Consider the following 57,671-nt stretch of genomic DNA (forward strand, 5'->3'; position numbering starts at 1 on the left):
CAGCCCGCAAGGCCACTGAGGGCCTGATCGAAAACTTCTCTCGCGCGCTGGAGCACCGACTTTCGCCACTGCCCGTCCGCCGGCGCGAAGGCGTCCAGGAGCAGCCGCTTGTCCGGGGCGCACACCGCCTGCGCCGCCGGGCGGCGCAGGTGCAGGGCGTTGTCGGCGCACAGCGCCAGCAGGACCTGGGGGCCCGGCAGGGTGCCGAACTCCAGCGTGATCGCCGTGAGCTCCTCCCCACCCCGCAGCCCGTCCGCGACCGCGCTCGCGGTGTTCCCCACGATGGGCGTGGAGGACGACGTGCCCTCCTCCGAGGCCGTCAGCGCCGGCCCGTACCAGGCCCGGGCCCGCTCACGGGCGCCCGGGTCACGGCCGCCGCGGAAGATCGGCTCCCCGGCGGCGCGCTCGCCGAGCCCGGTGTGCAGGTCGATGTAGGCGATGTGCGCGGCGCCGGCCATGTGCTCGGCCACGATCCGCCGCAGCACCCGGTGCGACCAGGCGGGCCGCCGGCCGCCGTAGAACAGGCCGTCGGGGTGGCGGTACTGGCCCCGGGTGACCGCCTCCTGGAAGACGCGGGTGCCGAGCCGGTCGCGCAGGGTGAGCAGCTCTCCGGCGAGCTCCCGTGCCGGGAAGGGCGCGTCGTCCTGGGCGTCCTGGGGCACGAGGGCGGCGTGCACCGCGTCGTAGGCGTCGTTGTGCGGTGGGGCGGCATGGTCGACGAAGTTGCGGTTGAGGTCGACGTTGTCCTGGTCGACGCGCCGCAGGTAGGCGAAGCCGTACGGGTTGAGGGCATGGATCAGCAGCACGCCCGTGCCGGGCCCCGCGGCCCGTGCCAGGCCCTCGTCCAGCAGCACCCGGGTCTGGCACGCGGAGCCGGCGAAGCCCTCGACGCCATGCGTCCCCGAGACGGTGACCAGCAGCTTCGCCGGTCGCCGTGGGCCGAGGTAGGCCGTGTCGACGGTCAGCGGCGAGCCGTCGGGGGCGGCGTGGCCCGGCAGCCGGTGGCCGCCCGGTACCGCCCCCGCGGCCGAGGCGGCGCGCCGGAAGGCCGCGCGGGCCCGGGCGTAGTCGGGGGCGAACCCGTCGCCGAGGGGGTCGGTCATGGCCGCTCCGCCTTCCCGGTTCACTCGGGCCGGGCCAGTCCCAGCGCCGTGAGGATGCCGTGCTGCCCGGCCGCCGTCGGGGCGTGGAGCACGCACAGCATGCGGTCGCCGGGCCCGAGGTGCTTGCCGAAGTGGGCGTTGACCGCGTCCACCGAGCTCAGCGGCCGCTCCCGGTAGAGGTCCGCCGGGCGGCCCACCCCCGGGAAGACGCCCCGCCCGGCGTCGAAGGGGCACCCCGGGGCGATGGCCTCGGCCACCTCGCGCAGCAGGGGCGGCGCCGGCCCGTCCGCCCCGGTGAGGTCCGGCAGGAGCCGGCAGCCGGGGTGGCCCGCGAAGGCGTTCATCGCGCAGTGCACCACGGGGTTGTAGGTCTTGAGGGCGATCACCTCCGGGAAGGGGCGGCCCCCGTCCAGCAGCCGGGCGAAGTGCGCGGCCCAGCTGCGGCCGAACACCGTGCCGTGCCGGTAGGCGTCCCCCACGAACTGCGTCATCACGTGCAGACAGGGCCGGCCCGAGGGGAGCGGGACCCACCGCGAGGTGAGCAGGGCCACCACCGCGTCCCGGTCCGGGTCCACGGCGACCACGATGTACTCGGCCTCGGTGAGCATGTCGCGGCGCAACGCGAACAGCTCGCGCGCCCGCAGCCCGGGCATGGCCGCCACCAGGCCGTCCACGATCCACCGCTCGGTCTGCGGCCTCAGCTCACGGCCCGGTGGCAGCGCGAGCACCTGCACGCCGTGCCGGCCGGGCGGCCCGGCCGTGCCGGGGAGCGGCTCCGCCCGGCCGGTCCGGCTCGCCACCGGGGGCCTCAGCCGTCCGTGGCGGCCGGAGCCGGGGCGGGCGGTGCGATCTCCTCGCCGGACCGGCCCAGGACCGTGCGCTGGTGCAGCTCGGTGAAGTACAGCTTCCACAGCCAGTAGATGTCGTGCAGGTGGCGCACGACCCTGCGCTCGTCCTCCTCGGAGGAGACCAGGCTGGTCAGCACCCGCCAGACGAAGTCGTCGTGGTCGTCGTCCAGGTCGGTGTTGACGTGGGCGCGCTGGCCCTTGACCTCGTCGCGGCCCAGCACCTTCTCGAGGTTGTCCAGCCACTCCGGCTGGGTGCGGGTGGTGGTGTACTCCACGAAGTACACGCTCGTGATCAGGGCGAGCGGGCTGTCCTCGAACTCCATGCCGTACTGGAGGTAGCCGGTCAGCAGTTTGGTGGACAGCAGCGGCTCGGTGGCGTAGATCTCGTCCTTGGCCACGCCCACCTTGGCCAGGTCGGCGGCGAAGAGCCGGTCGTGCAGCATCTCGTCGTCGGTGTAGTGCGCCCATGCCTTGGCCTGGACGGGGTCGTGCTTGGTGAAGTACTTGATGGCCAGCGCGTCGATGGTGCGCTTGCGGCGCAGGCGCAGGATGGTCTCGATGTTGTGCCGCTTGTAGTAGTCGAGGTCGATCTCGCTGGCGCTGCGCTGGTGTTGTGCGTAGGGGACGGTCTCGTAGAAGTCCTTGATGAAGGAGTCGAGGAGAGCGTCGACGCGCTCCCTCAGTCCTGGCCTGGCCGGTGCCGACATGGTTTTCCTCCCGCGGGCAGGTCCGAATCGCTTGCGTCCGGTCGTTTCAGTGGCAGCCGCAGCTCGCGCTGGAGACCCGCTGCAGCCGGCCGCGCCGCACCGCCTTGCGCGCCCCGAGGACGGGCGTGCCGTCCGCCGTCAGCAGCGAGCCGCGCGGGCACAGGAAGGCGAGGGCGAAGCGGGTGGTGGGGGTGACCCCGACGCCCAGGTTCAGCACGCCGTGGCGGGCGCCGTACACCTCGTTGGGGCCGCAGTTGGCGGGGATGACCTCGGTGCCGGTGTTGATGCCGAAGCCCAGCTCCCAGATGGTGCGGTACAGCGGTTCCGCCGTCAGCAGCGTCTCGAGCGCCCCGGCGGCCGGCCGGGCGCCCGCGTCAGCCGGCGTGACGCGGTCGATGACGCCGCCGCTCACCTCCAGGTGGACGGCGTGCGAGACCAGCGGGGTGAGCGCCTCGAACAGCCGCCGCTGCTCCGGCTCGTCGGCCGCGTCGGCGTGCCGGTGCACGATGGGCCAGCCGCGCAGCGTAAGGGTCCCGCGCAGGCCGGCGAGGCGGGCGCCGGGGGAGAAGACGGTGATCTCCGCGGCCGTCACGCTGAGCTTGCCGGCGGGAAAGACCTGCTGCTCGCCGGGGCCCAGCACGCCGGCCTGCTGGTTCCAGACGCACTCGCCCACGCTGTGGTCGAACTCGGCCTCGGTGCCGGCCACGTCGTCGGTGATCAGCAGCCGGTCGGCCGCCCCGGCGTGCTCGAAGAACTCCTCGGCGGCCGCCTCCTGGCCGGCGACGTCGGTGCGGGCCGCGGACGTGAGGAAGTAGCGCACGTGCCCGGCCGTCAGCGGGGTCGAGCCGGCCGGCAGGACCGACAGGCGGCGCGCCCCGATCCCCCGGGTCGATTCGATGAAGCGGCCGGGGCAGGCCACCAGGACGTCGGCGTCGGCGGGCACATGCGCGGCGAGGAGCTCGCCCAGGCTCTGCCCGGGCGGCAGCGCCAGGTGCAGGACCCGCTCGTACCCCTTGCCCGGCCGGCAGTGGATCGTCTTCAGGCCCGCCTCGTCGGTGATCAGGCAGAAGGTCCCGCTCGGATCGCCGAACTGGCCGAAGTCGCTCGCGGTGATGTCCACCGGCAGGGGCGATGACTCAGGTGACACGGACCGGCTCCCTCTCACGCTCCAGCGATCGGCCCGGCGGACCCGGCCCGCCGGCCGCGGACGCACAACCCCCGTGGCGGGGTCCTCACGGTCCCCGCCACGGGTCGGTACTCAGCCGAGCAGCGTGCCCAGGTAGTTGCGGTTCTTCTGCACCTTGATCTTCTTCACGGCCTTCATCTCTTCACCTCCCGTCGGCGCTGCAAGTGGTGGTGCGCACCCCGGACCGCGCGGCGTCAGCCGCCGGAGACGACCCGCTCCACGGTGGGGTGGTCAAGGTGCCCGATGAGCGCGGCGCCGCTGCTGCTCAGCACGCGGGTGTCGGGCGAGATGATGTCGAGGTGGTACTGGGTGTACGGGGTGAGCCCCAGCCCGTAGTGCAGGCAGCCCTCGGTGCCGCCGTACACCTCGTTCATGGCGTGGTTGCCCGGCAGGATGTCCAGCGCCGTGTTGAGGGCGTGGCCGATCTCCCACACGATGCGGTAGCGGGAGTCCACGGCGAACATCTGCTCCAGCATCTCCAGCGCCGGGGCCGCCCCCGCGTCGAGCGCGGTCAGGCGGGTGATGCGGCCGTCCTCGACGGTCGCCTTGATGGCGTGCTCGCGCATCGCCCACAGCCGCTGGTGCACCCGGGCCTGGTCGGCACGGGAGAACGACGGGGTGCCGCTGTGCAGGATCGGATAGCCGCGCAGCGTGATCTCGCCCTCCAGGGGGAGCTTGAGGTCCTCCTGGAACTCCCTGATCTCGATGGGCAGCACGCTGATCTCGCCGGCCGGCACGATCTGCTGGTCGCCCCAGTCCAGCGGCCCCGCCTGCTGGTTCCACACCAGGTCCTCGCGGAGGTGGTCCATGACCGCGCGGGTGCCGTGGCGCGGGTCGACGTACTCCAGGTGGTCGGCCTCTTCGGCGATCTCGAAGAACGTGTCGGAGAACGCCTCCTGTTCGGCCGCGGAGGTCCGCTCCATCACATCGAGGAAATGCCGGATCTCGGTCAGTGTGGTGGGCGTCGAATTGCACGCCATGCCCATGATCTTGCGCCGTCCGACCAGGTCGGGATCGGGTGATTCGAAGAACCGGTGCGGCGATACGACGAGGACGTGGGCCGGTTCGGGAATGCTCTTCTCCAGCAGGTCCTCGAAACGGTCGCCGGCGGTGAACGGAACGGTCAGGTACCGCTCGTACGGCGCTTTTTCGACGACCTCGATCGCCTCGATGAGCTCGGGGTTGGTGACGAGGCAGAAGGTGCTTCCGGTGGCCGCCCCGAATTGGCTGAGTTTCCCCGGATCGATGGACACGCGTGGGCTCATGACAACTCCCGTCCTCCGGCCTCCGTCGGCGGCCGCCGCTGTGTCCCTCACTGTGTCCGAGGCGGCGTACGGGCAGCCATAGGCCGATGGTCCCGCCCGGCCCCGGGCCGCGGAGGCCCCCGGCCGGTGGCAGGAATTCGTGGTCGCCGGACGGTCCTGCCACTGTCCGGCGGCGCGGGCCGGGCCGCACAGTAGCCGGATGAGCAGCGGGAAGCGTTACGTGGTCGTCGTCGACGGCTACCACCTCAGGGACGGCGACAACCGGGGCTTCGCCAGCGCGTTCAGGGCGCGCGGCGTGCTGCCGGTCACCGTCATGAGCACTCCGAAGCCCCTGGCCAAATTCGTCAGGAAGTCGACCTGGTACCCCGACGACTACGAGGCCGTCCACTTCTACGACGGCGATTTCGGGGCCCTGGTGGAACTGGTCCGCTCCTACGACCCGGTGGGCATCGTGGCGGGCAACGAGCGCGGCGTCGAACTCACCGCGCGACTCGTCGAGACGCTGATGCCGCACCTCGCGAACGCGCCGGGCAGTGCCGTCGCCCAGCGGCACAAGGGGGAAATGGCCCGGGCTCTGGAGAAGGCGGGCGTACCGGGCCCGGAGACCATCTCCACGGCCGACCCCGAAGAAGTCCGGGAATGGATCCACCGCACCGGGCTGACGGGAAAGCCGCTCATCGTCAAACCCCCGCACAGCGCCGGCACCGACAACGTCCACCGCATTCCGCCCGGCGGGGACTGGCAGCGGTATTTCACGCACATCCTGGGCCAGGTCAACGGCTTCGAGCTGCGCAACGACACGGTCATCGTGCAGGAATTCCTTGAGGGCCCCGAATACATCGTCGACCTGTACTCGGTCGACGGCCGGCACGGGCTCGTCGACACCTGCGTCTACGCCAAGCACGACCGGGGGCCGCGCATCGGCATCTACGACGTCGCCGACTTCCTGCCGCCCCGCCACCCGGACGTGGCGGTGCTGGCCGCCTACACGATGCGGGCCGCCGACGCCGTCGGCATCCGCAACGGCTCCACCCACGCCGAGGTCGTCATGACCGCCGACGGGCCGCGCCTGGTCGAGCTCGCCGCCCGCTACTCCGGCAGCTGCATGATGCTCTCCGGCTCGCTGGCCACCGGCGACAACCAGATCGAGCGGACCGTCCGGCACCTGCTCGACGGCACGTTCACGCCGGGCTTCGAGCTGGTCAAGGAGGTCCGCACGCTGTGGCTGTGCGCCGACTTCGCGGGCCCCGTACGGCGCATGGACATCCTCCAGGAGATCGCCTCACTGCCGACCGTCCACAGGATGGCGGTACCGCCCGAGGGCAAGGAGGTCCCGATGACCAACGACGTCACCACCAGCCTCGGCTGGGTCATCCAGGGCGCGGACGACTGGCCCGCCATCGAGAAGGACACCCGGCGCATACGCGAGCTGGAACGCATATGGAACGCCGCCCAGCACACCCAGGCCCCCGGCACCCCCGGGCCGGCCTGACATGGCGGCCGTACCGCACCTGCTGCTGGTCTGCCCGCGCTCCGACGTGCTGGGCAAGCTGCTCGGACTGCCGGTCGCGCTCACCGTCGTGCACCGCCCCGGCGGGGACCGCGCCCTGGAGGAGTCGCTGGCCGCGCGCGTCGTCGACGCCGACTTCCAGAGCCCCGACGCCCTGCTGGCCGTCGCCCGCGACGTGCACGCCTGGCGGCCCGTCGACGCCGTCCTGGGCCTGACCGAACTCTCGCTGTACCCGGTCGCGGTCGTCGCCGACGCGCTGGGCGCCCGCGGCAACCGGGCCACCACCGTCGCCTGCGCCCAGGACAAGGCCGCCATGCGGCGCGTGCTCCACGAGCGGGGCGTCGGCACCACCGCCCACCGGGTGTGCGCCACCGAGCGCGAGGCCGCGGAGTTCGCCCGCACCTGCCCCGCGGGCATGGTCCTCAAGCCCGTCGAGGGCAACGGGGGCACGGGCGTCCATGTGGTCCGCCACCCCCAGGAGCTGGCCGCCGCGTGGGCCTGGACCACGGGCGCGAAGGCCGCCTGGGCCTGGAGCAAGGAGGACGCCCGGGGCGCCGCGCCCGCCCGGGTGCTGGCCGAGGAGCTGCTGACCGGGCGGGAGTTCAGCGTCGAGACGCTCACCGTCGATGGCCGGCACCAGGTCCTCGCGGTCACCCGCAAGCACACCACGGGACCGCCGCACTTCGTCGAGACCGGCCACGACCTGCCCGCCGCCCTGCCCGAACCGCAGCAGGCGGCTCTCGTCACGGCGGCCCTGGGCGCCCTGGACGCCATCGGCTACGCCTGGGGGCCCTGCCACACCGAGGTGATGCTCGCCGAGGACGGCGAGCGGGCCACCGTCATCGAGATCAACGTCCGCCAGGGCGGCGACCAGATCTGGGAGCTCGTCCAGCACGTCACCGGCATCGACATGATCTACGGGGCCGTGGCCGCCCTCGCCCACGCGGCGCCGCCGCCCCCGGCCGTGGCGCTGGCGGGCGGCGCCGCCATCCGCTATCTCACCCCCGCCCCGGGCCGGGTGACCGCCGTCGAAGGGCTGGCGGAGGCCCTCGCCGTCGAGGGGGTGATCCGGGCCGGCGAACTGCCCTCGCCCGGCGACGAGGTGGCCCCGCTCGGCGACTCCTGGAACCGCGCCGGTCACGTCATCGCCACCGGGCCCGACCCCAAGTCGGCCGCGGCGGCGGCCGAGGCGGCCGCCGCGCGCATCGTCATCCGCACCGAACGGCCGCCGGAGGCACGGCGGTGACGGTCAAGGACGTGCAGGGCGTCCAGGGCGGTACGGCCTTCGCGGAGGGCAGGGGGCCCGCGTACGTCGTGATCCTCGGACGGTTCATGACCAACATCGGGTTCTTCATGGTCATCCCGTTCCTCGCCGTCCATCTGACCCGGCACGCGGGCATGAGCAGCCTCCAGACCGGACTGCTCTTCGCCCTCCTGGAGTTCACCCGCCGGGGCCTGGGCATCCCGGCGGGCTGGGCCAGCGACCGCTTCGGGGCCTCCCGCGTCCTGGTGCTCGGCCTGCTGGTCGAGGTCGTCGCCTATCTGGTCTTCGCCGTCGCCGGCCGCGGCGTCTGGCTGTGGGCGGGGGCCGTGGCCCTGATCGGCCTCGGCGGCTCCCTCAACAACAACGGCTCCCGCAGCGTGCTGGCGTCCGCCAAGTCCGGGGGCGTGGCCGCCAACCTCAGCCGCTACTACGTGTCGATCAACGGGGCCGCGCTCATCGGCCCGCTGATCGGCACGGCGCTGATGGCGAGCGGCGCCATCCGGACCGGATTCGTGGTGGCGGCCGCGCTGCACCTGGTGTTCGCACTCGTCTCGGCCGTGCTGCTGCGCGGCATGCACGGGACGAACGCGACGCCGATCAGGCCCGCCGCGATGGCCGAGGCGCTGCGCGACCGGCAGTTGATGGTCTTCTGCGGTCTCGCGGTGGGCGGCTGGTTCCTCATCACCCAGTACCGCATCGCGCTGCCGCTGACCATCGTCGACCAGAAGCTCTCCGCCGACCTGGTCGGCCTGCTGACCGCGGGCAACGCCGTCGTGGTGATGATCGCGGTCACGCTCGTCGGCTCCCGCGTCGAACGGCGCGGTACCGCCGGCCGGCTCGACGTGTTCGCGCTCGGCGGGGTCCTGCTCGGCGGGGGCTGGCTGCTGTGCGCCGTGGACGGCGTCAGCCCGATCGTGGCGGCCGTCATCGTGACCTCCATCGGCGAGTCCCTGTTCTGCGGGGTCGTCGACGCGATCGTCGCCGGGCTCGCCCCGCCCGGCCGCATCGGCCTCTACCTCGGCTACTCCACCATGGCGTGGGGCGCCGGCGGCGTGCTCGGCGGTCTCGTCGGCGGCGGCTTCGACCTGGCGGCGGACCATGGCGCGCTGCTGCTGTTCTGGCTCGTCCTCGCCCTGATCGGCGCCGGCTCCGCCGTCGGCACCCGCGTCGCCCGCGCCTCGCTGGCCGGCGCCGTCGACCGGCGGCAGGCCGCGGCCCTCGCGGCGGCCGACCCCGCCCGCCCCTGACGCCCCGTCACCCCCGGTGGGCGCGGCGGCCGGGCCACCGGCCGCCTTTCATGTACCGGGCATGAATTCCGGATTTCCCCGGCGGGAAATCCGGAATTACCTGGCGAAGGCGGGATTCGGGCCGGCGGAAATGATCGACAGCATGCCGGGAACCGTCACCTGGCTATTGGCCGAATTCGGTATGGGCCATAAGTCCCGGTCGGAATCCTGGGACTCCAGCCCCATGCGGAGGATCGAAAGCTGTGGTTAGTATCAAATCCTGCTGTTCCGCAAGGAGCTGAGGAGGGCCGAACGTGGACCTGATTACGGGGGCGAACGACGGCACAGCGGAAGGAGAGACCCTCATTTCCTGGCAGGCGCCGCCGCTGAAGTTCGGAATCGGCGCCACCCGGGAGATCGGGTACGAACTCGCACGGCTCGGCCTCCGCTCCGTACTCCTGGTGACGGACCCGAACCTGGCCCGCCTGGGACTGCCGGCCCGCATCGCGCGCCGGATCGAGCAGGACGGCATCGCCGTGACCGTCTTCGACAGGACACTCGTCGAACCCACGGACGCGAGCTGCGCGGAGGCCGCGCGCGAGCTCGCCCATCTCGACGTCGACGGCTACGTGGCCCTGGGCGGCGGCAGCTCCATCGACACCGCCAAGATGATCAACCTCCTGCACAGCCACCCCGGCCGCGCCGTGCGCGACTACCTCAACAAGCCGATCGGCGCCGCCGCCGCGATTCCCGGACCGCTCAAACCCCTGATCGCCGTGCCCACCACGGCCGGCAGCGGCAGCGAGTGCACCGCCATGGTCGCCCTCGGCGTCACCGGCCTGAACGTCAAGACCGGCATCAGCGACCCGCTCCTGCGCCCCTCCCTCGCCCTGGTCGACCCGCTCACCACGCTCACCCTGCCCCCGGCCGTCACCGCCGCCTCCGGCTACGACGTCCTCACCCACGCCTGCGAGTCGTACACGGCCCGCCCCTACGACCGGCGCCCCGCCTACCGCACCCCCGCCGACCGGCCCCTGTACATCGGCGCCAACCCGGTCAGCGACATCTGGGCCGAGGAGGCCCTGCGGCTCGTCGGCCGCTATCTGCGCAGAGCCGTCCTCAACCCGCACGACGTGGAGGCCAGAGCGGCGATGAGCCGGGCCGCCACCTTCGCCGGGCTCGGCTTCGGCAACGCCGGCACCCACATCCCGCACGCCTGCGCCTACCCCATCGCCGGCCTCGTCCGCGAGTACCGGCCCCCCGGCTACGACGTCGGCCATCCGATGGTGCCGCACGGCAGCGCCGTCGTCGCCACGGCCGCCGCCGCGTTCGCGTTCACCTACCCCACCGCCCCCGAACGCCACCTGCGAGCAGCCGAACTGCTGGGCGCCGACCTCGCCGGCGTCACCGCCGCCAACGGCGCGGACGCGCTGCCCGCCACCCTGATGGGCCTCGTGGCGGACACCCAGGGCCCCACCGGCCTCGGCGACTTCGGCTACACCACGCGCGACCTGCCCGCGCTGGTCGAGGGCGCGCTCAAGCAGCAACGGCTCCTGGTGTGCTGCCCGCGCGACGTCGCCGCCCGCGACCTCCAGCGGATCCTGGCCGGTTCCCTGCACGGCTGACCCCCGCGCCGTGCCCCCACCGAGGAAGCCTGGTGTCCTTCGTGAACGTCCCCGCGAACGTCCCCGTGAACCCGCAGGCTCCACCCCACTACGCGGCCGTCATCGCCGGAAAGCGCGTCCCCACGGCCGAGTGGATCGACATCGTGGACCCCGCCCTCGGCCGCCCCTTCGCCCGCGCCGCCCGCTGTGGCACCGCGGAGACCGACGAGGCCGTGGCCGCCGCCCGCGACGCCTACGAGCACACCTGGCGGCACACCGCGCCCGCCGAGCGCGGCCGCCTGTGCCGCCGCGTCGCCGACGCGCTGCGCGCCGAGGCCGAGCTCCTCGCCCAGACCGAGACCCGCGACACCGGCAAGCCACTGGGCCAGTCCCGCACCGACGTCGACGTCGCCGCCCGCTACTTCGAGTTCTACGGCGGCGCCGTCGAGGCGCTCGCCGGCGAGACGCTGATCAGCCGGCCCGACCTGCTCGCCTTCACCCTGCGCGAGCCGTACGGCGTGTGCGGCCACATCATCCCGTGGAACTACCCCCTCCAGGTCGCCGCCCGCACCCTGGCCCCCGCCCTGGCCGCCGGCAACTGCTGCGTCCTCAAGCCCGCGGAGGACGCCCCGCTCACCCCGCTCCTCCTCGCCGGCATCGCCCTCGACGCCGGACTGCCGCCGGGCGTCCTCAACGTCGTACCGGGCTACGGGCCGGAGGCGGGCGCCGCCCTCGCCGCGCACCCCGGCGTGGACCACCTCGCCTTCACCGGCTCCCGCGAGGCCGGCGCGTCCGTGATGGCCGCCGCGGCCCGCACCATCGTGCCCGTCACCCTCGAACTGGGCGGCAAGTCACCCCACATCGTGCTCCCCGACTACGACCCCAAGCGCGCGGTGCCGCTGATCGTGGAGTCCATCACCGAGCACGCCGGCCAGAACTGCTCCGCGGGCAGCCGGCTGCTCGTCCACGCCCGCGTCCACGACGAGCTCGTCGCCGCCCTGGCGGCCGCCTTCCGCGCCCTGCGCATCGGCCCCGGGCTCACCGACCCCGACCTCGGCCCGCTGATCTCCGCCGCCCAGCGCGAGCGCGTCCTGGGCTACCTCCGCCTGGGCGCGCGCGACTGCGTCACCGTCACCGGCGGCGGGGTGCCGGCCGGGCCGGCCTACGAGGAGGGCTTCTACGTCCAACCGACCCTCCTGGACCGGGTGGACGCCGGCCACCCGGTGTTCACCGAGGAGATCTTCGGGCCGGTCCTGGCCGTCACGCCCTTCTCCTCGCTCGAGGAGGCCGTCCGCCTCGCCGAGGCCACCAGCTACGGCCTCGCCGCCGGCGTCTGGACACGTGACGTGGGCACCGCCCACTGGCTCGCCCGGCAGCTGCGCACCGGCCAGGTGTTCGTGAACAACTACAGCGCCGCCGGCGGGGTGGAACTGCCCTTCGGCGGCTGCAAACGGTCGGGCATCGGCGTGGAAAAAGGCTTCGAGGCGTTGCGCGAGTACACGCGCTGCAAAACGGTCGCGATCCACACGCGGCCGGGGGAATCGACCGTTTCCTATGAAGAGGGGTGCGAAGGGTGAACCATGTCCGAGGGGAGCGAAGTGCGAAGACACATGATCGGCAGATCTGTGGCGTGTGCGGCGGCGTCCGGTCGACCTCGGCCGCGGCGCTCGTCGACGCCCTCGACGAAATGCACGTGGCGCTCGCCGCGGCACAGAAACTGCTCGCGGAGTTCTTCGCCGAACACGGCGAGGACGGGAATCCACCGGGCACGGGCGCGCAGAACACCCGCGGCTCCCGGGACGTGTCGGTCAAGCAGGCCCTTTCCCTGCTGACGCCGCGGGAGCGCGAGGTCCTCGGGCTGGTGGCCCAGGGAAAGTCCAACCGCCAAGTGGCCAGCTCGCTGGAGATATCCGAGAAGACCGTCAAGAACCACCTGTCCGCGGTGTTCTCCAAAGTGGGCGCCGCGGATCGCACCCAGGCCGTGGTGTTCGGTATCCGGGGCGGCCTCGTCCGTATCGGCGGAGCCGCCTGACGCACGGTGTCAGTGTGCGGGAGCGCACCGGCCGGCGGACAGGGGACGGACTGTCGGCCCACCACGAATCCCTGCCACATTGGGGGACATGTTGAAGAACGTGGCCGCAGTGCTGCTCGACAACGTGCATCCCTTTGAACTCGGTGTCGTCTGCGAGGTGTTCGGCATCGACCGGCAGTCGGAAGGACTGCCCGCATACGACTTCGCGCTCGTCGCGGCGGAGTCCTTCTCGGTGCGGGCCGTCCCCGGCTTCACCATCAGCACGCCGTACGGTCTCGACCGCCTGGAGGACGCCGACCTGATAGCCGTGCCCGTCGGGGACGACTTCCACACCCGGGCCTTCCCCCCGGAGCTGCTGGCGGCCCTGCACCGGGCCGTCTCCCGCGGCGCCCGGGTGCTCAGCGTCTGCGTGGGCGCGTTCGTGCTCGCGGCCGCCGGCCTGCTGGACGGCCGCCGCTGCACCACGCACTGGCGCTACGCCGCCGCGCTCGCCGAGCGCTACCCCAAGGCCCTGGTCGAGCCCGGCGTGCTCTACGTCGACGCCGACCCGGTGATCACCTCCGCGGGCACCTCGGCGGGCATCGACGCCTGCCTGCACCTGGTCCGCAAGCTCCAGGGCAGCGAGGTCGCCAACGCCATAGCCCGCCGGATGGTGGTGCCCCCGCACCGCGAGGGCGGTCAGGCCCAGTACATCGAACGCCCCGTGCCCGACTGCCGGGAGGACGGCGTGCGCCAGGTGCTGGCCTGGATGGAGCTCCACCTCGACAAGGAACTGACCGTGGAGCAGCTCGCCGCCCAGGCGTGCATGTCCCCGCGGACCTTCGCCCGCCGCTTCCGCCAGGAGACCGGCACCACGCCCTACCGCTGGCTGCTCGGCCAGCGGGTGCTCTTCGCCCAGCGGCTGCTGGAGCGCACGGACGACACGGTGGAGTCCGTGGCCGCCCGCACCGGGTTCGCCAACGCGGCGGCCCTGCGCCACCAGTTCGTCCGCTCGCTCGGCACCACCCCGCACACCTACCGACGCATGTTCCGGGGGCCCGCACGGCTGTGACGGCCCGGGGCGCCCCGGCCGATGGGAGGACACCAATGCTGCACATCGCGGTGATCGGCGCGACCGGAGCGGTCGGCCGGGAGTGCCTGGGCCTGCTCGACGGCGGCATCGTGCCCGTGGCACGGGTGACGCCCGCGGCCTCCCCGCGCAGCGCCGGCCACGACCTGGGCGCCGAACTCGGCCTGAAGATGTCCGTGGCACCCGTCGTCGCCCTGGAGGACCTCGACCCCGAGGGCGTGGACGTGGCCGTCCTCAGCGCGGGCGCCGACATCAGCAGAGCGGTGGCGCGGCGGCTGGCCTCGGCCGGCGCGCTCGTCGTCGACAACAGCTCCGCGTTCCGCATGGACCCCGCCGTCCCCCTCGTCGTACCGCAGGTCAACCCCGACGCGCTGGCCTCGCGCCCCACCGGCGGCATCGTCGCCAACCCCAACTGCTCCACCATCCAGCTCGTGCGGGCCCTGCACCCGCTGCACACCCTCGCCGGGCTTGAGAGCGTGGTCGTCTCCACCTACCAGGCTGCCTCCGGGGGCGGCCTGCGGGGCCTGGAGGAACTGGCCCGGGACGCGGGCGAGGTGCTCGCCGCGCCCGGGGCGGCGGGCCCCGGCCTGCCGGGCGGCCGCTTCGGACAGCCCCTCGCCTTCAACCTGGTGCCCGAGATCGGCATGGCGGACGCGACCGGCTTCACCCACGAGGAGCGCAAGCTCGTGCGCGAACCCCGCAAGATCCTCGGCCTGCCGGAGCTGCGGCTGACCGCGACGGCGGTGCGGGTGCCGGTCTTCCACTGCCACTCCGAGGCCGTGTACGTGCGGCTGCGCGAGCCCGTCACGGCCGCCGGCGTCCACGACGCGCTGGCGGCGACGCCGGGGCTGCGGGTGCACCGCGACGGCTACCCGATGCCGCGCACGGTCTTCGCGACGGAAGAGGGCCGGGCCGCCGTGCACGTGGGACGGGTCCGCGTCGAGCCCGACGACCCGCGCGGGGTGTGGCTGTGGATCGTCGCCGACAACCTGTGGGTCGGCGCGGCGCTCAACGCCCTGCAGATCGTGCGGACCGCGGTGCGGTGGGGGTGGCTGCGGTGAGCACCCCGCTGGTCCTGAAGTTCGGCGGCGCCGCCTTCGCCGAACTCGACGGGTTCGCCCGCGTCGCCCGCCACGTGGCCGCCCGCTCCGCCGCCGGGCAGCCGGTGGTCGTCGTGGTCAGCGCCATGTCCGGCACCACCGGCCGGCTCCAGGAGACCCTCGAGCGGATCGCCCCCGACCCGCCCGCCCGGGCCGCCGCCATGCTGCTGACCAGCGGCGAGACCGTCAGCGTCGCGCTGCTCACCGCCGCCCTCGGCGCGGCCGGGGTGTCCGCTAGCGCGGTCCCCGCCGCGGCCACCGGGCTGCTCGGCGAGGGCCCGCCGCAGTGCGCCGAGCTCGTGCGCGCCGACCCCGGCCCGCTGTGCGCCGCGCTCGCCGCGCTTCCCGTGGCGGTGGTGCCCGGCGGCCAGGCCGTGGACGCCGGCGGGCGCACCGTCATGCTGGGCCGCAACAGCTCCGACCTGTCGGCGGTCGCCCTCGCCGGCGCCCTGGGCGCGCCGGTGTGCGAGCTGTTCTCCGATGTCCCGGGCGTCTGCACCGCCGACCCCCGCCTGGTCCCGGCCGCCCGCACCCTCGCCGGCGTCGACTACGCGACGGTCGCCCGCATGTCCGGCCACGGAGCCAAGGTCGTCCACGCCCGCGCCGTCGCCTGGGCCCGGCGCACCGGCGTCCTGCTGCACTGCCGCCCGCTGCCGCCACTGGAGGGCGAGGGCACGCGGGTGGGCGAGGGCCCCGCCTCCGCCGCCGTCGTCGTGGCCGCCCACGACGAGCGGCTCACCCGGGTCACCGCCCTGCACGCGGACGGGCGCGCCGAGCACGCCCTCGTCCCGCACCCCGAGGCCCCGGCCCGGGCCCGGCGCGCACACGAGGTGTTGTTTCCGGGGTCCGCCGGACAGGACGCCGCGCACCTGCCGCCCAAGGCCCGCTCCCCGCACAGCGATGTGCTGATCACCTGAGGGACGGGCGGAACATGAGCGAAAGGGGCCGGTACGGACGTATCCGTACCGGCCCCTCACAGGCTGTGCCCCGGGTGCTCCCGCGCCTTACAGCGAGGGGTACAGCGGGTGCCTGTCCGCCAGCGCCGTGACGCGGCCGCGCAGCGACGTGGCGTCGTAGGCCGGCTTCAGCGCCTCGGCGATGATGTCCGCGACCTCGCGGAAGTCCTCGGCCTGGAAGCCGCGGGTGGCCAGCGCCGGGGTGCCGATCCGCAGACCCGAGGTGACCATCGGGGGCCGGGGGTCGTTCGGGATGGCGTTGCGGTTGACCGTGATGCCGACCTCGTGGAGGCGGTCCTCGGCCTGCTGGCCGTCCAGCTCGGAGTTGCGCAGGTCCACCAGGACCAGGTGCACGTCCGTGCCGCCGGAGAGGACGGAGACGCCCACCTCCTTGACGTCGTCCGCCATCAGGCGCTCGGCCAGGATCTTGGCGCCCTCGAGCGTGCGCTGCTGGCGCTCCTTGAACTCCTCGCTGGCCGCGACCTTGAAGGAGACGGCCTTCGCCGCGATGACGTGCTCCAGCGGACCGCCCTGCTGGCCGGGGAAGACCGCGGAGTTGATCTTCTTGGCGAGCTCGGCCGTGGACAGGATGACACCGCCGCGCGGACCGCCGAGGGTCTTGTGCGTGGTGGTGGTCACGACGTGCGCGTGCGGCACCGGGGAGGGGTGCAGCCCGGCGGCGACCAGGCCCGCGAAGTGGGCCATGTCGACCATCAGGTACGCGCCGACCTCGTCCGCGATCCGGCGGAAGGCGGCGAAGTCCAGCTGGCGCGGGTAGGCGGACCAGCCGGCGACGATCAGCTTCGGGCGGTGCTCCTTGGCGAGGCGCTCGACCTCGTCCATGTCGACCAGGTTGGTCGCCTCGTCGACGTGGTACGCGACCACGTTGTAGAGCTTGCCCGAGAAGTTGATCTTCATGCCGTGGGTCAGGTGCCCGCCGTGGGCGAGGTTCAGACCCAGGATGGTGTCGCCCGGGCTGAGCAGGGCGAACATCGCGGCGGCGTTGGCCTGCGCGCCGGAGTGCGGCTGCACGTTGGCGTGCTCGGCGCCGAAGAGCGCCTTGATGCGGTCGATCGCGATCTGCTCGACGACGTCGACGTGCTCGCAGCCGCCGTAGTAGCGGCGGCCCGGGTAGCCCTCGGCGTACTTGTTGGTGAGGACCGAGCCCTGGGCCTCCATGACCGCGACCGGAGCGAAGTTCTCCGAGGCGATCATCTCGAGGGTGGACTGCTGGCGGTGGAGTTCGGCGTCGACAGCGGCGGCGACGTCGGGGTCGAGCTCATGGAGGGAGCTGTTCAGAAGCGACATGAGTTCTTCCTGGGCGGGGGACGGGCGGGGTCAGCCTGCGGTGAGGGCCGTGTACTCGTCGGCGGACATCAGGTCCTCCGGCTCGTCCGTGATCCTCACCTTGAACAGCCAGCCGCCCTCGAACGGGGCGGTGTTCACCAGCGCCGGGTCGTTCACGACGTCCTCGTTGATCTCGACGACCTCGCCGGAGACGGGGGCGTAGAGGTCGCTGACCGACTTGGTCGACTCCAGCTCACCACAGCTCTCGCCCGCGGTGACCGTGTCGCCGACAGCCGGCAGCTGGGCGTAGACGACGTCACCGAGCGAGTTGGCCGCGAACTCGGTGATGCCGATCGTCGCCACACCGTTGTCGACGGCCGACAGCCACTCGTGCTCCTTGCTGTAGCGGAGCTGCTGGGGGTTGCTCATGACTAGATTCTCCTGTACGCGCGTGAGTGGTCGTGCAAGGGGTCTTGACAGGTGGGATGAGGGGGGCTCAGCGTTCCCGCTTGTAGAACGGCAGGGCGACGACCTCGTACGGCTCATGCGTGCCGCGGATGTCCACCGATACCCCATCCGTCCCCGGAGCGGCGTGCGCCGCGTCGACGTAGGCGATCGCGATCGGCTTGCCGAGGGTCGGGGAGGGGGCACCCGAGGTGACCTCGCCCACCACCTGGCCGCCGGCCACGACGGGGTAGCCGGCGCGCGGCACCCGGCGGCCGGTCGCGATCAGGCCGACGAGCTTGCGCGGCGGCGCGCTCTCGGCGCGCTCCGCGGCGGCCAGCAGCGCCTCGCGGCCCACGAAGTCACCCGCCTTGTCGAACTTCACGACCCGGCCCAGACCCGCGTCGAACGGCGTCGTGGCGGTGGTCAGCTCGTGCCCGTACAGCGGCATGCCCGCCTCCAGGCGCAGCGTGTCGCGGCAGGACAGGCCGCAGGGCACCAGGCCCGCGTCCGCGCCCGCCTCGGTCAGGGCCTGCCACAGCTTCTCGGCGTCGGCCGGGGCGACGAACAGCTCGAAGCCGTCCTCGCCGGTGTACCCGGTACGGGCGATCAGCGCGGGCACGCCCGCGACGGTGCCCGGCAGGCCCGCGTAGTACTTCAGCCCGTCCAGGTCCGCGTCCGTGACGGACTTCAGGATGCCGGGGGAGGCCGGACCCTGGACGGCGATCAGCGCGTAGGCGTCCCGGTCGTCACGGACCGTGGTCTCGAAGCCGGCGGCCCGCTCGGTGAGCGCGTCCAGCACGACCTGCGCGTTGGAGGCGTTGGCGACGACCATGTACTCCTGCTCGGCCAGGCGGTAGACGATCAGGTCGTCCAGGATGCCGCCCCCGGCCTCGCAGATCATGGTGTAGCGGGCGCGGCCGACGGCCAGCGCGGAGAGGTTGCCCACCAGGGCGTGATCGAGGGCCTGCCCGGCCTGGGGGCCCGTAAGGGTGATCTCACCCATGTGGGAGAGGTCGAAGAGACCGGCGCGGGTGCGCACGGCGAGGTGCTCGTCGCGCTCGCTCCCGTAACGCAGGGGCATGTCCCAGCCCGCGAAGTCGGTCATGGTCGCGCCGAGCGCGCGGTGCAGCGCGTCGAGGGCGGTATGGCGGGGGGCTTCGGTCATGGTCAGGCTCCCGGACACGAGTCGGAGGTTGGCCTCCCCATCTGTCATCGGAACCTGAGAGGTTCACCGAGAGCCCCTTCACGGGCGGCTCGGCTTGCACCTTGGGTGGGGCCGCCGCCGCGAGGAACGGGGGCCCGCTTTTCAGATCTGCCTCACCCGCGCGGTACGGGGCCTGAGAGATTCAAGGGAGGAACTTGCTCCTTCGGCGCCCGGCGCCAGGGGCACCAGGACTCTCCCGCGCGGATTCGAGCGGCCGGTATGCAGTTGATAGACATGCCGTTGGCGCGCACATCATTGCACGTACGAGCGTGCGAGGGACTGCCCACGGCCCCATGAATTGGATTACCTTTTCTTTACATTCCGTGGGTAGGGGGCAGGCAACGGACGGGGGAGGGAAGGCGATCACGGTGCGTACGCACGTCGAGGGGGAGGTGCCGGACGCCGCGGCGGAGCCCCCGTCGCCGGCCGGGCGGCCCGCGGGGGTGCGCGACCTGCGCGGCGCCGGCCGCACCGCGCTGCGCTATCCGCTCGGTGACCTGCTCGTCGTCTCCGGGCTGCCCGGCAGCGGAAAGTCCACGCTGATACGGCGCGCCGTGGCGGCCGTGGACGGCAGCGGCACGCCCGTCCACTGCGTGGACTCCCAGGACGCCCGCGACCGCTTCGAGCGCCGCACCCCACGCCGGCTGCCCTACGCGCTCTACCGCCCCCTGGTGCGCCTGGCCCACTACGCCGCGCTGCGCCGCGCGCTGCGCTCGGGCGCGAGCGTCGTGGTGCACGACTGCGGGGAGCGCGGCTGGGTGCGCCGCTGGCTCGCCCACCACGCGCGGCGGCGCGGCGGCGCGGTCCATGTGCTGCTGCTCGCCGTGGAGCCGCACACCGCGCTCGCCGGCCAGGCCGCCCGCGGCCGCCGCGTCTCCCACCGCGCCTTCGCCCGCCACCGCCGCGCGATGACCCGCCTGCTCGAGACCGCCCTCGCGGGCCGCGTCCCGCCGGGCACCGCCTCCACCACCCTCCTCGACCGCCCCGCGGCCGACGCCCTGCGGACGATCACCTTCGGCCAGCCGCCGGCCGGGGTCCGGTTTCGGCCGGATGCCCGCCCCTGGCGCCCGCTTCGGGACACCCCCCGGCCGCCGCGCGGGCCCAGCCGTTAAGGTGCGGGTGCGGTGGTGACGAGACGGTGGTTGGGACAGGTGAACGTGTCCGAGCAGTACGGGTGGGGCCCGGAGCACAGCGGCGGCGGGGCCGGGACATGGCCCGCCAATGAACTCGAAGAGGTGCTCTCCGCCTCGCTGGGCGTGCCCGACGCGGGCGCCCGCATCGTGGAGGTGCTCGGCCGCAGCAGCGTGTGGGTCCCGCTTCCTAATGGCGGCGGCCCCGACAGCCCGGACCTCGACCTGCCGACCCTGGAGCTGGACGGCGCCGCGTACGTACCGGTCTTCAGCTCCCAGGAGCAGTTCCTGAAGATCGCGGGCGAGCGGATGCCGTTCGCCGTGGCCCCCGCCGTGGAGTTCGCCCGGGGCCTGCCCCCGCAGGTCGGCATCGCGGTCAACCCGGACGGCGCGGTCAGCGTGCCCCTGCCGCCGCCCGCCGTCGCCGCCCTGTGCCGCGCCGGCCGTACGGCCCTGGACGGCGACGCCACCGGCGGCCGCGTGCGCCTGTTCGAGCCGGACTGGCAGGACGAGCCCACCGCGTTCCTGGCCGCCGCCGGCCTGCGGTTCGCGGCCGCCGAGGTCGTGCGGACCGCGCGCCGCACCCTGGCCAGCGTGGAGGGCGCCGACCCGGCGCTGTTCGTCGGCGTGGAACTGGACCTGCCCGACCCCACGAGCCGCGCCGCCGCCATGGAGGCCCTGGGCCGGGCGCTGGGCGAGGTGGCCGTTCCCTGGCCCGTACAGCTGGTCTTCCTCGACGTGGCGCACGACCCGGTGGGTGACTGGATGCGCTCGCGTGTGCGTCCGTTCTACGACCGTGACCTGTGACAGCTCTCATGCCCGCGGCCGCGGGCTCGTAAGCTGGTGGGAACAGACGGCCAAGAGAAGAGGCGGACCCAGGTGAGCGCGGGCGCGGAGAGCGGCGTGGAGCAGGTGCTGCGCCAGGTGGCGCCCGGCCGGTACGACACGTACGAGGCGCTGTTGGGCGCCCTCGCCGAGGGCCGGGTCTGGATGCTGCTGTGGCACGGCCAGGCCGGCTCCCCCGACGCCCAGTACGGGAACATGGAGGTCGACGGGCTCGGCTACGCGCCCTGTGTGACCTCCGCTCAGGAGCTCGCCGCCAGCGGCTGGAACCGCGCCCACGAGGTCGTCACCGGCCGGGACATCGCCGCCTCCCTCTACCCCGACCGCTGGGGCCTGTGGCTCAACCCGCACGCGCCCGGCGGCGGCGTCGGCATCCCCTGGCTCGACCTGCGCCGCATCACCGCCGGCCTGGACCGGCTGCCCGCCGGCCCCCTGCGGCTGAGCGAACCGGCCGTGGACATCCCGCAGTTCTACGCCCTGCTCGGGCAGAACGCCCACCGCACGCCCGTGGTCCGCGCGCTGCGCCGCGCCTGGGTGCAGCCCGCGCTCGGCACGCCGTACCTGGCCGTCGGGCTCGACCTGTACGACACTTCCCCGGCGGCGGTGGAATCGGTGCGGCTGATGATGCAGCAGTCGGTCGGCGTGGTCCCGGAGGGGCTGCCGGTCTCGACGGTGTCGATGGCCGACGAGTACGACCCGGTCGCGATGTGGATGCGCGCCAACGCCCGGCCGTTCTTCGACCGTGACGCCTACGGCGGGGCGACCGCCCCGGCCCCTGCCACGGGCCCCGCCGCCGGCTACGGCTACCCCCCTCAGCAGGGCTGGCAGGCCGGGACGTACTGACCCGCGCCGGGGCACCGCCCCGCTGCGGGGTCCCCTGTGTCCGTATAACGGAAGCCTCCTACGCACATCACGGTTGCGCATACTTTGCGGATGAGGTCTGGCGGGTGATCGCGGGCCCGTTGAAGACTCCCGCCAACAAGGGCCACGGCCCTTCGTAGGCCGGAGCCACCCGTACGACCTGCTGCGCGTGAACGTCCGTACCTCCGCATCTCCTGCGTCCTCGCACTCTCGTTCACCCCGAGATGTCCCGCATCCTCCGTACCTTTCGCGCCATTTACGCCTTCCGCACCTCCGCACCTCCGCACCATTCGCACCCGATGTGAACAAGCCGCGCTGTACGCGGCGGGTGCCGTCACCGGCCATCGCCGGGCGGCGCCGGTCGAGAGGGGTCCACCAGACGATGACGTCACCACTGCACGACACGGGCGCGGCCGAGGCCGCTGCCGACGGCGTGGGAACGGTCCCCGCCGGCGTCCCGGCGAAGGCCATCGAGGGCCGCTCCCCCTGGCGTATCGCCTGGATCCGACTCAAGCGCGACAAGGTGGCCCTGACCGGCGGCATCGTGGTGCTGCTGCTCATTGTCGTGGCGCTCTTCGCGCCGGTCATCGTGGGGCTGCTCGGCCATCCACCGAACGAATTCCATGAAGAAACGATTGATCCGCTCTTCAGCACGCCCAAGGGCGCCTGGGGAGGCATCAGTTCCGACTTCCTCTTCGGCGTCGAGCCGGGCAACGGGCGCGATGTGTTCAGCCGCGTCGTCTACGGCGCCCGGGTCTCGCTGCTCGTGGCCTTCCTGGCGGCGGTCGTCGCCGTGCTGATCGGCACGGTGCTGGGCATCGTCGCCGGCTACTTCGGCGGCTGGGTCGACGCGGTCGTCAGCCGCGTCATGGACCTGCTGCTGGCCTTCCCCCAGCTGCTGTTCATCATCGCCCTGGTCTCGGTCGTGCCCAACTCCCTGTGGGGGCTGACCGGTTCGGGCGTGCGCATGGCCGTGCTGATCGCGGTGATCGGGTTCTTCGGCTGGCCGTACGTCGGGCGCATCGTCCGCGGGCAGACGCTCTCGCTCAGGGAGCGCGAGTACGTGGAGGCGGCCCGCAGCCTGGGCGCCGGGCGGTTGTACATCCTCTTCCGCGAGCTGCTGCCCAACCTCGTGGCGCCGATCACCGTCTACGCCACCTTGATGATCCCCACCAATGTGCTCACCGAGGCCGCGCTGAGCTTCCTCGGCGCCGGGGTCAAGCCCCCGACCGCCTCCTGGGGACAGATGCTCTCCAAGGCCGTCACCACCTACGAGGCCGACCCGATGTTCATGATCATCCCCGGTCTGGCCATCTTCGTCACCGTGCTGGCCTTCAACCTCTTCGGCGACGGAGTGCGGGACGCCCTGGACCCGAAGGGCTCGCGCTGACGTTCCCTGCCCCTGTGCACGACCGCCCCTGTCGATCCGTCAGGAGGCCGTTCCCGAAATCCGCCGGCCCGTCCCCCGGGCGGCGTCAATCACGGAGGTCGCGACATCTTGACACACCGGAGTACTTCCAGGCGCGGACTGGCCGCGGGGGCGGCCCTCGTGGTCGCGGCCCTGCTCTCCACCACCGCCTGCGGCGGCGGTGGCGGCGACAAGAACGGCAAGGGCGGCGGCAAGGCCGCGGGCTTCAACGCCGGCTTCAACAAGCTCGCCAACCCGTCCGACAAGAAGGGCGGCGAGCTGAAGTTCATCGGCACCCAGGACGCCGACAGCTGGGACCCCCAGCGCGGCTACTACGGCTTCATGTGGGACTTCGCCCGCTATTACACCCGCACCCTGGTCACCCCCAAGCCCGCACCGGGCCCCGAGAGCTCGACGGTGGTGGCCGACATGGCCACCGACACCGGCCAGGTCTCGGCCGACAAGAAGACCTACACCTTCAAGTTGCGTGACGGCCTGACGTGGGAGGACGGCCAGCCCATCACGGCGCAGCAAATCAAGTACGGCATCGAGCGCACCTGGGCCCAGGACAAGATCTCCGGCGGCCCGACCTGGCTGATGCAGGTCCTGGACCCCGACAAGCAGTACAAGGGCCCCTACAAGGACGAGAGCAAGGACAAGCTCGGCCTGAAGGCGATCGAGACGCCGGACGAGAAGACGATCATCTTCAAACTGCCCAAGCCCAACGGCGACTTCCTGCAGATGCTCGCCATCCCCGCGGCCGCCCCCGTGCGCCCGGACAAGGACACCGTGGAGCGGTACGGGCAGAAGCCCTTCTCCAGCGGCCCCTACAAATGGGTCTCGTACGAGCCCAACAAGGGCCTGGAGCTGGTGCGCAACGACAAGTGGAACCGTGATTCCGACCCGGTCCGCAAGGCCCTGCCGGACAAGATCACGGTCAAGCTCACCACCAACGCCGACGACATGGACAACCGCCTGATCGCCGGCGACTACGACCTCGACATCAACGCCACCGGCATGGGCTCCGCCGGCCGCCAGAAGGCGCTGCAGTCCGCCAAGGCCAATGTCGACAACCCCCAGACCGGCTTCATCCGCTACGCGGCCTTCCCCAAGTCCGTCGCGCCGTTCGACAACGAACACTGCCGCAAGGCCGTCATCCACGCCGCCGACCACACCTCGCTGCAGACCGCCCGCGGCGGCCCCGAGGCGGGCGGTGACATCGGCACCAGCATGCTGCCGCCGGCCGTCAAGGGCCACGACCCCGGCTACGACCCGTTCCGGATCAAGCAGGGCAAGCCCGACGAGGCCAAGGCCAGGGAGGAGCTGAAGGCCTGCGGCAAGCCGGACGGCTTCAAGACCACCATCGCGGTCCGCAACAACAAGCAGCCGGAGATCGCCACCGCCGAGTCCCTGCAGGCCGCCCTGAAGAAGGTCGGCATCGAGGCCCAGATCGACCAGTACGACGGCGCGCAGGCCGCCGGCATCGTCGGCGCTCCGAAGAACGTCAAGGCCAAGGGCTACGGGATCATCATCTTCGGCTGGGGCGCCGACTTCCCCAGCGGCCAGGGCTTCCTGCAGCCGCTGGCCGACGGCCGCTTCATCCAGGAGAGCGGCAACAACAACTACACCGAGCTCAACGACCCCGAGATCAACAAGCTCTTCGACCAGGCCATCGCGGAGACCGACCCCGAGAAGGCCGGGAAGATCTTCCAGGAGGCCAACAAGAAGATCACCGAGGGCGCCTGGTACCTGCCCTTCACCTACGAGAAGAACATCATCTGGCGCAGCTCCCGGCTGACCAACGTCTACACCGCCGACTCCTACAACGGCCGCTACGACTACGCCTCCCTCGGCGTCGTCAAGTGACAGACCGTCCGCTCCGCCGGCGCACCCGCCGCTAGGCCCGAAGGGCAGGTGAGGGCCGTGCGCGGGGTCCCGGGGCAGCCCCCGTGGGGGCGACCCGGGGCCCCGCCGGGCCGACCGCAGTGTTCGCTTACATCGTCAGGCGGCTGATCGCCGTCATCATGATGCTGCTCGTGGTCACCCTGGTGACCTTCGGCATCTTCTTCGCGATCCCCAAGCTCACCGGGGCCGACCCCGCCGCCCTCTACGTCGGCAAGCAGGCGGACCCGGCGACGATCGAGGGCATCCGGGAGAAACTCGGGCTCAGCGACCCGATCCTGGTGCAGTTCTGGCACTTCGTCTCCGGCATCTTCGCCGGCCGCGACTACGCCGGCGGCGGAAGCTCGGTGCACTGCGACGCACCCTGCTTCGGCTACTCCTTCCGCACCGAGCAGGCCATCTGGCCGGTGCTGCAGGACCGGCTGCCCGTGACGCTCTCGCTCGCCGCGGGGGCGTGCGTGCTGTGGCTGCTGGGCGGCGTCACCACCGGGGTCGTCTCGGCCCTCAAGCGCGGCAGCCTGTGGGACCGCGCGGCCATGAGCATCGCCCTCGGCGGCGTCTCGCTGCCCATCTACTTCACCGGCCTGCTCTCGCTGGCGGTCTTCTCCTACGGACTGGGCTGGCTGAACGGCGAGTACGTGGACTTCGCCGACGACCCGGGCGCGTGGTTCGGCGGCCTGATCCTGCCGTGGGTCACGCTCGCCTTCCTCTACGCGGCCATGTACGCCCGGCTCACCCGGGCCACCATGCTGGAGATCCTTGGCGAGGACTACATCCGCACCGCCCGCGCCAAGGGCCTGCGGGAACCGGTCGTCATCGGCAAGCACGCCATGCGCTCCACGATGACGCCGGTCCTGACCATCCTGGGCATGGACCTCGGCGCCCTCGTCGGCGGCGCGGTCCTCACCGAGACCACGTTCAACCTGCCCGGCCTCGGCCAGGCGGCTGTGAAGGCGATCGGCGACCGCGACCTGCCGCTGATCCTCGGCGTGACGCTGATCGCCGCGACCGCGGTCGTCCTCGCCAACCTCGTCGTGGACCTCCTGTACGCCGTGATCGACCCCCGAGTGAGGCTCTCGTGACGACCGCACCCGCCCCCGGGCACCCCCCGACCGCGTTCCTCGAGGTGCGCGACCTGCGCATCCACTTCCCCACCGACGACGGCCTGGTGAAGTCCGTCGACGGGCTCTCCTTCCGGCTGGACAAGGGCAGGACCCTCGGCATCGTCGGCGAGTCCGGCTCCGGGAAGTCGGTGACCTCGCTCGGCATCATGGGCCTGCACACCGTCGGCCAGTACGGGCGCCGCAAGGCCCGCATCAGCGGCGAGATCTGGCTGGACGGCAAGGAGCTGATGAGCGCCGACCCCGACGAGGTCCGCCGGCTGCGCGGCCGCGAGATGGCGATGATCTTCCAGGACCCGCTGTCGGCCATGCACCCCTACTTCACCATCGGCGCCCAGATCGTCGAGGCCTACCGGGTCCACCACGACGTCGACAAGAAGACCGCCCGCAAGCGCGCCGTGGAACTGCTGGACCGCGTCGGCATCCCCCAGCCCGACCGGCGGGTCGACGACTACCCCCACCAGTTCTCCGGCGGCATGCGCCAGCGCGCGATGATCGCCATGGCGCTCGTCAACAACCCCGAGCTGCTCATCGCCGACGAACCCACGACCGCCCTCGACGTGACCGTCCAGGCCCAGATCCTCGACCTGATCCGCGACCTGCAGAAGGAGTTCGGCTCGGCCGTCATCATCATCACCCACGACCTGGGGGTCGTCGCCGAACTGGCCGACGAGATCCTGGTGATGTACGGCGGCCGCTGCGTCGAACGCGGCCCGGCGGAGAAGGTCTTCTACGAACCCCAGCACCCCTACACCTGGGGCCTGCTGGGATCGATGCCCCGCATCGACCGGGAGCGGAGCGAGCGCCTGATCCCGGTCAAGGGCTCCCCGCCCAGCCTGATCAACGTGCCCGCCGGCTGCGCCTTCAACCCGCGCTGCCCCTACGCCGACCGCCCCGCGGACGGCATCACCCGCACCGAGCGGCCCGAGCTGGCCCTGGTGCCGGGCAGGGACCGGCACTACTCCGCCTGCCACCTGGCGCACGAGGAACGGACGCGGATCTGGACCGAAGAGATCGCGCCGAAGCTGTGAAGGACCACGAGATGACGAATCCCGGGCAGCCGTCCGCGACGCCGGAGCAGGCCGCGCCCCTGTTGAAGGTCGAGGGCCTGGTCAAGCACTTCCCCATCACCAAGGGGCTGCTGCGCCGCCAGGTGGGCGCGGTGCAGGCCGTGGACGGCCTCGACTTCACCGTGCGTCCGGGGGAGACCCTGGGCGTCGTGGGGGAGTCCGGCTGCGGCAAGTCGACCATGGGCCGGCTGATCACCCGGCTGCTCGAACCCACCGCCGGCCGGGTGGAGTTCGAGGGCAGGGACATCAGCCACCTGGGGGTGGCCGGGATGCGGCCGCTGCGCCGCGACGTCCAGATGATCTTCCAGGACCCGTACTCCTCGCTCAACCCCCGGCACACGGTCGGCACCATCGTCGGCGCGCCGTTCCGGCTCCAGGGCATCACCCCGGACGGCGGGGTGAAGAAGGAGGTCCAGGGACTGCTGGAGCTGGTGGGCCTCAACCCCGAGCACTACAACCGCTATCCGCACGAGTTCTCCGGCGGCCAGCGGCAGCGCATCGGCATCGCACGGGCCCTCGCGCTCAAGCCCCGGCTGGTGGTCGCGGACGAACCGGTCTCCGCGCTGGACGTGTCGATCCAGGCCCAGGTGGTCAATCTGCTGGACGACCTCCAGGACGAGCTCGGCCTGACCTACGTGATCATCGCGCACGACCTGTCCGTCATCCGGCACGTCTCGGACCGCATCGCCGTGATGTACCTCGGCAAGATCGTCGAACTCACCGACCGGACCTCGCTCTACCGCTCGCCCCTGCACCCCTACACCAAGGCGCTGCTCTCCGCGGTCCCCGTGCCCGACCCCAAGCGGCGCGCCAAGCGCGAGAGGATCCTGCTGACGGGGGACGTGCCCTCGCCCATCTCACCGCCGGCCGGCTGCCGCTTCCACACCCGGTGCTGGAAGGCGACCGAGATCTGCACGCTGCGGGAGCCCCCGCTGACGGAGCTGCGCACGGGACATCAGGTGGCGTGCCATCACCCCGAGCCCGTCCCCGCGGCGGCTGCCCCGGCGGGAGCGCCACCGACGCAGTAACGGGACGTGCGCCCGTATGGCGGCCATGCCAAGCTGACTGGTGTTGACCGTGACACCGAGGCAATGACCTGAGCAAGGCGAGAGGGGAGGGTGCAGAGTCGGCGACGCGTCCGCTGCACAGGCTCGCGCGGTCGAAGGGACGGCTCATGGCACTCTCCCGCTCGAACCCGTACCCGTACTCGCCCATACGCCGGCGCACGACGGTACGGCGCCGGTCGTCGCGGCACTCCATATCCGGCAGCCGCCTGCCGCGCCGGCCGGTCAGGCTCCTGGCCCTGGCCATGGCGGCCGCGTCCGCCTGGGTGATGTCCGCCGCCCCCGCGGCCGCGCTCCCCACCGGGACCCACCCCGCGCCCGGTACGCCGGGCGTCGGCGACCCCTACTTCCCGACCCTGGGCAACGGCGGCTTCGACGTCCGCCACTACGACCTCGACGTCCGCTACACCCCGGAATCCGGCCGGCTGGACGGCCGGGCGACCGTCACCGCACGGGCCACCAGCAGCCTGTCCACCTTCAACCTGGACCTCCAGCAGCTCAAGGTCACCTCGGTCGAGGTGAACGGCCTGCCCGCGGCCTTCACCCGGGACGGCAACGAACTGCGGATCCATCCGGTCCTCTCACTGCCCAAGGGCCGCTCCTTCACCACCACCGTCGTCTACGGCGGCATACCCCAGCCGCTCCACGGCCCCATCGTCTTCGGCTCCAAGTACGGCTGGATGAAGACCAAGGACGGCGTCTTCGTGGCCTGCGAGCCCAACGGCGCCTCCACCTGGTTCCCGGCCAGCGACCACCCCGCCGACAAGGCGACCTTCGACATCCGCATCAGGGCCCCCAAGGGCCTGACCGCCGTCTCCAACGGCCGGCTGCTCGCCACCCACGAGCGGGGCACGAGCACCGTCACCCACTGGCGGGAGTCCAAGCCGATGGCGCCCTACCTCGCCACCGCCACCATCGGGAAGTTCACCGTCAAGCAGGGCACGACCCCCGGCGGCATCCCCATCTACGTCGCCACCGACCCGGCCCTGCCCACCGGCAAGCTCGACTTCTACGGCATCACCGCCGAGGCCACCGACCACTGGTCGAAGGTCTTCGGCCCGTACCCCTTCGAGGAGACCGGCGCGATCGTCGACGACATGCCGGACGCCGAGTTCTCGCTGGAGACCCAGACCAAGCCGGTCTACTCGGCGGTACGGGACGAGTCGACCGTCGTCCACGAGCTCGCCCACCAGTGGTTCGGCGACTCCGTCTCGGTCGGGCGCTGGAAGGACATCTGGCTCAACGAGGGCTTCGCCACCTATGCCGAATGGCTGTGGGCGGAGCACAAGGGCCGCAAGAGCGCCCACCAGTCCTTCCTGGAGTCCTACAACGAGCACCCGCCGGGCGACCCCTTCTGGAAGATCAACATCGCCGATCCACAGCGCGACACCATGTTCTCCCGCGCCATCTACTTCCGCGGCGCCATGGCCCTGCAGATGCTGCGCGAGCGCATCGGCGACGCGGCCTTCTTCCGGCTGCTGCCGCTGTGGGCCAAGCTGCACCGCCACGGCAACGTCCGCACCGCGCAGTTCATCGGCCTGGCCGAGCACGTCGCCCACCGTGACCTCGGCGACCTCTTCGCGACCTGGCTCTCCGCTCCCGGGCAGCCCAAGCTGCGCTAGCCGGACGAACCGGGCATGGCGGCGGCCGGTCGGCGTCACCGTGCGCGACGAGTAAGAATGTCGCGTGCTCACCGATCTGTTCAGTCCCTCCGTCCAGCACTCGCTCGACCTCGCCGGGATCTTCGTCTTCGCCATCTCCGGCGCGCTGCTCGCCGTCCGCAAGAACTTCGACGTCTTCGGCATGGCGGTACTGGCGGAGGTCACGGCGCTGGGCGGCGGGCTGATCCGGGACCTGATCATCGGCGCCGTGCCGCCCGCGGCCTTCACGGACCTGGGCTACTTCCTCACCCCGCTGGTCGCCACCCTGATCGTCTTCTTCCTCCACCCCGAGGTCGAGCGGATCACCAAGGCCGTGAACGTCTTCGACGCCGCCGGGCTGGGGCTCTTCTGCGTGGCGGGCACGGTCAAGGCCCACTCGCACGGCCTCGGCCTCACCTTCGCGGCGACCCTCGGGCTGGCCACGGCGGTCGGCGGCGGCGTGCTGCGCGACATACTCGCCCACGAGGTGCCCTCGCTGCTGCGCTGGGACCGCGACCTGTACGCCGTGCCGGCCATGGTCGGCGCCACCATGGCCGCCCTGCTGATCCGCTGGGACGCGCTCGACATCTCCACCAGCATGCTGTCCGCCGCCACCGCCTTCGTCCTGCGCCTGCTGGCCATGCACTACAACTGGCGGGCCCCGCGCGCCTGGCACCGGCGCAGCGCGGCGGCCGAGGACCCCGCCGGCGGCTAGGGCCGGCGGAATCGTTTCCGCATCGTTTCCGCTAGCCCACCGGCCGCCCCAGCCAGGCCGCCAGCCGGGTGTAGGCGTCCGCCCCCTCGGGCGCCGGCCGCACCGCCTCGAACGGCACGCCCTCGCCCCGCCGCTCCGCCGGCAGGAACTGCCGCGCCCAGCCCAGGACGAGCTCCGCGAGCTCCTGGTCCAGCGGCAGCGGGTGCCCGATCGCCTCGGACAGGTCCCACGTGTGCGTGACCGTCTCCAGCACCATCCCCGACGTCAGGTAGACCCGGCCCGGGAACTTCCCCCACGGCAGGTCCACCACCCGCTCCAGCGTCGCGTCGTCCGCCCACCCGGCCGCCAGCCGCGCCCGCGCCTCCTCGTACGCGCGCCCCCAGCCGTCGTCCGCGATGTCCGCCGGCGGCTCCCCCCACACCACGTCGCCGGTCTCACCGATCCCCGCCCCGTCGTGCGCGCCCAGCACCAGGTGCGCGAGCAGGGCGCGGACGTCGAACTCCGCACACGGCGTGGGGTCGCCGAGCCGGTCCGCCGGCACCGCGTGGACCAGCGCCGACAGCTGGGCGACGGCACGGTCGAGGAGGGGGCGCGGGTCGAAGGCGGGGTCGGTGACGTTCATGGGCTGCTCCCGGTCCGAAGGGGTCGAATCCGGCCGGGGCGACCCGGCCGGAACACAGCTTCGGCGCATAAGCTGACACCTGCCGTCATGTTTTTCCGCGATCTTGGACGGCATGCTGGGCGGCGTGAAATCCGATCGCCTGCTGTCGATACTCCTGCTGCTCCAGACCCGCACCCGGGTGCCCGCCGCGGAGCTGGCCAAGCGCCTGGAAGTCTCCGTCCGCACCATCTACCGCGACGTCGAATCGCTGTCCGCCTCCGGCGTGCCCGTCTACGCCGAGCGCGGCCGGCACGGCGGCATCGCGCTGCTCCCCGGCTTCCGCACCGACGTCACCGGCCTCACCGCGGACGAGGCCCGTGCCCTGTTCGTCCTCGCCGCCCCGGGCACGCACTCCGCCCTCGGCCTGGAGAGCGCCCTCGGCTCCGCCCTGCGCAAGGTCATGGCCGCCCTGCCCGCCCCGCACCGCCCCGCCGCCGAGGCCACCAGCCGCCGCATCCTCGTCGACCCCGTCCGCTGGCTGAGCACCCCGGCCCCCGCCCCCGCCGTCGAGGTGGAGGACCTCCACACCGCCGTCCTCACCGACCGCCGGCTGCGCCTGCGCTACCGGCACGGAGGCGAGAGCGAGCCACGCACCTACACCGTCGACCCCTACGGGCTCGTCGCCAAGGCGGGCGTCTGGTACCTCGTGGCGGACCGGCGCGGGCGGCCACAACTGTTCCGCGCCGACCGGGTCGGGGCCATGACCGTCACCGACGCGCCCGTCCGCCGGCGCGCGGGCGTGGAGCTGGCGGACGCCTGGGACGTGCTGCGCCGCGAGGTCGAGCAGCGGCCGGCCGGGCTGGTGATCACCGCCCGCGTCCGGCGCTCCCGCCTCGACATGTTCCTGCGCCTGCTGGGCCCCCAGCTCACCGGCCCGCCTTCCGGGGGTGACCCGGCCACCGTGGAGCTCACCCTCCCCGAGGTCCGCTCCGCACGCTCGCTGCTGGGCTTCGGGCCGGACGTGGAGGTGCTCTCCCCGCAGGCCGTGCGCGAGGACCTGGCCCAGCTGGCCGCGGCGGTCGTGGCACGGTACGCGCCCGCCGCGGACGGCGCCTAGCCCGGCCGGGCCGTCCCGTTCGTCGCCCGCCCGCCTGCTCGGGCCGCGGCGTGCGGCATGCGCCTCTCGTTCGTCATGCCGGCGACGCTGACGAGGATCGAGGCCGGTCCGCGTACGGCCGGGGGGAAGGCCCGCTACCGGGCCGGGCCCCAGCTCGTAGAATCGTGCCCACCATGGCCTACCTCGACCACGCCGCCACCACCCCGATGCTTCCGGAGGCGGTGCAGGCGATGACCGCCCAGCTCGCCCTCGCCGGAAACGCCTCCTCGCTGCACGCCGCCGGGCGGCGCGCGCGCCGCACCGTCGAGGAGGCGCGCGAGTCGCTCGCGGCCGCCCTCGGCGCGCGCCCCAGCGAAGTGGTGTTCACCGCCGGTGGCACCGAAGCCGACAACCTCGCCGTCAAGGGCCTGTTCTGGGCCCGCCGGGCCGCCGACCCGGCCCGTACGCGCGTCCTGGCCAGCCCGGTGGAGCACCACGCCGTGCTCGACGCCGTCGACTGGCTGGCCGAGCACGAGGGCGCGACGGTCGAGTACCTGCCCGTCGACGCGTACGGCCGCGTGCACCCCGACGCCCTGCGCGAGGCCATGGCCCGCAACCCCGACGACGTCGCGCTGGCCACGGTGATGTGGGCCAACAACGAGATCGGCACCGTCATGGCCGTCCGGGAACTGGCCGAGGTCGCGGGGGAGTTCGGGGTGCCGCTGCACTCCGACGCCGTGCAGGCGTTCGGTCAGCTGGACGTCGACTTCGCCGCCTCCGGGCTGGCCGCGATGACCGTCACCGGGCACAAGGTCGGCGGCCCGTACGGGGTCGGCGCGCTGCTGCTGGGCCGCCAGTACGCGCCCGTACCGCTGCTGCACGGCGGCGGCCAGGAGCGGCACGTGCGCTCCGGGACGCTGGACGTGCCGGCCATCGCCGCGTTCGCCGTCGCGGGCACGCTGGCCGCCGAGCGGCGCGCGGACTTCGCCCGCGAGGTGGGGGCGCTGCGGGACGAGCTGATCGAGGGCGTCCGCGCGGCCGTGCCGGACGCGGTGCTCGGCGGCGACCCGGACCCGGCCGGCCGGCTGCCCGCCAACGCCCACTTCTCCTTCCCCGGCTGCGAGGGCGACTCGCTGCTCCTGCTGCTGGACGCCCAGGGCATCGAGTGCTCCACCGGCTCCGCCTGCACCGCGGGCGTCGCCCAGCCCAGCCATGTCGTGCTGGCGACGGGCACGGACCCGGACCTGGCGCGGGGGACGCTGCGGTTCTCCCTGGGGCACACCTCGACGGCCGCCGACGTCGCCGCGGTCGTCGGGGCCATCGGCCCGGTGGTGGAGCGGGCCCGGACCGCGGGGCTGATCTAGCGCGCACGCGGGGCGCGGCCTTCGCGGAAACGACCCGTACCCTGGTAGGGCTATGACTGACTTCCCCGGTGCCCCCGATCCCCGCGCCCCCCGCAAGGGGCTCCGCGTGCTCGCCGCCATGTCCGGCGGCGTCGACTCCGCCGTCGCCGCGGCCCGCGCCGTGGAGGCCGGTCACGACGTGACCGGCGTGCACCTGGCGCTGTCGGCGAATCCGCAGTCCTTCCGCACGGGCGCGCGCGGCTGCTGCACCATCGAGGACTCGCGCGACGCCCGCCGCGCCGCCGACGTCATCGGCATCCCCTTCTACTGCTGGGACCTCGCCGAGCGCTTCCGCGAGGACGTCGTCGAGGACTTCGTCGCCGAGTACGAGGCCGGGCGCACCCCGAACCCCTGCCTGCGCTGCAACGAGAAGATCAAGTTCGCGGCGCTGCTGGACAAGGCCCTCGCGCTGGGCTTCGACGCGGTGTGCACCGGCCACTACGCCACGGTCGTCGTGAACGAGGACGGCACCCGCGAGCTGCACCGCGCCAGCGACATGGCCAAGGACCAGTCCTACGTGCTGGGCGTGCTGGACGAGAAGCAGCTGGCCCACGCGATGTTCCCGCTGGGCGACACGCTCACCACCAAGGACGAGATCCGCGCCGAGGCGGAGCGGCGTGGCCTGGCCGTGGCGAAGAAGCCCGACAGCCACGACATCTGCTTCATCGCCGACGGCGACACCCAGGGCTTCCTCGCCAAGCGCCTCGGCAAGGCGGAGGGCGACATCGTCGACGAGTCCGGCACGAAGGTCGGCACCCACGAGGGCGCGTACGGCTTCACCATCGGCCAGCGCAAGGGCCTGCGCATCGGCCACCCCGCCCCGGACGGCAAGCCGCGCTACGTCCTGGACATCTCGCCGGTGAACAACACGGTGACCGTCGGCCCGGCCGAGGCGCTCGACGTCACGGGCCTGACCGCCATCAAGCCGCGCTGGTGCGGCGTGGCGCCCGAGGGCCCGGGCACGTACACGGCGCAGCTGCGCGCGCACGGCGGCGAGACCGAGGTGACGGCGGAGCTGGTGGGCGAGGAGCTGCGGGTCGGCTTCGCGGAGCCGGTGCGGGGCGTGGCCCCGGGCCAGGCGATCGTGCTCTACGACGGCACGCGGGTGGTGGGCTCGGCGACGATCGCGGCCACGGAGCGGGTGCGCAGCGGCGCGGCCCGGTAGGGGAAGCGGGCCCTGCCCCGGTGCTCCCGGCCGGTGCCGGGGGGAGACGGGGCGATGACGAACGGGCGACCAGGCCATGGCCTGGTCGCCCGTGGTCGTTTCCGGAGCTCAGTTGCGGATCGTGCGGGTGACGCTCGAGACCTCGCAGCGCACCGTGCCCGACGTGCCGGGCTTGGCGACGTACGGCGTGGAGACGTCCAGCGTGTCCGTCTTGCCGGGCATGACGAACGGGATGGAGGGGTTCCGGGTGGCGAGGAGGGCGCGGTCCGGGCCGTAGAACTTCACCGTGAGGCGGTAGTCGTACTTGAGCGTGCTGCTGCTGTTGGTGGCCTGGAGCTTCGCCGTGATGCCGAGGCGGTCGGTGTACTCGCAGCCGAGGATCTTGATGTCCCGCATGGCGCTGTTGCTGCCGCCGGTGCCGCCCGAGGTGTAGGAGCCACCCGTGGTCGTGGAGTCGCCGGAGGTGCCGGAGGTGGTGGTGCCGCCGGACGTCGTGCTTCCGGTGGTGCCGCCGCTCGTCGTGCCACCGCCGAACGAGCCGCCGGAGGAGTCGCCTCCGGTGCTGCCGCCCGAGGTGGAGCCGCCCGAGGAGGAGCTGCTGCTGTGGCTGGACCCGCCACCGCCGCCGCAGCTGCCTCCGTGGCTGCCCCGGGCGCCGGTCAGGGCGACGGCGGCGATTCCGAATACCGCGATCGCGCGGACATGACGAAGCTTCACGATGAGGACTCCCCCGATGAAGTGGCTGGATTGTACGCCTGGCTTGACGAGCGCACGTCAGGCTAACAACGCCTTTACACGGCGCCAAATCCCCAGCGGGCCCTGGTCATTTCTGTGACACGGCCGCGACAGAACGGGTCCTGAACCGGGACGGGGGGCCTACGAAATCAGGTCAATCGGCTCAACCGGTACCCCGCGTCACCTGGGTGACCTCGCACGTGACGTCGGAGGTGGCGGCGCCCGCCTTGGGGGTGTACGGGGCCGTGACGTCCTGGGTGTCCGAGCGGCCGGGGCGGACGAAGTGGAGGGTGGGCGTCTGGGTGGCGACCAGGGTGCCGTCGGGGGCCGTGAACTTCACGGTGACGTTGTACGTGTACGTCATCGTCGCGCTGGGGTTGGACGCGCTCAGCTTGGCCGTTATGCCCTGCTTCTCGACGTACGCGCAGTCGGAGATCTCGACGTCCTTCGTGGCGTCGCGGGTGTCCTCCGGGGCGTCGGCGGCGGTGTCGGTCGCTTCGGAGGAAGCGCTCCCCTTGTCCGTGTCGCTGCCGCAACCGCTCGCTCCGCCGAGGGCGATGATGACGATTCCGGCTGCGGCGGCGGTGCGGATGTGGCGAAGCTTCACAGTGTCTACTTTCGACGGAATGGCAGAAATGGCGGGAACGGCAGGAACGACGGGAAAGGAGCGTCGCCTTGGGGGCGTCTTTCCTGGCGCCGCCGGCGGGTCCGCGTCACGTTAGACAAGGCGTCCACCGTCTGTCATACCGGCGGTAACACCGTGACGGAGTTGCGACCCAATAGATCCCGGACCCTGATCAGAGGCGGTCGAAACCGGCTCATAGCGTCCGGCTCGCCCGGTGATGTTCCCGCCGCGTACCGTGGTTTCCATGAACATCACCGTCTTCTGTTCCGCCGCGGACCTCGACGAGCGCTACACCGCCCCGGCCCGGGAGTTCGCCGCGCTCATCGGCAAGGGCGGCCACACGCTGGTCTGGGGCGGCTCGGAGTCCGGGCTGATGAAGGTCATGGCGGACGGGGTGCGGGAGCACGGCGGGCGGCTCGTGGGCGTCTCGGTGGAGTTCCTCGCCTCGAAGGCCCGTAAGGACGCCGACGAGATGGTGGTGACGGAGGATCTGGCCGCCCGCAAGGCGCAGCTGCTCGCGCGCGGCGACGCCGTCGTCGTGATGGTGGGCGGCACGGGCACGCTGGATGAGGCGACGGAGATCCTGGAGCTGAAGAAGCACGGGCTGCACGACAAGCCGGTGGTGCTGCTGAACGCGGCCGGCTTCTATGACGGGCTCAAGCAGCAGTTCCAGCGGATGGACGCGGAAGGCTTCCTGCCGCTTCCCCTCACCGACCTCGTCTTCTTCGCGGAGGACGGGGTCGGGGCGATGGCCTACCTCGAGGAGTCCGCCGGGGTGCGGTAGGGCAAGCTGGAGGCATGGCAACACATCTGATCACCGGTGCGGGCTCGGGAATCGGCGAGGCGGTCGCCCAGCGGCTGCACGAGCGCGGCGACGAGCTCTGGCTCGTCGCCCGCGACGCCGGCCGGGCGAAGGAACTGGCCGCCCGGTACCCCGGCGCGCACCCGCTCGTGGCCGACCTCGAGAACCCCGACCGGCTCTCCTGGGCGTTCGGCCACCAGACGCTGCCCGACCGCCTCGACTCCCTCCTGCACATCGCGGGCGTCTCCGACCTCGGCACGGTCGGCGAGCTCACCCCCAAGACGTGGACGCGCACGCTCGCCGTCAACCTGCTCTCGCCGGCCGAGCTCACCCGCCTGCTGCTGCCGCAGCTGCGGATCTCCCGCGGCCACGTCATCTTCGTCAACTCCGGCGCGGGCCTGAACGCGCGCGCCGAGTGGGGCGCGTACGCCGCGAGCAAGCACGGCCTGAAGGCGCTCGCCGACTCCCTGCGCGACGAGGAGCACACCAACGGCGTCCGGGTCACCAGCGTCTACCCCGGCCGCGTGGCCACCGCCATGCAGGCGAAGGTGCAGCAGCAGGAGGGCAAGGAGTACACCCCCGAGAAGTGGATCGACCCGCGGTCGGTCGCCACCACGGTGCTGCTGGCGCTGGACCTGCCGCGCGACGCGGAGATCCACGACCTGTCGGTCCGCCCGGGGTACTCGGGACGCTGAGCCGGCGGGCGCCGTCTCGTACCCTTCCTGGGTGAGCGAGAACAACAGCAAGCGCAGCAGCTGGGGTGCCGGGACCGCGACCGGCGTCGGTTCGATGCCCGGCGGGGACGCGCGGGAGGCCGCGAGGACCGTCACCGGGTCGCTGGAGGCCCTGCCGTACCTGCCCGAACTGCCCGCGCGGGGACCCGGCGCGGACATGATCGGCCGGACGGCGGGGATGCTGGTCGAGGTCTTCGCGCACGTGGAGCCCAGCGGCTGGCGGATCAGCGACCGGCCCGGCCGCGACACCCGCCGCGCCCGCTCCTGGCTGGGCGAGGACCTGGACGCGCTCGAGGAGTTCACCCAGGGCTACCAGGGCCCGCTGAAGGTCTCGGCCGTCGGCCCCTGGACCCTCGCCGCCGCCCTCGAACTGCGCGGCGGCGAGGCGGCGCTGGGCGACCCCGGCGCCTGCCGCGACCTGGCGGCCTCCCTCGCCGAGGGCCTGCGCGCCCACCTCGCGGAGGTCCGGCGCCGGGTGCCGGGCGCCCGGGTCGTCCTCCAGCTGGACGAGCCGTCGCTGCCCGCCGTGCTGCGCGGGCAGGTCCGCACCGCCAGCGGCTACCGCACCTACCGGGCGGTGGACCGGGCCGTGGTGGAGGGCGCGCTCCGCGAGTTCGCGACGGTGGCGGGGGAGACGCCGGACGGGGAGCTCATCGTGCACTCGTGCGCCCCCGGAGTGCCCTTCGCGCTGCTGCGCCGGGCCGGGGTCTCCGGCGTCTCGTTCGATTTCTCCCTGCTCACCGAGCGTGAGGACGACGCGATCGGTGAGGCGGTCGAGGCCGGCACCACCCTCTTCGCTGGCGTGGTGCCGGGCGTGGACGGCCCATTGTCAGACCCTGCCGGTAGCGTCATGGGTGTCAGGACGCTGTGGCGCAGGCTGGGGCTGTCGCCGGGGGCTCTCGCCGAGTCCGTGGTGGTCACCCCGTCGTGCGGACTCGCGGGCGCTTCGCCCGCGTATGCCCGTACGGCCCTCGCCCACTGCGTCCGGGCGGCGAAATCACTCGCAGACAACCCTGAGTGACGGCGCTCATGGAGCAACGGGAGGACGAAACGGTGGCTGTCGAACAGCAAGGCGAAGAGCTCGAAGCGCTCGCGGCGCAGTCCGCGGTGCCCGCGAAGGCGCGGGAGAAGCACGCACTGCTGGCCGAGCAGGTCGAGGAGCACCGCTTCCGCTACTACGTGAAGGACGCTCCCGTCGTCAGCGACGCCGAGTTCGACAAGCTCCTGCGCGAGCTGGAGCGGCTGGAGGAGCAGTACCCGCCGCTGCGCACCCCCGACTCGCCCACCCAGAAGGTCGCCGGGGCGTACGAAACGGAGTTCACGGAGGTCGAGCACCGCGAGCGCATGCTCTCCCTCGACAACGCCTTCGACGACGAGGAGCTGTCCGCCTGGGCCGACCGCCTCGCCAAGGAGATCGGCTCCGGCACGCGCTACCACTTCCTGTGCGAGCTGAAGGTCGACGGCCTCGCGGTCAACCTCACCTACGAGCACGGCCGCCTCACCCGCGCCGCCACCCGGGGCGACGGCCGCACGGGCGAGGACATCACGCCCAACGTCCGCACCATCTCCGAGATCCCCGACCGCCTCAAGGGCGACCGCATCCCGGCCCTGGTCGAGGTGCGCGGCGAGGTCTACTTCCCGATGGAGAAGTTCGAGGAGCTCAACGCCCGCCTGGTGGAGGCCGGCAAGCCGCCGTTCGCCAACCCGCGCAACGCGGCGGCCGGTTCGCTTCGCCAGAAGGACCCCAAGGTCACGGCCGGCCGGCCGCTGCACATGGTCGTCCACGGCGTCGGCGCCCGCGAGGGCTTCGCCATCGACTGCCAGTCGCAGGCATACGAACTCCTGCGCGAATGGGGCCTGCCCACCGCCGCGCACGCCAAGGTCGTCGACTCCCTCGAGGACGTCCGCGCCTTCATCGCCCACTACGGCAACCCCGACGTGCGCCACTCGATGGAGCACGAGATCGACGGCGTGGTCGTCAAGCTCGACGAGATCCCCCTGCAGGGACGGCTCGGCTCCACCTCGCGCGCGCCGCGCTGGGCCATCGCCTGGAAGTACCCCCCGGAGGAGGTCAACAGCAAGCTGGTCGACATCCGCGTCGGCGTCGGCCGCACGGGCCGGGTGACGCCCTACGCGGTCGTCGAGCCGGTCACGGTCGCCGGCTCCGAGGTCGAGTTCGCCACGCTGCACAACCAGGAGGTCGTCAAGGCCAAGGGCGTCCTCATCGGTGACACGGTCGTGCTGCGCAAGGCGGGCGACGTCATCCCCGAGATCCTGGGCCCGGTGGCCGACCTGCGCGACGGCACCGAGCGGGAGTTCGTCATGCCGGCCGAGTGCCCGGAGTGCGGGGAAGGGCTGCGCCCGATGAAGGAGGGCGACATCGACCTCCGCTGCCCCAACGCCCGGTCCTGCCCCGCGCAGATCCGCGAGCGGCTCTTCTACCTCGCCGGCCGCAAGAGCCTGGACATCGAGAACTTCGGCTACGTCGCCGCCACCGCGCTCACCCAGCCGCTGGAGCCGGCCGAGCCGCCGCTGCGCAACGAGGCCGACCTGTTCGATCTGACCGTCGAACAGCTGTTGCCCATCAAGTCCTATGTCCTGGACCCCGATTCGGGCCTGCCCAAGCGGGACCCCGCCACGGGCGAGCCGAAGATCGTCACCTTCTTCGCCAACCAGAAGGGTGAACCGAAGAAGAACACCCTCGCCATGCTGGCGAACATCGAGGCGGCCAAGCAGCGCCCGCTCTCCCGCGTCCTGACGGGCCTTTCGATCCGCCACGTCGGCCCGGTCGCCGCGGTCGCGCTCGCCCGCGAGTTCCGCTCCATCGACCGGATCGCGGAGGCCACCGAGGAGGAGCTGGCCGCCGTCGAGGGCGTCGGCGGCACCATCGCCACCTCGGTGAAGGAGTGGTTCGCCGAGGACTGGCACCGCGAGATCGTGGAGAAGTGGAAGGCCGCCGGCGTCCGGATGGAGGAGGAGGCGGGCAAGGACGAGGGCCCGCGCCCCCTCGCCGGGCTCACCCTCGTCGTCACCGGCACCCTGACGGGCTACACGCGCGACGGCGCGAAGGAGGCGCTGCAGAACCAGGGCGCGAAGGTGACCGGTTCGGTGTCGAAGAAGACGGACTTCGTGGTCGTCGGTGACAATCCCGGTTCGAAGTTCGACAAGGCGATGCAGCTGAAGGTCCCTGTCCTGGAGGAGGACGGCTTCGTCGTACTCCTGAACGAAGGCCCCGAGGCGGCGCGCGAGGCCGCCGTGCCCCAGGAGGTCACCCCCGCGGAGTAATGGCCGCATAGTCAGTGGGCATTACCCCTACAGCGCATACCAGATGGCTGCAGAAGGCCGGATCGCATTCGGGCAACCGCTGCCGATCGCTGCCCGCCGTAGCCTTCTGCGCCCTACTGTTGAGATGTGCGCCTGCCGTGGCGCGGGCACCGCCGGCTGTGAGAGGGACGGGCATGAAACCCACCGACAGCGCCGAACCGGCATCGCCGCCGCGCCGGCTTTCCCCGCCCGCGCTGCCCACGGTCTGTGTGACCTTGGCCGCGCTGGCGTTCACCGTCGGAACGTTCCGCGCGCTGAGTACGGACCGGGCCCTCTTCCCGGGCCAGACCGCCGGCTGGTCGCTGGCGACGCTCACCGCGCTCATCGTCGCCCATCTCGTCGCCCTCGGGCGGGACCGCTGGTGGGGCGGCACCGGCTCCGGTGCCGCCCTCACCCTGGCCGTCCTGCTGCTCTACGGCTGGATCCCCGCCGCACTGATCAGCATCGCGGTCGTCACCCTGGTGGCCACCGCCCGCCGGCACCGATGGCGGCAGGCGTTACTGCACGGCGCGGTCGACATCCTCGGCATCGCGGCCGCCGGCGGCGCCCTCGCCGCCTGCGGCGTCACCGCCGCCGTCGAGGCGCCCTGGCTGCCCGACACCTGGCGGCTGTCCGCCGCCCCCAAGATCGCCCTCGCCGCCTTCCTCTACCTCGCCGTCACCCGCGCCCTGCTGTGGTACTCCATGGCCCCGCGCGCCGCGCTGACCTCCATCGCCCGCACCGCCCTCATGCGGCAGGCCCTCGTCGGCGGAGCCCTCCTGGGCATCGCCCCGCTCATCGCCGTGGTCGCCGACCACGCCCCCCTGCTGCTGCCGCTGTTCGCGGTCCCCCTCATCGCGCTGGACTCCACGCTCTGGATCGCCCGCGCCCGCGCCGAGGAACAGCTGCGCGACCCCCTCACCGGGCTGCCCAACCGCCAGTGGCTGCTGGAGCGCACCTGGACCGCCCTGGACGAGGCCGAGCGGGCCGGCGAGCGGGCCGCGCTCGTCCTCATCGACCTCGACCGCTTCCGGTCCGTCAACGACACCCTCGGCCACCTCGCCGGCGACCGGCTGCTCCTGCAGATAGCGGAACGGCTGCGCCTGGCCCTGCCGCGCGACGCGGAGGCCGCCCGCCTGGGCGGCGACGAATTCGCGGTGCTGCTGCCCACCGCCGACTCCCTCACCAGCGCCCAGCGCGTGGCCCGCGCCCTGGTGGCCGACCTCGGCTCGCCCCTGGACCTCGACGGGCTCACGCTCGTCCTGGAGGCCAGCGCCGGCGTGGCCGTCTACCCCGACCACGCCCTGGACGCCGAGGGCCTCCTGCGCCGGGCCGACGTCGCCATGTACCAGGCCAAGCGCGACCGCAGCGGCGTCGAGGTCTACGAAGCCCGCCGCGACGGCAACACCCCCGACCGCCTCGGACTGTTGGGCGACCTGCGCCGCGCCCTGGACGCCGGCGAGGTCGAGCTGCACTACCAGCCCAAGGTCGGCTTCGACGGCCACGTCGAGGGGCTGGAGGCCCTGGTGCGCTGGGTCCATCCCGAGCGCGGCCGGGTCTCCCCGGACGAGTTCATCGCCATAGCCGAGTCGTCCGGGCTGATGCCCCGCCTGACCGAGTACGTCCTGGAGACCGCCCTCGGCCAGGTCGCCAAGTGGCGGGCCATGGGCCTGGAGGTCCCGGTCGCCGTCAATGTCTCGCCGCGCGACGTCCACACCCCCGGGTTCGCCGGCTCGGTCGCCGCCCGCCTCGCCCGGCACGGCGTCCCCGCCGGGGCCCTGCAGCTGGAGATAACCGAGCACGTCCTCCTGGAGGACCCCCAGCGCGCGGCCGACACGCTCGCCGGCCTCACCGGGCACGGCGTGAAGATGTCCCTCGACGACTTCGGCACCGGCTACTCCTCGCTGGTCCACCTGCGCCGGCTCCCGGTCAGCGAGCTCAAGATCGACCGCTCCTTCGTCGCCCGCCTCGCGATCGACAACGAGGACGCGGAGATCGTCCGCTGCACCCTCGACCTCGCCCACTCCCTCGGCCTGCTCGTCGTCGCCGAGGGCGTCGAGGACGACGAGACCTGGGAGCGCCTGCGCGACCTGGGCTGCGACGCGGTACAGGGCTGGCTGGTCGCCGCCGCGATGCCGCCGGACGAGACCACGGCCTGGCTGCGCCTGCGCAGCGAGTCCGGCTGGCGCCGCGAGGACGAACCGCTCGCCGCGGCCCCGGCCGAGGAGGACGCCGACCAGCCGGTGACGTGACGGGGGGCTTTCGAAGGACACGCCGGAGCGCCCCGCGGAGAGGGCGCGGCGAAACCGTTTCGCGGGCACGTGGCGGGGAGCCATAGGATTGGGGCGAAAGCCGTCCACCCACCACACCCACCCTTGAGGATCGCTGCATGCCTGGCATCACGCGCGAGGAGGTCGCCCACCTCGCCCGGCTGGCGCGTCTGGAGCTGAAGGACGAAGAGCTCGACCACTTCGCCGGACAGCTGGACGACATCATTGGCGCGGTCGCCCGCGTCTCCGAGGTCGCCGACCAAGACGTACCGCCGACCTCTCACCCGCTGCCCCTGACCAATGTCATGCGGCCGGACGAGGTCCGTCCGTCGCTGACCCCCGAGCAGGCGCTCTCCGGCGCCCCGGCCCAGGAGCAGCAGCGTTTCAAGGTGCCGCAGATCCTGGGGGAGGACTGACCCGCAATGACGGACATCATCAAGCTGACGGCCGCCGAGATCGCGGGGAAGATCGCCTCCGGCGAGCTCACCGCCGTCGAGGTCACCGAGGCACACCTGGCCCGGATCGAGGCCGTCGACGAGAAGGTCCACGCCTTCCTGCACGTCGACCGTGAGGGCGCGCTGGCGCAGGCCCGCGCCGTGGACGCCAAGCGCGAGCGCGGCGAGAAGCTCGGCCCGCTGGCCGGCGTCCCGCTCGCCCTGAAGGACATCTTCACCACCCAGGGCGTCCCGACCACCGTCGGCTCCAAGATCCTCGAAGGCTGGATCCCGCCGTACGACGCGACGCTCACCCGGCGTCTGAAGGACGCCGACGTCGTCATCCTCGGCAAGACCAACATGGACGAGTTCGCCATGGGGTCCTCCACCGAGAACAGCGCCTACGGCCCCACCGGCAACCCCTGGGACCTCACCAAGATCCCCGGCGGCTCCGGCGGCGGCTCCTCCGCCGCCCTCGCGGCGTTCCAGGCCCCCCTGGCGATCGGCACGGACACCGGCGGTTCCATCCGCCAGCCCGCCGCCGTCACCGGCACCGTCGGCGTCAAGCCGACCTACGGCGCGGTCTCCCGCTACGGCATGGTGGCCTTCTCCTCCTCCCTCGACCAGGGCGGCCCCTGCGCCCGTACGGTCCTGGACGCGGCCCTGCTGCACGAGGTCATCGCCGGCCACGACCCGCTGGACTCGACCTCCATCGACGCCCCGGTCCCGCCGGTCGTCGAGGCGGCCCGCAACGGCTCGGTCGCCGGCATGCGCGTCGGCGTCGTCAAGCAGTTCCGCGGCGAGGGCTACCAGGCCGGCGTCATCCAGCGCTTCGACGAGTCGGTCGAGCTCCTCAAGGAGCTGGGCGCGGAGATCGTCGAGCTGGACTGCCCGTCCTTCGACCTGGCGCTGGCGGCGTACTACCTCATCGCGCCGTCCGAGTGCTCCTCGAACCTGGCCCGCTTCGACGGCCTGCGCTACGGCCTGCGGACCGGCGACGACGGCACGCGCTCCGCCGAGGACGTCACCGCCCTCACCCGTGAGGCCGGCTTCGGCCCCGAGGTCAAGCGCCGCGTCATGCTCGGCACGTACGCGCTCAGCTCCGGCTACTACGACGCGTACTACGGCTCCGCGCAGAAGGTCCGCACGCTCATCTCGCGCGACTTCGAGGCGGCCTTCGAGCAGGTCGACGTGATCGTCTCGCCGACGACCCCGACCACCGCCTTCGCGATCGGCGAGCGCGCCGACGACCCGATGGCGATGTACCTCGCGGACCTGTGCACCATCCCGACCAACCTGGCGGGCAACGCCGCCATGTCCCTGCCCTGCGGCCTCGCGCCGGAGGACGGGATGCCGGTCGGTCTGCAGATCATCGCTCCCGCCATGAAGGACGACCGGCTCTACAAGGTCGGTGCCGCGGTCGAGGCCGCGTTCACCGAGCGCTGGGGCCACCCGATTCTCGAGGAGGCACCGTCGCTGTGACCGACAAGAAGAGCGCGCTGAGCAAGGCCAAGGGCTTCAAGAAGTCCAAGGCCGGTACGTACCTGTCCATCGGCACCACGCTGTTCGGCGCGGTGAGCGTCATCAAGCAGGCGAAGAAGGCCCGCGGCGAGCAGGACACCCTCCAGCTCGTCGACGCGGTCGTCTCCGCCGCCGCCATCGCCACCGGCGTGGCCCTGCTCGTCCGTGAGCTGCGCCGTATGAGCAGCGACGACGTCCTCGCGGGCTGAGCCGGGACTGAGAGGTTAGTTTTCCGTGACCGTCACTGAACTGGTGTCGTACGAGGAGGCGCTTGCCACCTACGAGCCCGTCATGGGCCTCGAGGTGCACGTCGAGCTCGGCACCAAGACCAAGATGTTCTGTGGGTGCTCCACCGAGCTGGGCGCCGAGCCCAACTCGCAGACCTGCCCCACCTGCCTCGGCATGCCCGGCTCCCTGCCGGTCGTCAACGCCGTCGGCGTCGAGTCGGCCGTGAAGATCGGTCTCGCGCTGCACTGCGAGATCGCCGAGTGGTGCCGCTTCGCCCGGAAGAATTACTTCTATCCGGACATGCCGAAGAACTTCCAGACCTCGCAGTACGACGAGCCCATCGCCTTCAACGGCTACCTGGACGTCCAGCTGGAGGACGGCGAGATCTTCCGCGTGGAGATCGAGCGCGCCCACATGGAGGAGGACACCGGCAAGTCGACCCACGTCGGCGGTGCCACCGGCCGCATCCACGGCGCGGTCCACTCCCTGCTCGACTACAACCGGGCCGGCATCCCGCTCATCGAGATCGTCACCAAGCCGATCACCGGTGCGGGCGAGCGCGCCCCCGAGGTCGCCAAGGCGTACGTCGCCGAGCTGCGCGAGCTCATCAAGGCGCTCGGCGTCTCCGAGGCCCGCATGGAGATGGGCCAGATGCGCTGCGACGTCAACCTCTCGCTGATGCCCAAGGGCAGCTCGACGTTCGGCACGCGCTCCGAGACGAAGAACGTCAACTCGCTGCGTTCCGTCGAGCGGGCGGCGCGCTTCGAGATCCAGCGGCACGCGGCCGTGCTGTCCTCGGGCGGCACGATCGTGCAGGAGACCCGGCACTTCCACGAGGACGACGGCTCCACGACGTCGGGCCGGATCAAGGAAGAGGCCGAGGACTACCGCTACTTCCCCGAGCCGGACCTGGTGCCGGTGGCCCCCTCGCGCGAGTGGGTCGAGGAGCTGCGGGCCACCCTGCCCGAGCTGCCGCGCGTGCGCCGCAACCGGCTGCGTGAGGAGTGGGGCGTCTCGGCGCACGACATGCAGTCGATCCTCAACGCGGGCGCGGTCGACCTGATCGTCGCCACGGTCGAGGCCGGCGCCGACGCCGCGTCCGCCCGCAAGTGGTGGATGGGCGAGCTGTCCCGCCGGGCCAACGAGGCCGGCGTGGACCTGGCCGCGATGGCGATCACCCCGGAGCAGGTCGCCCGGGTGTGCGCGCTGGTCGTCGAGGGTTCCCTCAACGACAAGCTGGCCCGCCAGGTCATCGAGGGCGTCGTCGCGGGCGAGGGCACCCCGGACGAGGTCGTCGAGAAGCGCGGCCTGAAGGTCGTCTCGGACGAGGGCGCGCTGGGCACGGCCGTGGACGAGGCCATCGCGGCCAACGCGGCCATCGCCGACAAGATCCGCGCCGGCAAGGTCGCGGCGGCGGGTGCGCTCGTCGGCGCGGTCATGAAGGCCACCCGGGGCCAGGCGGACGCCGCGCGCGTCCGCGAGCTGATCCTGGAGAAGCTGGGCGTCGAGGGCTAGCGCCTCCCGTCGTCAACACGGCACGATGGCCGTCCCTCCTCGGAGGGGCGGCCATCGGTCTGTCCGCGAACGGCCGGAATCAGCCTCTCCGGCCCATGGTTGGCCTGAATCAGTCCATACGCACCCCACGGGCCGAAACGGTCCGGCATGATCGCGGCAGCGGGCCGGTCCGTGGTGCCCGCACTCGGATTCTGGGGGTAGGGAACATGCGACGGTTGAGAACAGGGCTGGCGGCGCTCGTGCTGGCGGGCGCCGGGCTCGCGGCCACGCTGCCGGCGGGGACGGCCGTGGCGGCGGGGGTGCCGACGACGGCCGCGGCGGCCTGCGCGACCGACTGGGGAAGTCAGTCCAAGGTCAGCACCGACACCGACTACAAGCCGCTGCGGGACATCAGAACCGGCCGGCACGACTGCTTCGACCGTATGGTCTTCGACATCCTCGGCGCGGACACCAAGGGCCCGATCGGGTACCGCGTGGGCTACGTCGACCAGATGCACCAGGACGGCTCGGGCGATGTGATCCCGGTGGCGGGCGGCGCGATCCTCGAGGTGCGGGTGGCCGCGCCCAGCTACGATCCGGCCACGGGGCAGCCGGTCTACGACGGCAAGGCCAAGCAGCCGCTGCCGGGCGTGGACCTCACCGGCTACCGGACCTTCCGGGACGCCCGCTTCGGCGGCAGCTTCGAGGGTGACACCCAGGTCGGCCTGGGCGTACGGGCCAAGCTGCCGTTCCGGGTGTTCCAGGAGGGCAACCGCCTCGTGGTGGACGTCGCCCACGCCTGGCGCGGTTTCCGCTGAGCATCGTGACCGGCGTCGGGATGCCGCTGCGCGGGTGACATAAACCCGGGCGGCTTGTGGTATAACCCACAAAAGAGACAAAGGATCTTTCCCTACTGCCACAGTGGTCAGGCAGAGGGCCTTCTCACAGGGCCTTCTGCCCAGTTGCTCACCCACGCTCAGCGGTCGGAACCACGGGTCTTCCCGGCGAGAACGACGCGAAACCCGGGAAGCAGGTTATGACCTCACTTGCCCGGTGGTGCCTGCGCCGCCGCTTCGCCGTCATCGGCTTGTGGCTGGTCGTCCTCGCCGGTACGACCCTCGCGGCGACCCTGGCCGGGTCCGCGTACTCCAACGACTACCGCGTCCCGGGCACCGAGTCCGCCCGCGCCACCGCCCTGATGGACAAGGCGTTCCCCGGCCGGGGCGGCGACGACACCATCGTCTGGCACACCGACCACGGCACCGTGCGCGCCGCCGAGGTCGAACGGCGCATGACCGCCACGCTGCGCGAGATCGCCGGCCTGCCCGGCGTGGCCTCGGTGGCCGGCCCGTACCAGGACGGCGCCGGCGCGCAGATCAGCCCCGACCGGCACACCGCCTACGCGGCCCTCACCTTCGAGGGCGCCACCGGCGACCCGGACCCCGCACAGGTGAAGAAGGTCGTCGAGACCGCGCGCAAGGCCGCGACCGGAAATCTCCAGGTCGCGCTCGGCGGCAGCGGCATCGCCTCCTCCGAGGGCCCGGACGGACACCTCAGCGAGATCATCGGCATCGTGGTGGCCGCGCTGGTCCTGCTGATCGTCTTCGGCTCGCCGGCGGCGAGCGTCCTGCCCATCGCCACCGCCGTCGTCAGCGTGGGCACCGCCACCATGGGCACCGCCCTGCTCGGCCACGTCATGAAGGTCGCCGACTTCGCCCCCATGCTGGGCACCCTCATCGGCCTCGGCGTGGGCATCGACTACGCGCTGTTCATCGTCACCCGGCACCGGCGCGGCCTCAAGCAGGGCTTGCCGGTCCACCTCGCCGCCGAACGGGCCGTCGCCACCACCGGCCGGGCCGTCGTCTTCGCCGGCGGAACGGTGTGCGTGGCGCTGCTCGGCATGCTCATCCTGCGGCTGAGCTTCCTCAACGGCGTGGCCCTCGCGGCCTCGCTCACCGTCGTGCTGACCGTGGCCGCCTCCGTCACGCTCCTGCCCGCGCTGCTCGGCGTCATCGGCGAGCGCGCCCTCAGCCGCAAGGAACGCCGGCGGCTGGCCGAGCACGGCCCGCGCCCGGACCTCCCCACCGGGCTGGCCGCCCGCTGGTCGGCGTTCGTCGAGCGCCACCCCAAGCTGCTGGGCGCGGTGGCCGCGGCCGTGATGCTGGTGCTGGCCCTGCCGACGCTCTCGCTGCACCTGGGCACCTCCGACCAGGGCAACCAGCCCGAGTCCCGCACGACCCGCCAGGCCTACGACATGCTCGCCACGGGCTTCGGCCCCGGCGTCAACGGCCCGCTGACGCTCGTGGCACCGCTCGGCAGCGCGGCCGACAGCCTCGCCTTCAACAAGCTGCCCGACACCCTCCGGCACACCCCCGGCGTCGCCTCCGTGAGCCCCTCCGCGCTGAACGGCAGCGGCGACACCGGCGTCATCACCGTCGTCCCCACCACGTCCCCGCAGTCCCGCGACACCAGCGACCTCGTCGACCGGCTGCGCACGACCGTCCTGCCCAAGGCCACCGGGGACACCGGCCTTCAGGTCCGCGTCGGCGGACTCACCGCGAGCTACGACGACTTCGCCGGGATCATCCTGGGCAAGCTCCCGGTGTTCGTCGGCACCGTGGTGGGCCTGGGCTCCCTGCTGCTGCTCCTGGCCTTCCGCAGCATCGGCATACCGCTGAAGGCCGCGGCGATGAACATCGCGGCCGTGGCCTCCTCCTTCGGCCTCATCGTGGCGATCTTCCAGTGGGGCTGGGGCAGCGGCCTGCTCGGCCTGGGCGGGGCGGGGCCCATCGAGCCCTTCCTGCCCGTCGTCATGGTCTCCGTGCTCTTCGGCCTCTCCATGGACTACCAGGTCTTCCTGGTCAGCCGCATGTACGAGGAGTGGCTGGCCACCCGCGACAACACCCGGGCCGTCCGCGTCGGCCTCGCCGAGACCAGCCGCGTGATCAACTCCGCGGCGGTCATCATGATCTCGGTCTTCCTGGCCTTCGTGCTCAGCGGCGACCGCGTGATCGCGATGTTCGGCATCGGCCTGGCCTCGGCCGTGGCCCTGGACGCCTTCGTCCTGCGCACGCTGCTGGTCCCGGCCCTGATGCACATGCTGGGCGGCGCGAACTGGTGGCTGCCCGGCTGCCTGGAGCGCCTGCTGCCGCGCATCAGCATCGAGCCGCCGGAGAAGGAGCCCGCGCACCCGCTGCCCGCCGCCGGCGTGAGCGCGGAGCGACGGGACGAGCGCGACCGGGAGACGGCCCCGCCCGTTTCGCTGCGCGGGTGAGGCGGCCGGACCGGCGGGCGGTCAGCTCTGCCGGGGACGGATCACCACGCATCCGGAGTCGAGGTCGATGGGACCCTTGCCCGGGTCGCCGTCCCCGATGTCGTCGCGCGTGAGCTCGAGGCGGTTGAGCTCTTCCTCGGTGTGCTCCCGGCCCGGCGCGAACAATTCCTCGATCACGTTGAACATGGCACCTTCCGTCCCGTCAGGTCACCCTCAGCCGTAGCAGCCGGTCGTCGTCCGGGGCCGGGGTGCCCCGGCCGTCGGTGTTGCTGGTCGTCAGCCACAGGCCCCCGTCCCCGGTGGGAACAACTGTCCGCAGCCGCCCGAAGTTCCCGTGCAGGAAGGCCCGGGGCGCCGCCGCCACCGCCGCCTCCCGCAGCGGGATCCGCCACAGCCGCTCGCCCCGCAGGCCGGCCAGCCACAGCGAGCCGCTCGCGTAGGCCAGGCCGCTCGGCGAGGCGTCGGCCGTGCGCCACTGCCACACCGGGTCCTTGAAGGCGGCCCGGCCCGCCTTGCCCTCGGCCTCCGGCCAGCCGTAGTTGCCGCCCGGCTCCACCAGATTGAGCTCGTCCCAGGTGTTCTGGCCGAACTCCGAGGCCCACAGCCGCTTGTCCGCGTCCCACGCCAGGCCCTGCACATTGCGGTGCCCGTAGCTGTAGACGACCGAGGCGGCGTCCGGATTGCCGGGCGCCGGGCGGCCCTCGGGGGTCATGCGCAGGATCTTGCCGCCCAGCGAGGACCTGTCCTGGGACAGCTCGCGCCGGCCGCCCTCGCCCGTACCGGCGTAGAGCATGCCGTCCGGGCCGAAGGCCAGGCGGCCGCCGTTGTGGACGGTGCCCTTGGGAATGCCGGGCAGGATCGTTTCGGGCGCCCCCAGCCGCTGTCCCTCGGGCCGTCTGTCGTCGACCGTCATGCGCACCACGCGATTGTCGGAGGCGGTGGTCAGATAGGCGTACAGCACCGGGTCGGTGGCATAGCCGGGCGGCACGGCGAGGCCCAGCAGCCCGCCCTCGCCCGCCGCGGCCACGCCCGGCACGGTGCCCAGCGCGCTCTGTCGGCCGTCCGCCGCGGAGACGCGGACGACCCGGCCCGTGTCGCGCGAGCCCACCAGCAGGTCACCGCCCGGCAGCACGACCACGCCCCACGGCGACGTGAGCTTGCCGGTGACCGTGCGGACCACCTCGGCGGAGCCCTCGGCGGGGTCGGCCTGGGACGTCGGCCGGGCGGTGGAGGTCGGCGTCGGCGCGCGGCCGGGGGAAGAGTCGCCGGAACAGCCCGTGACGATCAGCAGCGCGGAAACGGCCAGCGTGGCCGCGGCGGTCAGGCGTCGCACGGCGGGGGTCTCCTCTCGTGGAGCGGACCCCTCCTTGATACACCCCGTCAGTCCCAGGACCCCATCGCACGCGGCAGCGCCGCGATCTCGGCGAAGTCCTCACCCGTCAGCCGCAGTCCGGCCGCGGCGGCGTTCTGCACCGCCCACCGCGCCTTCTTCGTCCCCGGCACCGGCACCACGTGCCGCCCCTGCGCCAGCACCCAGGCCAGCGCCACCTGCGCCGCCGTGGCGTCGTGGCGCCGCGCGACGCGCCGCAGACCGGCGACTATCGGCTGGTTGGCGGCCATCATCTCGGCCGTGAAGCGCGGATGCCGGGCCCTGACGTCCTCCGGCTCGAACCCCTGACCAGGGGTGAGGGTGCCACTGAGGAAACCATTCCCCAGGGGCATCGCCGCCAGCAGCCCCACCCCCCGCGAGGCGCACCACGGCACCAGCCGGTCCAGCGCCTCACGCGACCACACCGACAGCTCCGCCTGCACACAGCTCACCGGGAAGACCTGCTGCACCCGCTCCAGCTGCCGGATCGTCGCGTCGTACATCCCCGCGCCCGCCCCCGCCGGCGAGCCGTACCTGCGCTGGGCCCGCGCGCCGATCGCGCACCAGCCCAGCGCCCTGACCTTCCCCGCGGAGACCAGCTCCGCCATCGCCCCCCACGTCTCCTCGACCGGCACCTCCGGGTCCGGGCGGTGCAGCTGGTAGAGGTCGATGACATCGGTCTGCAGCCGCCGCAGCGAGGCGTCGCACGCCCGCTTCACATAGCCGGGCCGCCCGTTGGCGACCACATGCTGCTCGCCCACCAGCAGCCCGCACTTGGTCGATATGAACGCCTCCGAGCGGCGCTCCCTGAGCACCCGCCCCACCAGCAGCTCATTGGTGAACGGCCCGTACATGTCGGCGGTGTCCAGCAGGCTGGCGCCGGCGTCCAGGGCGGCGTGGACCGTGCGCAGCGCGCCCTCGCCGCTCTGCTGGGAGGCCGTGTACGCCCAGTGCATCGGCATGCACCCGAGGCCGATCGCCCCCACTTCGAGCGCCGTCGCACCGATTGTTCTGCGCTCCACCGGCCGTACCCCTCCCGTTCCTCGCCCCCAAACTAACCTCTGCCGCCGGGGCCACTTCGCATAGCCTCCAGACATGAGCGCAGATCACAGCGGTTCCCTCCGGCCACTTGTCTGGCTGCCCCTCCGCCCCGAGGAGATCGAGGACCTCCCCGGAAGCCTGGAGTACGCCTACTGGAACGGCGGCCCCGACTACCCCACGGATCCCGCGCGCTGCGCCTTCTACGTCGTTCCCTACATGAAGGGCGCCGCGGTGGAGACGCGTCCGCTCGCGCGGATGACGGGGGTGCGGGTGGTGCAGACCCTCACCGCTGGGGTCGAGCACCAGCTGCCGCACCTGGACCGGCTGCCGTCCGGCACGCAGCTGTGCAACGCCCGCGGGCTGCACGACGCGAGCACGGCCGAGCTGGCCCTGGCCCTGGTCCTCGCCGCCCTGCGGGACATCCCCGGATTCACCCGGGCGCAGGACGCGGGGGAGTGGCGGCCCCGGTTCTGCCCGGCGCTCGCCGACAAGTCGGTGCTCATCGTCGGCTACGGCTCGATCGGCGCCGCCGTCGAGGACCGGCTCGCACCCTTTGAGTGCGCGCGGGTGGTGCGCGTCGCACGCTCCGCGCGCACCGCAGCACGCGGCCCGGTCCACGCGGTGGCGGCGCTGCCGGAATTGCTGCCCGCCGCCGATGTCGTCATCCTCGTGACGCCGCTCACCGAGGAGACCCGGGGGCTGGTGGACGCCGGCTTCCTCGCCCGCATGAAGGACGGCGCGCTCCTGGTGAACGTCGCCCGGGGCGCCGTCGTCGACACCGAGGCGCTGCTGGCCGAGCTCGAGAGCGGCCGGCTGCGGGCGGCACTGGATGTGACCGACCCCGAACCGCTGCCCGCCGGTCACCCGCTGTGGAAGGCCCCCGGCGTCCTCATCACCCCCCATGTGGGTGGGCCCTCTTCGGCTTTTCTGCCCCGCGCCAAGGCCCTTCTGCGCGATCAACTGGCCAGATTCGCACTGGACGAGCCTCTGCGGAATGTCGTAGCCGCCGCCGTCTGATACCACGTAGAGGCACCATTTGGCTGCGCTCCGTATCCGTAATCCGGTAGCTAGTTACGCTATGTATATGAGCTATGTCCCTGAGTGACGAGTCTGGTGTATCGTCCCGACGGGGGCTGCTCCGCGCACCGTACGGGCGCAGCGAGGTACCGGAACTCGAGGGGGGCGACGGGCGATGCACGGCCAATGGACGATCTACCCGACGCGGCTCAAGCACCGACCACGGCCACGCTGCGTGGCGACCCCGGCCCGGTGGCTCCCACGGCCCGGCGAGCTCGGGACGGCGGCGCGGTGAGCGCCCCAGGAGCGGCCCTGACCCGCCGGACCGCACCCGCCGGCGGCCCGGGCGTGTTCCCGCAGCTCTTCCTCGCCGTCGTCTGCGGCGGCTACGCCACCGGCGCCGTCTTCGGCTGGGGCTCGGCCGAGCTGGCCGCCACCATGGGCGACTTCGGGCTCAGCGGGGCCGCCGGCCTCGCCGCCGCCTCCTGCTTCTGGTACGGGCGCACGCGCAGCACCCGCTTCCGGCCCGCCTGGCTGCTGTTCGCCGCCTCCTCCGCGATGGCCGGCTTCGGCAACTTCGTCTGGGGCTGGTACGAGGTCGTCCTGGGCCGGCACGTACCGAGCCCCTCCCCGGCGGACTTCTGCTTCCTGCTCTTCGCGCCGCCCGCGATCATCGGCCTGCTCGTCCTCGCCCGCCGCCCGGTCACCCGGGCCGGCTGGGTCTGCCTGGCGCTGGACTCCTGGCTGATCGGCGGCTCGCTGCTGACGCTCTCCTGGAGCCTGGCCCTCGCGCACACCGCGCACTTCGCGGGCGAGACCGTGGCCCACGCCGCGCTCTCCCTCGCCTATCCGCTGCTGGACATCGTCCTGGTGTCCATGGTGCTGGCGCTGCACTTCAAGCGCTCCTCCGCCAACCGCTCCGCCATCAACACCGCCATCGCGGCCCTGGCCCTGACCGTCCTGTGCGACGCGCTGTTCACCTCACCGCTGCTGCGCGAGCACTACCGCTCCGGCCAGATCCTCGACGCCGGCTGGTTCGCCGGCTACATGCTGATGGCGTACGCGCCCTGGGTGGCCCGCGAGGAGGGGGAGGAGGCCGTCGGCAAGCGCGGCCCCGCGCTCCCCTCCACCCGGCCCATCGCCGGCTCCCTCGCCGCCCTCACGCCCTACCTCGCCGCCGCCGTCTGCACCCTGGGCATCCTGTACAACGTCCTGGACGGCCACCACGTCGACCGCGTCGTGCTGTTCACCGGCTGCACGGTCGTCCTGGCGCTGGTCGTGCGCCAGGGCATCATGCTGCTGGACAACATCTCCCTCACCCAGGAGCTCGCCCAGAAGGAGAACCACTTCCGCTCCCTGGTGCAGGGCTCCAGCGACGTCATCATGATCGCCGCGCCCACCGGCATACTGCGCTACGTCAGCCCCGCCGCCGCCGGGGTCTACGGCCGCGACGCCGAGGAGCTCGTCGGCTCCGAACTGGCCACGCTCATCCACCCCGAGGACCTGGGCCGGGTCGTCCACGAGGTGCGCCGCTTCCTCGCCGCGCCACCCGCCGAGGAGCCCACCACCCGCATCGAGTGCCGCTTCCGCTCCGGCAGCGGCGACTGGCTCAACGTCGAGTCCACCGTCAACCGCCACCACGGCGGGCTGATCTTCAACAGCCGTGACGTCACCGAACGGGTGCGGCTGCAGGCCCAGTTGCAGCACACCGCCGAGCACGACCCGCTCACCGACCTGCCCAACCGCGCGCTGTTCACCCGCCGCGTCCAGCAGGCGCTGGCCGGCCGCAGAGTGACCGACGCCGGCACCGCCGTGCTCTTCATCGACCTCGACGGCTTCAAGGCCGTCAACGACACCGTCGGCCACCAGGCCGGCGACGAGCTGCTGGTCCAGGCCGCCCGCCGGCTCCAGGACTCGGTGCGCGCCGGCGACTCCACCGCCCGCTTCGGCGGCGACGAGTTCGCCGCGCTCATCATCGGCGACGGCACCCGCGACGCCGCCGCCCGCGAGTACCGCATCCTGGAGATCGCCGACCGGCTCCGGCTCACCCTCTCCCAGCCCTACCTGGTCGAGGGCGGCACCGAGGTCCGCGTCGCCGCCAGCATCGGCGTCGCCTTCGCCGAGCCCGACATCACCCCCGGCACGCTCATGCGCAACGCCGACCTGGCGATGTACCGCGCGAAGCAGGCCGGCAAGGGCCGCGTCGAGCTGTACGCCCCGCAGATGCAGGCCGACGTCGTGCGCCGCACCGAGCTCGCCACCCGGCTGCGGACCGCCCTGCACGACGGCGAGTTCGCCCTGCTGCACCAGCCCGTCGTCGAGCTGGCCAGCGGCCGCATCACGGCGGTGTGCGCGCAGGCCCGCTGGCGCTCCGCCCAGGGCATCCTCTTCACGCCCGACGAATTCCTGCGGGTCGCCGAGATGGACCGCGGCGACGAGAGCGCCCGCACCGCCGAGCTCGGCCGCTGGACGTTGGAGAAGGCCGTCGAGCAGGCCGACGCGCGCCGCCGCGCCGGCCACACCGCGCCCGTGTACGTACGGCTGTCCGCCGCCCGGCTGCTGGACAAGTCGCTGCCGCCGAAGAACATCGAGGCGATCGTCCTGCGGCACGGCCTGCCCGCCGGCTCCCTCGTCCTGGAGCTGTCCGGCAGCGATCCGCGCGTCCCCCTGGACGAGCTGGAGCGGCGGCTGGTGTCCCTGCGCCGCTTCGGGGTGCGCATCGCGCTCGACGGCTTCGGCAGCGGCTACGCCGCCATGAGCGCCCTGCGGCGGCTGCCCATCGACGTGCTCAAGCTCGACCGGAGCCTGGTCGACGGGGTGGCCGAGTCCGCCCGGCTGCACAAGATCACCGCAGGGCTGCTGCGGATCGCCGGCGACCTCGGCATGCAGTCCGTCGCCGACGGCGTGGACGAGCCCGAGCAGGCCCGCGCCCTGCTGGCCATGGGCTGCACCCACGGCCAGGGCATGGTCTTCGCCGGCGCCCTCGACGAGCACCGGCTGCGGCACGCCCTCGACGGACCGCCGTACACCCTCCCGAGTGAACCTGTGGAGGCCGGGAACGAGGTGCTCGTCGGGGGTGCGCTGCCGGTCCGCTCCGGGGTCGTGGGCGGCGCCGGAGCCCTGGCACATGCTCCATTGCGCTCAAATAATGAGACGCCCGTCCCACCCACTTGACACTTCAGGTGCCACGGAGGGAGGGTCGGTTCCATGCGCACCCGAATTCTCGTACTTGGAAAGCGCGTCGGCTGAAGCAGGCCACTGAAGATCCTGCTGACCATACCGGCGCGCTCCCCTCGCTTGCCTCACGGCACGAGGGGTTTTTTGTTGCACCGACACCCGTCGAAGTCGCACTGACACCCATCGAAACCGTCGAATCCGAAGCCTTCGAGAAGAGAATGTCGATGACAGAGCAGGCCACCGGGGCCCATCATCATCCGCAGCCGCGGGCCCGTACCGGCGGGGCGCAGCAGCCCGCCATCGTCGAGCACCTCACCGGTGCGCAGTCCCTCATCCGCTCGCTGGAAGAGGTGGGGGCCGACATCGTCTTCGGCATTCCCGGCGGCGCGATCCTGCCCGCGTACGACCCGATGATGGACTCCTCGAAGGTCCGCCACGTCCTCGTCCGCCACGAGCAGGGCGCCGGCCACGCGGCCACCGGCTACGCCCAGGCCACCGGCAAGGTCGGCGTCTGCATGGCCACCTCGGGGCCGGGCGCCACCAACCTGGTGACGCCCATCGCCGACGCGCACATGGACTCCGTCCCGCTGGTGGCCATCACGGGCCAGGTCTCGTCGAAGTCGATCGGCACGGACGCCTTCCAGGAGGCGGACATCTGCGGCATCACCATGCCGATCACCAAGCACAACTGGCTGGTCACCGACCCCGCGCTGATCCCGCGCACCATCGCCGAGGCCTTCCACGTCGCCTCCACCGGACGCCCCGGCCCGGTGCTGGTCGACATCGCCAAGGACGCCCTCCAGGCCCGTACCACCTTCGT

Annotated in this window: 50 protein-coding genes and 1 riboswitch (2 of these 51 cut by a window edge); of the genes, 36 read left to right on the forward strand and 14 right to left on the reverse strand. The window is 72.4% G+C overall.

Translation table 11 applies throughout. The features are described 5' to 3' along the window. The 5 genes from ABZ956_RS03135 to ABZ956_RS03155 all read right to left on the reverse strand — a co-directional run. Window positions 1-1,103 carry the 5' portion of a M14 family metallopeptidase gene (locus ABZ956_RS03135; RefSeq protein ID WP_361886046.1) on the reverse strand. It extends 19 nt beyond the left edge of the window, so 1,103 of the gene's 1,122 nt are visible here — the first part of the coding sequence; it begins with the start codon at window positions 1,101-1,103; the stop codon falls past the left edge of the window. 20 nt (window positions 1,104-1,123) lie between these two features. Next, a complete protein-coding gene (locus ABZ956_RS03140; protein ID WP_361886049.1) occupies window positions 1,124-1,903 on the reverse strand; it encodes a hypothetical protein in 780 nt (259 codons plus the stop codon). A gap of 8 nt (window positions 1,904-1,911) precedes the next feature. Further along, the gene (locus tag ABZ956_RS03145; protein WP_361886050.1) at window positions 1,912-2,658 is read right to left on the reverse strand and encodes an iron-containing redox enzyme family protein; all 747 of its coding nucleotides are present in this window, start codon (window positions 2,656-2,658) and stop codon (window positions 1,912-1,914) included. Between the two features lie 46 nt (window positions 2,659-2,704). Then, the gene (locus tag ABZ956_RS03150) at window positions 2,705-3,805 is read right to left on the reverse strand and encodes a hypothetical protein (protein WP_361886053.1); all 1,101 of its coding nucleotides are present in this window, start codon (window positions 3,803-3,805) and stop codon (window positions 2,705-2,707) included. A 233-nt stretch (window positions 3,806-4,038) separates the two neighbouring features. Next, window positions 4,039-5,109, reverse strand: coding sequence for a hypothetical protein (locus tag ABZ956_RS03155; RefSeq protein ID WP_361886056.1), 1,071 nt, complete (start codon window positions 5,107-5,109; stop codon window positions 4,039-4,041). 199 nt (window positions 5,110-5,308) lie between these two features. On the opposite strand from ABZ956_RS03155, the gene ABZ956_RS03160 reads away from it, so the two are divergent. The 9 genes from ABZ956_RS03160 to ABZ956_RS03200 all read left to right on the forward strand — a co-directional run bounded on the left by ABZ956_RS03160 (window position 5,309) and on the right by ABZ956_RS03200 (window position 15,831). Beyond that, the gene (locus ABZ956_RS03160) at window positions 5,309-6,601 is read left to right on the forward strand and encodes an ATP-grasp domain-containing protein (RefSeq protein ID WP_361886059.1); all 1,293 of its coding nucleotides are present in this window, start codon (window positions 5,309-5,311) and stop codon (window positions 6,599-6,601) included. A 1-nt stretch (window position 6,602) separates the two neighbouring features. Further along, entirely contained in the window at window positions 6,603-7,865 is a 1,263-nt protein-coding gene (locus tag ABZ956_RS03165; protein WP_361886061.1) for an ATP-grasp domain-containing protein, read from the forward strand. Beyond that, window positions 7,862-9,130, forward strand: a complete 1,269-nt coding sequence (locus ABZ956_RS03170; protein WP_361886064.1) for an MFS transporter — start codon at window positions 7,862-7,864, stop codon at window positions 9,128-9,130. Before ABZ956_RS03165 ends, ABZ956_RS03170 begins: the two co-directional genes overlap by 4 nt. A gap of 293 nt (window positions 9,131-9,423) precedes the next feature. Then, window positions 9,424-10,734, forward strand: coding sequence for a hydroxyacid-oxoacid transhydrogenase (locus ABZ956_RS03175; RefSeq protein WP_361886067.1), 1,311 nt, complete (start codon window positions 9,424-9,426; stop codon window positions 10,732-10,734). Between the two features lie 32 nt (window positions 10,735-10,766). Beyond that, on the forward strand, window positions 10,767-12,290 hold the full coding sequence (locus ABZ956_RS03180; protein ID WP_361886070.1) for an aldehyde dehydrogenase family protein: 1,524 nt from the start codon (window positions 10,767-10,769) through the stop codon (window positions 12,288-12,290). A gap of 53 nt (window positions 12,291-12,343) precedes the next feature. Then, window positions 12,344-12,745 (forward strand): response regulator transcription factor, encoded by a 402-nt coding sequence (locus tag ABZ956_RS03185; RefSeq protein ID WP_361886073.1) that lies wholly within the window; start codon window positions 12,344-12,346, stop codon window positions 12,743-12,745. 88 nt (window positions 12,746-12,833) lie between these two features. Then, window positions 12,834-13,796 (forward strand): helix-turn-helix domain-containing protein, encoded by a 963-nt coding sequence (locus ABZ956_RS03190; RefSeq protein WP_361886076.1) that lies wholly within the window; start codon window positions 12,834-12,836, stop codon window positions 13,794-13,796. Between the two features lie 35 nt (window positions 13,797-13,831). Then, window positions 13,832-14,875: an aspartate-semialdehyde dehydrogenase gene (locus tag ABZ956_RS03195; protein WP_361886079.1), complete on the forward strand. Its 1,044-nt coding sequence runs from the start codon at window positions 13,832-13,834 to the stop codon at window positions 14,873-14,875. Beyond that, entirely contained in the window at window positions 14,872-15,831 is a 960-nt protein-coding gene (locus ABZ956_RS03200) for a hypothetical protein (RefSeq protein WP_361886082.1), read from the forward strand. Before ABZ956_RS03195 ends, ABZ956_RS03200 begins: the two co-directional genes overlap by 4 nt. Window positions 15,832-15,918: 87 nt before the next feature. Here ABZ956_RS03200 and glyA read toward each other — a convergent pair whose 3' ends face one another. The 3 genes from glyA to gcvT all read right to left on the reverse strand — a co-directional run bounded on the left by glyA (window position 15,919) and on the right by gcvT (window position 18,769). Next, window positions 15,919-17,178, reverse strand: a complete 1,260-nt coding sequence (glyA, locus tag ABZ956_RS03205; RefSeq protein WP_361886085.1) for a serine hydroxymethyltransferase — start codon at window positions 17,176-17,178, stop codon at window positions 15,919-15,921. Window positions 17,179-17,208: 30 nt separating this feature from the next. Then, window positions 17,209-17,586 carry a glycine cleavage system protein GcvH gene (gcvH, locus tag ABZ956_RS03210; protein ID WP_361886088.1) on the reverse strand — a complete coding sequence of 126 codons (378 nt, stop codon included), beginning with the start codon at window positions 17,584-17,586 and terminating at the stop codon, window positions 17,209-17,211. A 67-nt stretch (window positions 17,587-17,653) separates the two neighbouring features. Next, on the reverse strand, window positions 17,654-18,769 hold the full coding sequence (gene gcvT / locus ABZ956_RS03215) for a glycine cleavage system aminomethyltransferase GcvT (protein WP_361886091.1): 1,116 nt from the start codon (window positions 18,767-18,769) through the stop codon (window positions 17,654-17,656). A 151-nt stretch (window positions 18,770-18,920) separates the two neighbouring features. Next, window positions 18,921-19,017, reverse strand: a riboswitch (glycine riboswitch). Window positions 19,018-19,200: 183 nt separating this feature from the next. Here gcvT and ABZ956_RS03220 point away from each other — a divergent pair. From ABZ956_RS03220 to ABZ956_RS03265, 10 genes are all read left to right on the forward strand, one after another. Continuing rightward, window positions 19,201-19,920 carry an AAA family ATPase gene (locus ABZ956_RS03220; protein ID WP_361886675.1) on the forward strand — a complete coding sequence of 240 codons (720 nt, stop codon included), beginning with the start codon at window positions 19,201-19,203 and terminating at the stop codon, window positions 19,918-19,920. A 45-nt stretch (window positions 19,921-19,965) separates the two neighbouring features. Then, the gene (locus tag ABZ956_RS03225; protein WP_361886094.1) at window positions 19,966-20,745 is read left to right on the forward strand and encodes an enhanced serine sensitivity protein SseB; all 780 of its coding nucleotides are present in this window, start codon (window positions 19,966-19,968) and stop codon (window positions 20,743-20,745) included. A gap of 72 nt (window positions 20,746-20,817) precedes the next feature. Further along, window positions 20,818-21,624, forward strand: a complete 807-nt coding sequence (locus ABZ956_RS03230) for an enhanced serine sensitivity protein SseB C-terminal domain-containing protein (RefSeq protein ID WP_361886097.1) — start codon at window positions 20,818-20,820, stop codon at window positions 21,622-21,624. 400 nt (window positions 21,625-22,024) lie between these two features. Further along, window positions 22,025-23,032 carry an ABC transporter permease gene (locus ABZ956_RS03235; protein ID WP_361886100.1) on the forward strand — a complete coding sequence of 336 codons (1,008 nt, stop codon included), beginning with the start codon at window positions 22,025-22,027 and terminating at the stop codon, window positions 23,030-23,032. A 105-nt stretch (window positions 23,033-23,137) separates the two neighbouring features. Further along, a complete protein-coding gene (locus ABZ956_RS03240; RefSeq protein WP_361886678.1) occupies window positions 23,138-24,916 on the forward strand; it encodes an ABC transporter substrate-binding protein in 1,779 nt (592 codons plus the stop codon). 119 nt (window positions 24,917-25,035) lie between these two features. Beyond that, window positions 25,036-26,034 carry an ABC transporter permease gene (locus tag ABZ956_RS03245; protein WP_361886103.1) on the forward strand — a complete coding sequence of 333 codons (999 nt, stop codon included), beginning with the start codon at window positions 25,036-25,038 and terminating at the stop codon, window positions 26,032-26,034. After that, window positions 26,031-27,104, forward strand: a complete 1,074-nt coding sequence (locus ABZ956_RS03250) for an ABC transporter ATP-binding protein (RefSeq protein ID WP_361886106.1) — start codon at window positions 26,031-26,033, stop codon at window positions 27,102-27,104. Before ABZ956_RS03245 ends, ABZ956_RS03250 begins: the two co-directional genes overlap by 4 nt. Before the next feature lie 11 nt (window positions 27,105-27,115). Next, window positions 27,116-28,171: a dipeptide ABC transporter ATP-binding protein gene (locus ABZ956_RS03255; protein WP_361886109.1), complete on the forward strand. Its 1,056-nt coding sequence runs from the start codon at window positions 27,116-27,118 to the stop codon at window positions 28,169-28,171. A gap of 281 nt (window positions 28,172-28,452) precedes the next feature. Next, window positions 28,453-29,829: a M1 family metallopeptidase gene (locus tag ABZ956_RS03260; RefSeq protein ID WP_361886681.1), complete on the forward strand. Its 1,377-nt coding sequence runs from the start codon at window positions 28,453-28,455 to the stop codon at window positions 29,827-29,829. 64 nt (window positions 29,830-29,893) lie between these two features. Next, the gene (locus tag ABZ956_RS03265; RefSeq protein ID WP_361886112.1) at window positions 29,894-30,562 is read left to right on the forward strand and encodes a trimeric intracellular cation channel family protein; all 669 of its coding nucleotides are present in this window, start codon (window positions 29,894-29,896) and stop codon (window positions 30,560-30,562) included. Window positions 30,563-30,593: 31 nt separating this feature from the next. Here the strand turns inward: ABZ956_RS03265 and ABZ956_RS03270 are convergent, their stop codons facing one another. After that, entirely contained in the window at window positions 30,594-31,184 is a 591-nt protein-coding gene (locus tag ABZ956_RS03270; RefSeq protein ID WP_361886114.1) for a TIGR03086 family metal-binding protein, read from the reverse strand. 124 nt (window positions 31,185-31,308) lie between these two features. Between ABZ956_RS03270 and ABZ956_RS03275 the strand changes: the two genes are divergently transcribed. From ABZ956_RS03275 to mnmA, 3 genes are all read left to right on the forward strand, one after another. Beyond that, entirely contained in the window at window positions 31,309-32,280 is a 972-nt protein-coding gene (locus ABZ956_RS03275) for a YafY family protein (protein WP_361886117.1), read from the forward strand. 173 nt (window positions 32,281-32,453) lie between these two features. Further along, complete coding sequence (locus tag ABZ956_RS03280) at window positions 32,454-33,623, forward strand: cysteine desulfurase family protein (protein ID WP_361886120.1); 1,170 nt, start codon at window positions 32,454-32,456, stop codon at window positions 33,621-33,623. Between the two features lie 52 nt (window positions 33,624-33,675). Next, complete coding sequence (mnmA, locus tag ABZ956_RS03285) at window positions 33,676-34,827, forward strand: tRNA 2-thiouridine(34) synthase MnmA (protein ID WP_361886123.1); 1,152 nt, start codon at window positions 33,676-33,678, stop codon at window positions 34,825-34,827. A 108-nt stretch (window positions 34,828-34,935) separates the two neighbouring features. Here mnmA and ABZ956_RS03290 read toward each other — a convergent pair whose 3' ends face one another. Together ABZ956_RS03290 and ABZ956_RS03295 are read right to left on the reverse strand one after the other, a co-directional pair. Continuing rightward, on the reverse strand, window positions 34,936-35,544 hold the full coding sequence (locus tag ABZ956_RS03290; RefSeq protein ID WP_361886125.1) for a hypothetical protein: 609 nt from the start codon (window positions 35,542-35,544) through the stop codon (window positions 34,936-34,938). Between the two features lie 181 nt (window positions 35,545-35,725). Beyond that, entirely contained in the window at window positions 35,726-36,169 is a 444-nt protein-coding gene (locus ABZ956_RS03295; RefSeq protein WP_361886128.1) for a hypothetical protein, read from the reverse strand. Between the two features lie 262 nt (window positions 36,170-36,431). Between ABZ956_RS03295 and ABZ956_RS03300 the strand changes: the two genes are divergently transcribed. The 11 genes from ABZ956_RS03300 to ABZ956_RS03350 all read left to right on the forward strand — a co-directional run bounded on the left by ABZ956_RS03300 (window position 36,432) and on the right by ABZ956_RS03350 (window position 50,247). Then, complete coding sequence (locus tag ABZ956_RS03300; RefSeq protein WP_361886130.1) at window positions 36,432-36,971, forward strand: TIGR00730 family Rossman fold protein; 540 nt, start codon at window positions 36,432-36,434, stop codon at window positions 36,969-36,971. Window positions 36,972-36,985: 14 nt separating this feature from the next. Then, the gene (locus ABZ956_RS03305) at window positions 36,986-37,684 is read left to right on the forward strand and encodes an SDR family oxidoreductase (protein ID WP_361886133.1); all 699 of its coding nucleotides are present in this window, start codon (window positions 36,986-36,988) and stop codon (window positions 37,682-37,684) included. A 31-nt stretch (window positions 37,685-37,715) separates the two neighbouring features. Beyond that, complete coding sequence (locus ABZ956_RS03310; RefSeq protein WP_361886136.1) at window positions 37,716-38,744, forward strand: methionine synthase; 1,029 nt, start codon at window positions 37,716-37,718, stop codon at window positions 38,742-38,744. Between the two features lie 8 nt (window positions 38,745-38,752). Next, on the forward strand, window positions 38,753-41,008 hold the full coding sequence (ligA, locus tag ABZ956_RS03315; RefSeq protein WP_361886684.1) for an NAD-dependent DNA ligase LigA: 2,256 nt from the start codon (window positions 38,753-38,755) through the stop codon (window positions 41,006-41,008). A 173-nt stretch (window positions 41,009-41,181) separates the two neighbouring features. Next, window positions 41,182-43,278 carry a bifunctional diguanylate cyclase/phosphodiesterase gene (locus ABZ956_RS03320; protein ID WP_361886139.1) on the forward strand — a complete coding sequence of 699 codons (2,097 nt, stop codon included), beginning with the start codon at window positions 41,182-41,184 and terminating at the stop codon, window positions 43,276-43,278. 137 nt (window positions 43,279-43,415) lie between these two features. Then, on the forward strand, window positions 43,416-43,712 hold the full coding sequence (gene gatC, locus ABZ956_RS03325) for an Asp-tRNA(Asn)/Glu-tRNA(Gln) amidotransferase subunit GatC (RefSeq protein WP_071961876.1): 297 nt from the start codon (window positions 43,416-43,418) through the stop codon (window positions 43,710-43,712). 6 nt (window positions 43,713-43,718) lie between these two features. Then, window positions 43,719-45,212, forward strand: a complete 1,494-nt coding sequence (gatA, locus tag ABZ956_RS03330) for an Asp-tRNA(Asn)/Glu-tRNA(Gln) amidotransferase subunit GatA (RefSeq protein WP_361886142.1) — start codon at window positions 43,719-43,721, stop codon at window positions 45,210-45,212. Beyond that, on the forward strand, window positions 45,209-45,460 hold the full coding sequence (locus ABZ956_RS03335) for a hypothetical protein (RefSeq protein WP_361886145.1): 252 nt from the start codon (window positions 45,209-45,211) through the stop codon (window positions 45,458-45,460). The genes gatA and ABZ956_RS03335 overlap by 4 nt, the downstream gene beginning before the upstream one ends. Window positions 45,461-45,485: 25 nt before the next feature. Continuing rightward, window positions 45,486-46,994: an Asp-tRNA(Asn)/Glu-tRNA(Gln) amidotransferase subunit GatB gene (gene gatB, locus ABZ956_RS03340; protein ID WP_361886148.1), complete on the forward strand. Its 1,509-nt coding sequence runs from the start codon at window positions 45,486-45,488 to the stop codon at window positions 46,992-46,994. A 206-nt stretch (window positions 46,995-47,200) separates the two neighbouring features. Beyond that, complete coding sequence (locus tag ABZ956_RS03345; protein WP_361886150.1) at window positions 47,201-47,791, forward strand: hypothetical protein; 591 nt, start codon at window positions 47,201-47,203, stop codon at window positions 47,789-47,791. Window positions 47,792-48,009: 218 nt separating this feature from the next. Further along, window positions 48,010-50,247, forward strand: a complete 2,238-nt coding sequence (locus tag ABZ956_RS03350; protein ID WP_361886153.1) for an MMPL family transporter — start codon at window positions 48,010-48,012, stop codon at window positions 50,245-50,247. 21 nt (window positions 50,248-50,268) lie between these two features. Here ABZ956_RS03350 and ABZ956_RS03355 read toward each other — a convergent pair whose 3' ends face one another. The 3 genes from ABZ956_RS03355 to ABZ956_RS03365 are packed head-to-tail and all read right to left on the reverse strand — an operon-like array spanning window position 50,269 to window position 52,638. Continuing rightward, window positions 50,269-50,433 carry a DUF6191 domain-containing protein gene (locus tag ABZ956_RS03355; protein ID WP_361886155.1) on the reverse strand — a complete coding sequence of 55 codons (165 nt, stop codon included), beginning with the start codon at window positions 50,431-50,433 and terminating at the stop codon, window positions 50,269-50,271. Between the two features lie 16 nt (window positions 50,434-50,449). Continuing rightward, window positions 50,450-51,580, reverse strand: coding sequence for a PQQ-dependent sugar dehydrogenase (locus ABZ956_RS03360; RefSeq protein WP_361886157.1), 1,131 nt, complete (start codon window positions 51,578-51,580; stop codon window positions 50,450-50,452). 47 nt (window positions 51,581-51,627) lie between these two features. Further along, window positions 51,628-52,638 carry an aldo/keto reductase gene (locus ABZ956_RS03365; protein ID WP_361886160.1) on the reverse strand — a complete coding sequence of 337 codons (1,011 nt, stop codon included), beginning with the start codon at window positions 52,636-52,638 and terminating at the stop codon, window positions 51,628-51,630. A gap of 73 nt (window positions 52,639-52,711) precedes the next feature. Here ABZ956_RS03365 and ABZ956_RS03370 point away from each other — a divergent pair, with 73 nt between their 5' ends. The 3 genes from ABZ956_RS03370 to ABZ956_RS03380 form a co-directional block, all read left to right on the forward strand. Beyond that, window positions 52,712-53,674, forward strand: coding sequence for a 2-hydroxyacid dehydrogenase (locus tag ABZ956_RS03370; protein WP_361886163.1), 963 nt, complete (start codon window positions 52,712-52,714; stop codon window positions 53,672-53,674). Window positions 53,675-53,965: 291 nt separating this feature from the next. Next, on the forward strand, window positions 53,966-56,848 hold the full coding sequence (locus ABZ956_RS03375; protein WP_361886687.1) for an EAL domain-containing protein: 2,883 nt from the start codon (window positions 53,966-53,968) through the stop codon (window positions 56,846-56,848). A gap of 227 nt (window positions 56,849-57,075) precedes the next feature. Then, on the forward strand, window positions 57,076-57,671 hold the 5' end (the start) of the coding sequence (locus ABZ956_RS03380) for an acetolactate synthase large subunit (RefSeq protein WP_361886165.1). The gene runs 1,288 nt beyond the window's last position; 596 of the gene's 1,884 nt are visible here — the first part of the coding sequence; it begins with the start codon at window positions 57,076-57,078; its stop codon lies beyond the right edge, outside the window.

Source organism: Streptomyces sp. NPDC046261, from assembly GCF_040646235.1.
Classification (GTDB): Bacteria; Actinomycetota; Actinomycetes; order Streptomycetales; family Streptomycetaceae; genus Streptomyces.

What these genes read in the sequence shown, in the direction of transcription:
- ABZ956_RS03300 (WP_361886130.1), top strand. Translation starts at nt 36,432, where the DNA reads ATGAACATCACCGTCTTCTGTTCCGCCGCGGACCTCGACGAGCGCTAC.
- ligA (WP_361886684.1), top strand. Translation starts at nt 38,753, where the DNA reads ATGGAGCAACGGGAGGACGAAACGGTGGCTGTCGAACAGCAAGGCGAA.
- ABZ956_RS03320 (WP_361886139.1), top strand. Translation starts at nt 41,182, where the DNA reads ATGAAACCCACCGACAGCGCCGAACCGGCATCGCCGCCGCGCCGGCTT.
- ABZ956_RS03235 (WP_361886100.1), top strand. Translation starts at nt 22,025, where the DNA reads ATGACGTCACCACTGCACGACACGGGCGCGGCCGAGGCCGCTGCCGAC.
- gatA (WP_361886142.1), top strand. Translation starts at nt 43,719, where the DNA reads ATGACGGACATCATCAAGCTGACGGCCGCCGAGATCGCGGGGAAGATC.
- ABZ956_RS03190 (WP_361886076.1), top strand. Translation starts at nt 12,834, where the DNA reads ATGTTGAAGAACGTGGCCGCAGTGCTGCTCGACAACGTGCATCCCTTT.
- ABZ956_RS03345 (WP_361886150.1), top strand. Translation starts at nt 47,201, where the DNA reads ATGCGACGGTTGAGAACAGGGCTGGCGGCGCTCGTGCTGGCGGGCGCC.
- ABZ956_RS03370 (WP_361886163.1), top strand. Translation starts at nt 52,712, where the DNA reads ATGAGCGCAGATCACAGCGGTTCCCTCCGGCCACTTGTCTGGCTGCCC.
- gatC (WP_071961876.1), top strand. Translation starts at nt 43,416, where the DNA reads ATGCCTGGCATCACGCGCGAGGAGGTCGCCCACCTCGCCCGGCTGGCG.
- ABZ956_RS03355 (WP_361886155.1), bottom strand. Translation starts at nt 50,433, where the DNA reads ATGTTCAACGTGATCGAGGAATTGTTCGCGCCGGGCCGGGAGCACACC.
- ABZ956_RS03350 (WP_361886153.1), top strand. Translation starts at nt 48,010, where the DNA reads ATGACCTCACTTGCCCGGTGGTGCCTGCGCCGCCGCTTCGCCGTCATC.
- ABZ956_RS03145 (WP_361886050.1), bottom strand. Translation starts at nt 2,658, where the DNA reads ATGTCGGCACCGGCCAGGCCAGGACTGAGGGAGCGCGTCGACGCTCTC.
- ABZ956_RS03195 (WP_361886079.1), top strand. Translation starts at nt 13,832, where the DNA reads ATGCTGCACATCGCGGTGATCGGCGCGACCGGAGCGGTCGGCCGGGAG.
- ABZ956_RS03305 (WP_361886133.1), top strand. Translation starts at nt 36,986, where the DNA reads ATGGCAACACATCTGATCACCGGTGCGGGCTCGGGAATCGGCGAGGCG.
- ABZ956_RS03280 (WP_361886120.1), top strand. Translation starts at nt 32,454, where the DNA reads ATGGCCTACCTCGACCACGCCGCCACCACCCCGATGCTTCCGGAGGCG.
- ABZ956_RS03270 (WP_361886114.1), bottom strand. Translation starts at nt 31,184, where the DNA reads ATGAACGTCACCGACCCCGCCTTCGACCCGCGCCCCCTCCTCGACCGT.
- ABZ956_RS03255 (WP_361886109.1), top strand. Translation starts at nt 27,116, where the DNA reads ATGACGAATCCCGGGCAGCCGTCCGCGACGCCGGAGCAGGCCGCGCCC.
- gcvT (WP_361886091.1), bottom strand. Translation starts at nt 18,769, where the DNA reads ATGACCGAAGCCCCCCGCCATACCGCCCTCGACGCGCTGCACCGCGCG.
- gcvH (WP_361886088.1), bottom strand. Translation starts at nt 17,586, where the DNA reads ATGAGCAACCCCCAGCAGCTCCGCTACAGCAAGGAGCACGAGTGGCTG.
- ABZ956_RS03160 (WP_361886059.1), top strand. Translation starts at nt 5,309, where the DNA reads ATGAGCAGCGGGAAGCGTTACGTGGTCGTCGTCGACGGCTACCACCTC.
- mnmA (WP_361886123.1), top strand. Translation starts at nt 33,676, where the DNA reads ATGACTGACTTCCCCGGTGCCCCCGATCCCCGCGCCCCCCGCAAGGGG.
- ABZ956_RS03165 (WP_361886061.1), top strand. Translation starts at nt 6,603, where the DNA reads ATGGCGGCCGTACCGCACCTGCTGCTGGTCTGCCCGCGCTCCGACGTG.
- ABZ956_RS03155 (WP_361886056.1), bottom strand. Translation starts at nt 5,109, where the DNA reads ATGAGCCCACGCGTGTCCATCGATCCGGGGAAACTCAGCCAATTCGGG.
- ABZ956_RS03260 (WP_361886681.1), top strand. Translation starts at nt 28,453, where the DNA reads ATGGCGGCCGCGTCCGCCTGGGTGATGTCCGCCGCCCCCGCGGCCGCG.
- glyA (WP_361886085.1), bottom strand. Translation starts at nt 17,178, where the DNA reads ATGTCGCTTCTGAACAGCTCCCTCCATGAGCTCGACCCCGACGTCGCC.